At 66.8% G+C, this 57,671-nt stretch carries 45 protein-coding genes (1 of these 45 running past the window's edge); 34 read left to right on the top strand and 11 right to left on the bottom strand.

The features are described 5' to 3' along the window. Window positions 1-230 carry the 3' end of an ATP-dependent Clp protease proteolytic subunit gene (locus ACI48D_RS20725; protein WP_435573144.1) on the top strand. The gene continues 331 nt to the left of window position 1, outside the view, so the window shows 230 of its 561 coding nt (coding positions 332-561); its start codon lies beyond the left edge, outside the window; its stop codon occupies window positions 228-230. A gap of 148 nt (window positions 231-378) precedes the next feature. Here the strand turns inward: ACI48D_RS20725 and ACI48D_RS20720 are convergent, their stop codons facing one another. Then, complete coding sequence (locus tag ACI48D_RS20720; protein ID WP_435573143.1) at window positions 379-693, bottom strand: hypothetical protein; 315 nt, start codon at window positions 691-693, stop codon at window positions 379-381. A 420-nt stretch (window positions 694-1,113) separates the two neighbouring features. Here ACI48D_RS20720 and ACI48D_RS20715 point away from each other — a divergent pair, with 420 nt between their 5' ends. The 9 genes from ACI48D_RS20715 (at window position 1,114) to ACI48D_RS20675 (ending at window position 14,614) form a co-directional block, all read left to right on the top strand. Beyond that, entirely contained in the window at window positions 1,114-3,372 is a 2,259-nt protein-coding gene (locus ACI48D_RS20715) for a DUF1631 family protein (RefSeq protein ID WP_435573142.1), read from the top strand. A gap of 88 nt (window positions 3,373-3,460) precedes the next feature. Continuing rightward, window positions 3,461-4,189 (top strand): phosphatase PAP2 family protein, encoded by a 729-nt coding sequence (locus ACI48D_RS20710; protein WP_435573141.1) that lies wholly within the window; start codon window positions 3,461-3,463, stop codon window positions 4,187-4,189. 305 nt (window positions 4,190-4,494) lie between these two features. Continuing rightward, window positions 4,495-8,019, top strand: coding sequence for a chromosome segregation protein SMC (smc, locus tag ACI48D_RS20705; protein WP_435573140.1), 3,525 nt, complete (start codon window positions 4,495-4,497; stop codon window positions 8,017-8,019). Next, a complete protein-coding gene (locus tag ACI48D_RS20700) occupies window positions 8,016-9,245 on the top strand; it encodes a cell division protein ZipA C-terminal FtsZ-binding domain-containing protein (protein WP_435573139.1) in 1,230 nt (409 codons plus the stop codon). The genes smc and ACI48D_RS20700 overlap by 4 nt, the downstream gene beginning before the upstream one ends. Before the next feature lie 10 nt (window positions 9,246-9,255). After that, entirely contained in the window at window positions 9,256-11,610 is a 2,355-nt protein-coding gene (ligA, locus tag ACI48D_RS20695) for an NAD-dependent DNA ligase LigA (RefSeq protein ID WP_435573138.1), read from the top strand. Window positions 11,611-11,628: 18 nt separating this feature from the next. Beyond that, a complete protein-coding gene (galU, locus tag ACI48D_RS20690; protein WP_435573137.1) occupies window positions 11,629-12,513 on the top strand; it encodes a UTP--glucose-1-phosphate uridylyltransferase GalU in 885 nt (294 codons plus the stop codon). Next, window positions 12,510-13,046: a peptide deformylase gene (gene def, locus ACI48D_RS20685; protein WP_435573136.1), complete on the top strand. Its 537-nt coding sequence runs from the start codon at window positions 12,510-12,512 to the stop codon at window positions 13,044-13,046. The genes galU and def overlap by 4 nt, the downstream gene beginning before the upstream one ends. Window positions 13,047-13,057: 11 nt before the next feature. After that, entirely contained in the window at window positions 13,058-13,534 is a 477-nt protein-coding gene (locus ACI48D_RS20680; protein ID WP_435573148.1) for a hypothetical protein, read from the top strand. 102 nt (window positions 13,535-13,636) lie between these two features. Beyond that, window positions 13,637-14,614: a fatty acid desaturase family protein gene (locus tag ACI48D_RS20675; RefSeq protein ID WP_435573135.1), complete on the top strand. Its 978-nt coding sequence runs from the start codon at window positions 13,637-13,639 to the stop codon at window positions 14,612-14,614. 3 nt (window positions 14,615-14,617) lie between these two features. Here ACI48D_RS20675 and ACI48D_RS20670 read toward each other — a convergent pair whose 3' ends face one another. Both ACI48D_RS20670 and ACI48D_RS20665 read right to left on the bottom strand, forming a co-directional pair. Next, complete coding sequence (locus ACI48D_RS20670; RefSeq protein WP_435573134.1) at window positions 14,618-16,387, bottom strand: DUF885 domain-containing protein; 1,770 nt, start codon at window positions 16,385-16,387, stop codon at window positions 14,618-14,620. Continuing rightward, complete coding sequence (locus ACI48D_RS20665; RefSeq protein ID WP_435573133.1) at window positions 16,384-18,048, bottom strand: M28 family peptidase; 1,665 nt, start codon at window positions 18,046-18,048, stop codon at window positions 16,384-16,386. The genes ACI48D_RS20670 and ACI48D_RS20665 overlap by 4 nt, the downstream gene beginning before the upstream one ends. Window positions 18,049-18,292: 244 nt before the next feature. On the opposite strand from ACI48D_RS20665, the gene ACI48D_RS20660 reads away from it, so the two are divergent. The 3 genes from ACI48D_RS20660 to ACI48D_RS20650 are packed head-to-tail and all read left to right on the top strand — an operon-like array spanning window position 18,293 to window position 21,523. Further along, entirely contained in the window at window positions 18,293-18,640 is a 348-nt protein-coding gene (locus ACI48D_RS20660) for a hypothetical protein (protein ID WP_435573132.1), read from the top strand. After that, window positions 18,641-20,101, top strand: a complete 1,461-nt coding sequence (locus tag ACI48D_RS20655; protein WP_435573131.1) for an RAD55 family ATPase — start codon at window positions 18,641-18,643, stop codon at window positions 20,099-20,101. A gap of 27 nt (window positions 20,102-20,128) precedes the next feature. Further along, complete coding sequence (locus ACI48D_RS20650; protein ID WP_435573130.1) at window positions 20,129-21,523, top strand: hybrid sensor histidine kinase/response regulator; 1,395 nt, start codon at window positions 20,129-20,131, stop codon at window positions 21,521-21,523. Window positions 21,524-21,529: 6 nt separating this feature from the next. Here the strand turns inward: ACI48D_RS20650 and ACI48D_RS20645 are convergent, their stop codons facing one another. From ACI48D_RS20645 to ACI48D_RS20630, 4 genes are all read right to left on the bottom strand, one after another. Continuing rightward, window positions 21,530-22,747, bottom strand: coding sequence for a pyridoxal phosphate-dependent aminotransferase (locus ACI48D_RS20645; protein WP_435573129.1), 1,218 nt, complete (start codon window positions 22,745-22,747; stop codon window positions 21,530-21,532). Between the two features lie 14 nt (window positions 22,748-22,761). Further along, window positions 22,762-25,647 carry an EAL domain-containing protein gene (locus tag ACI48D_RS20640; RefSeq protein ID WP_435573128.1) on the bottom strand — a complete coding sequence of 962 codons (2,886 nt, stop codon included), beginning with the start codon at window positions 25,645-25,647 and terminating at the stop codon, window positions 22,762-22,764. A gap of 17 nt (window positions 25,648-25,664) precedes the next feature. Further along, the gene (locus ACI48D_RS20635) at window positions 25,665-26,507 is read right to left on the bottom strand and encodes a phosphate/phosphite/phosphonate ABC transporter substrate-binding protein (protein ID WP_435573127.1); all 843 of its coding nucleotides are present in this window, start codon (window positions 26,505-26,507) and stop codon (window positions 25,665-25,667) included. Between the two features lie 246 nt (window positions 26,508-26,753). Continuing rightward, window positions 26,754-28,259 carry a peptide MFS transporter gene (locus tag ACI48D_RS20630; protein ID WP_435573126.1) on the bottom strand — a complete coding sequence of 502 codons (1,506 nt, stop codon included), beginning with the start codon at window positions 28,257-28,259 and terminating at the stop codon, window positions 26,754-26,756. 127 nt (window positions 28,260-28,386) lie between these two features. Between ACI48D_RS20630 and ACI48D_RS20625 the strand changes: the two genes are divergently transcribed. From ACI48D_RS20625 to ACI48D_RS20615, 3 genes are all read left to right on the top strand, one after another. Further along, entirely contained in the window at window positions 28,387-28,617 is a 231-nt protein-coding gene (locus ACI48D_RS20625; RefSeq protein WP_435573125.1) for a hypothetical protein, read from the top strand. A 149-nt stretch (window positions 28,618-28,766) separates the two neighbouring features. Beyond that, entirely contained in the window at window positions 28,767-32,075 is a 3,309-nt protein-coding gene (locus ACI48D_RS20620) for a PAS domain S-box protein (protein ID WP_435573124.1), read from the top strand. A 141-nt stretch (window positions 32,076-32,216) separates the two neighbouring features. Beyond that, window positions 32,217-32,573, top strand: a complete 357-nt coding sequence (locus ACI48D_RS20615) for a hypothetical protein (protein WP_435573123.1) — start codon at window positions 32,217-32,219, stop codon at window positions 32,571-32,573. On the opposite strand, the gene ACI48D_RS20610 is transcribed toward ACI48D_RS20615, so the two are convergent. The 3 genes from ACI48D_RS20610 to map form a co-directional block, all read right to left on the bottom strand. Further along, the gene (locus ACI48D_RS20610; RefSeq protein ID WP_435573122.1) at window positions 32,546-33,292 is read right to left on the bottom strand and encodes a pseudouridine synthase; all 747 of its coding nucleotides are present in this window, start codon (window positions 33,290-33,292) and stop codon (window positions 32,546-32,548) included. The two genes, ACI48D_RS20615 and ACI48D_RS20610, sit on opposite strands and share 28 nt — an antisense overlap. A 110-nt stretch (window positions 33,293-33,402) precedes the next feature. Further along, window positions 33,403-36,006: a [protein-PII] uridylyltransferase gene (locus ACI48D_RS20605; RefSeq protein WP_435573121.1), complete on the bottom strand. Its 2,604-nt coding sequence runs from the start codon at window positions 36,004-36,006 to the stop codon at window positions 33,403-33,405. Between the two features lie 11 nt (window positions 36,007-36,017). Beyond that, on the bottom strand, window positions 36,018-36,842 hold the full coding sequence (map, locus tag ACI48D_RS20600; protein ID WP_435573120.1) for a type I methionyl aminopeptidase: 825 nt from the start codon (window positions 36,840-36,842) through the stop codon (window positions 36,018-36,020). 225 nt (window positions 36,843-37,067) lie between these two features. On the opposite strand from map, the gene rpsB reads away from it, so the two are divergent. From rpsB to ACI48D_RS20515, 17 genes are all read left to right on the top strand, one after another. After that, window positions 37,068-37,814 (top strand): 30S ribosomal protein S2, encoded by a 747-nt coding sequence (gene rpsB, locus ACI48D_RS20595; protein ID WP_435573119.1) that lies wholly within the window; start codon window positions 37,068-37,070, stop codon window positions 37,812-37,814. A 115-nt stretch (window positions 37,815-37,929) separates the two neighbouring features. Beyond that, a complete protein-coding gene (gene tsf / locus ACI48D_RS20590; protein WP_435573118.1) occupies window positions 37,930-38,838 on the top strand; it encodes a translation elongation factor Ts in 909 nt (302 codons plus the stop codon). 183 nt (window positions 38,839-39,021) lie between these two features. Next, window positions 39,022-39,738: a UMP kinase gene (gene pyrH, locus ACI48D_RS20585; protein ID WP_052233764.1), complete on the top strand. Its 717-nt coding sequence runs from the start codon at window positions 39,022-39,024 to the stop codon at window positions 39,736-39,738. Between the two features lie 33 nt (window positions 39,739-39,771). Continuing rightward, on the top strand, window positions 39,772-40,332 hold the full coding sequence (frr, locus tag ACI48D_RS20580; RefSeq protein ID WP_435573117.1) for a ribosome recycling factor: 561 nt from the start codon (window positions 39,772-39,774) through the stop codon (window positions 40,330-40,332). Window positions 40,333-40,435: 103 nt separating this feature from the next. Next, complete coding sequence (gene uppS / locus ACI48D_RS20575; RefSeq protein ID WP_435573116.1) at window positions 40,436-41,194, top strand: polyprenyl diphosphate synthase; 759 nt, start codon at window positions 40,436-40,438, stop codon at window positions 41,192-41,194. After that, window positions 41,194-42,021 (top strand): phosphatidate cytidylyltransferase, encoded by an 828-nt coding sequence (locus tag ACI48D_RS20570; protein ID WP_435573115.1) that lies wholly within the window; start codon window positions 41,194-41,196, stop codon window positions 42,019-42,021. The genes uppS and ACI48D_RS20570 overlap by 1 nt, the downstream gene beginning before the upstream one ends. 10 nt (window positions 42,022-42,031) lie before the next feature. After that, the gene (gene ispC, locus ACI48D_RS20565; RefSeq protein ID WP_435573114.1) at window positions 42,032-43,210 is read left to right on the top strand and encodes a 1-deoxy-D-xylulose-5-phosphate reductoisomerase; all 1,179 of its coding nucleotides are present in this window, start codon (window positions 42,032-42,034) and stop codon (window positions 43,208-43,210) included. Between the two features lie 3 nt (window positions 43,211-43,213). Next, window positions 43,214-44,557, top strand: a complete 1,344-nt coding sequence (gene rseP / locus ACI48D_RS20560; RefSeq protein ID WP_435573113.1) for an RIP metalloprotease RseP — start codon at window positions 43,214-43,216, stop codon at window positions 44,555-44,557. A gap of 54 nt (window positions 44,558-44,611) precedes the next feature. After that, complete coding sequence (bamA, locus tag ACI48D_RS20555; RefSeq protein ID WP_435573112.1) at window positions 44,612-46,972, top strand: outer membrane protein assembly factor BamA; 2,361 nt, start codon at window positions 44,612-44,614, stop codon at window positions 46,970-46,972. A gap of 42 nt (window positions 46,973-47,014) precedes the next feature. Then, on the top strand, window positions 47,015-47,524 hold the full coding sequence (locus ACI48D_RS20550; protein WP_435573111.1) for an OmpH family outer membrane protein: 510 nt from the start codon (window positions 47,015-47,017) through the stop codon (window positions 47,522-47,524). An 83-nt stretch (window positions 47,525-47,607) separates the two neighbouring features. Beyond that, window positions 47,608-48,666 carry a UDP-3-O-(3-hydroxymyristoyl)glucosamine N-acyltransferase gene (gene lpxD, locus ACI48D_RS20545; protein WP_435573110.1) on the top strand — a complete coding sequence of 353 codons (1,059 nt, stop codon included), beginning with the start codon at window positions 47,608-47,610 and terminating at the stop codon, window positions 48,664-48,666. Beyond that, window positions 48,663-49,172: a 3-hydroxyacyl-ACP dehydratase FabZ gene (gene fabZ / locus ACI48D_RS20540; protein ID WP_435573109.1), complete on the top strand. Its 510-nt coding sequence runs from the start codon at window positions 48,663-48,665 to the stop codon at window positions 49,170-49,172. The genes lpxD and fabZ overlap by 4 nt, the downstream gene beginning before the upstream one ends. Next, window positions 49,172-49,960 carry an acyl-ACP--UDP-N-acetylglucosamine O-acyltransferase gene (gene lpxA, locus ACI48D_RS20535; RefSeq protein ID WP_435573108.1) on the top strand — a complete coding sequence of 263 codons (789 nt, stop codon included), beginning with the start codon at window positions 49,172-49,174 and terminating at the stop codon, window positions 49,958-49,960. The genes fabZ and lpxA overlap by 1 nt, the downstream gene beginning before the upstream one ends. After that, window positions 49,944-51,116, top strand: coding sequence for a lipid-A-disaccharide synthase (gene lpxB / locus ACI48D_RS20530; protein WP_435573107.1), 1,173 nt, complete (start codon window positions 49,944-49,946; stop codon window positions 51,114-51,116). The genes lpxA and lpxB overlap by 17 nt, the downstream gene beginning before the upstream one ends. Beyond that, on the top strand, window positions 51,113-51,781 hold the full coding sequence (gene rnhB / locus ACI48D_RS20525; protein WP_435573106.1) for a ribonuclease HII: 669 nt from the start codon (window positions 51,113-51,115) through the stop codon (window positions 51,779-51,781). The genes lpxB and rnhB overlap by 4 nt, the downstream gene beginning before the upstream one ends. Then, window positions 51,778-52,581 carry a TrmH family RNA methyltransferase gene (locus ACI48D_RS20520; RefSeq protein WP_435573105.1) on the top strand — a complete coding sequence of 268 codons (804 nt, stop codon included), beginning with the start codon at window positions 51,778-51,780 and terminating at the stop codon, window positions 52,579-52,581. Before rnhB ends, ACI48D_RS20520 begins: the two co-directional genes overlap by 4 nt. Before the next feature lie 58 nt (window positions 52,582-52,639). Continuing rightward, the gene (locus tag ACI48D_RS20515) at window positions 52,640-53,842 is read left to right on the top strand and encodes an EAL domain-containing response regulator (protein WP_435573104.1); all 1,203 of its coding nucleotides are present in this window, start codon (window positions 52,640-52,642) and stop codon (window positions 53,840-53,842) included. Window positions 53,843-54,023: 181 nt separating this feature from the next. Here the strand turns inward: ACI48D_RS20515 and ppsR are convergent, their stop codons facing one another. Continuing rightward, on the bottom strand, window positions 54,024-54,872 hold the full coding sequence (gene ppsR / locus ACI48D_RS20510; RefSeq protein WP_435573103.1) for a posphoenolpyruvate synthetase regulatory kinase/phosphorylase PpsR: 849 nt from the start codon (window positions 54,870-54,872) through the stop codon (window positions 54,024-54,026). A gap of 182 nt (window positions 54,873-55,054) precedes the next feature. Here ppsR and ppsA point away from each other — a divergent pair, with 182 nt between their 5' ends. Next, window positions 55,055-57,499 carry a phosphoenolpyruvate synthase gene (ppsA, locus tag ACI48D_RS20505; RefSeq protein ID WP_435573102.1) on the top strand — a complete coding sequence of 815 codons (2,445 nt, stop codon included), beginning with the start codon at window positions 55,055-55,057 and terminating at the stop codon, window positions 57,497-57,499. Window positions 57,500-57,671: the final 172 nt, after the last annotated feature.

Here is a 57,671-nt window from a genome sequence, read left to right as displayed (position 1 = left end):
CGCCGGGCTCGCGTCCGGACGCCCTCAACATTATCGTCGAGGGTCTGCGCGCGGACGATGCCCGTACCGAATCGATCCTGCGCAAGCATATCGAGCTGACGCCGGAACAGTGGGGCATCCACCAGTACGGCGACCTGCACCTGAACGCGCGCGACGCCAAGAACGCCGGCTTGGTCAACGACGTCGTCGACTTCGCGCCGCCCAAGGGTGCCCGCCTGCGGAATATCTGATCCGGGCCGGGCGCGCGTCGCCCGGCTGAGCCGACTGCAAATGACAGGGCCTGGAACGGTCTCCCGTTCCAGGCCCTGTTGCCGTCCTTGAAGGCCGAAGGCGGCGCTGCGGCTGGCGCTGCCGCGTCGCCTTCGGCCTCAGGCGGATTTAGCGCTTGCCGTCGTTCTTGTGGCTTTGGCGGCCGGCAGCGGCATGCTGCTCCGGGGTGCCGCCGCGGGTGCTGCCCGAACGCGAACCCGAGCCGGAAGCCGACTGCTTGTTGCCGTCGTTCTTGTGGCTTTGACGACCTGCTTCCGCATGCTGCTCCGGGGTGCCGCCGCGGGTGCCGCCCGAACCGCCCGAACGCGAGCCGGAGCCCGAACCCGACTGCTTGTTGCCGTCGTTCTTGTGGCTCTGCTGGCCAGCCTTCACGTGCTGCTCGTGGGAACCGCCTTGGTTGCCCGATTTGCTGTTGTTAGCCATGATCATTCCTTTCGAAAAATTGGAAATGTCCTGCTTACCGAAGCGTTGCTGAAACATTGGAAATCAGTAGCGTTTCCGGTAAGGCAATAATGCAAGCCCGTCAGTAGATGTGGTATCAGAACACAGCGTGTGGTCTTGTAGGAGTTAGACCTACCGTTTAAAAATAATTCTCCTAATATTCGTTCTGCAGCGCGAAATGTTTTCCCCTTGGTTTGATGAAATATTGCCTAAGCTACTGTTATTATTGTTGAGCTAACTCGACTGTAGCATGGGCGTTTTCCGCGCAACAGGCTGTCTGGGCCGCCGCCATCGGACACCGGGGCCGCCGTCCCGGCAGCAGTTTGCAGAAAATGGTTGCTTGGCGGAAATTATGTGCCACAATAGCAGTGGGCAAGCCATAGCCATACACATTCCATCACCATGTCATCGAGCCGTATCCAGAGTCCGGCAGCGCGCCAGGCTGCGTCGACGCAGCAGGCGACGCTGGAGTCGCTCGTCGGTATCGGGGCAGCCCGGCTCAAGGAACAGCTGACGCCGATGATCGGCCGCTTCGGCGCCGCCCTGGCGGATGTCGGCCAGCCGGGGCTGGGCGCGCGCGAAGTCTACCGCCGCGTGCGCTCGGCCAAGCTGCTCAAGGAAAACAGCTACGCTTTCTTCCACCTGGCCGCCACCGGTGTCGAGCGGGCCCTGCGCCAGGAACTCGACTGCCTGCGAGCGCAAGGCAGTGCCGGCAAGGCCGCGCCGGCGGCACTCAGCCTGGTGCCGCTCGAGGTCATGGACAGCAAGGTCGCTTTCGGCGCCATCACCAGGCCCTTCGACATCGCCCATTCGGAACAGCTGGCGGCCCTGTCGGTCCGTGTCGGCCTCCTGCTGGGCAAGGGCGTGCTGCGCGCCGACGCCAACCCCTTCCGTCCGGAAGTCTTCCTGAAAGCCCTGGAAGAAGCCTGGCGCGAATTCGAGCCGGAGGAAGAGTCGCACGGACTGATCCTAGGCTTGCTGCGGCCCGAGCTGGTGTTCGACTTCGCCCCCTTGTACGAGGCCCTGGTCGATGCGCTGACCCGCAAGGATGGCCAGCCCGGCTCGGTCGAGGCCTTGCGCATCCAGAAGACCGACGACGCGGCGGCGGCGCGGGCGGCGCGCGCCAGCGGCAAGGCCGCGCTGGCCGAGCAACTGCGCAAGCTGTTCGGCGGCGATGCGGCGCCGATGGATGTGCCGCTGATTCCCGAACTGCCCGAGATGCCGCAAGGGGCTGGCGGCTGGCGGCCCAGCGCGGCGGCCGGCTTCGCACCGCCTGGCACCCCGTCTGTCGCCGGCCTGTCGCAAGCAGTCGCGTACCAGAGCCCTGGCCAGGCCGCGCCCCTGCTGGAACTGCTGGCCCGCATCGAGCCATCGCCGCCGGCGTCAGGCCAGAGCCAGGCCCGGGGCGTTCCCGCCGCCGGCGGCGCACTGCCGCACGAGGTGTTCTACCTGCCGCGCTTTGCCCGGAGCCTGCCCAAGGGCAGCCTGTCGCGCGGCGAGGAAAGCACGCTGGGCCTGCTGTCGCGCGTGTTCGAAACCGTGCTGCTGGACGATAGCATCCCGGCGCAGACCCGCGAGCTGCTGCACGTGCTGCAGGTGCCGGTGCTGAAGGCGGCCCTGCTCGACAAGAACTTCTTCTTCGAGGAGGCACACCCGGCGCGGCGCCTGGTCGACCTGCTGTCGCGCATGGGGTGGGAGCAGCGCAAGGATCTCGACGATCCGCTGTTCCAGGCCATGCAACGCAGCGTGGAAAAGATCGGCGGGGTCGGCGAAGCGCGCCTCGGCGCCTTTGCCGAAGCGGTGGCCGAACTCGAAGCAGGCATCGCGGCCGAGGAAGGCGCCCAGGAACAGGCGATCGCCGGTCCGGTGGCCAGCGCCCTGAAACAGGAAAAGCTGCAGGTCGCGACCCGCGCCGCGCGCGATGCCGTGCTGCTGCGCGTGCAGGCCGGCGACGTCGGACAGGTGCTCGGCGGCTTTCTCGAGCAGCGCTGGACCACGGTCATGACCTTCGCCTACAGCATCGAGGAAGACAAGCCGGGGGCGGTCGGCAACGCCACCCGCGCGATGGACGAGCTGATCTGGAGCGTCAAGCCGAAGCCCACCCGGGAGCAGCGCAAGGCCCTGATCGGCAAGCTGCCGCGCCTGCTGTCCACGCTGAACAAATGGCTCGACGCGATCAAGTGGCAGGACGCCGAGCGCCTGCAGTTCTTTGCCCGCCTGGCCGAATGCCACGCCTCGATCGTGCGCGCGCCGATCGAGCTGTCGCCGGAACGCCAGCTGGAACTGGCGGTCGAAGCGGCCCAGCAGGATGCGCTGCGCCGGGTCGAGCTGGAGCAGCTTGCTTCCGAACAGGAAGCGGAGCGCCGGCAGATGATGTCGCCGGTCGATGGCCTGGAGCGCGGCATGTGGTTCGAATTCCGCACGAGCGAAGGCGCGCGCAAGCTCAAGCTGGCCTGGGTCAGCCCGCTGCGCACCCTGTTCATCTTCGCTGGCGCGGGGCGGCGCGAAGCGTTCTCGCTGTCCGCCGAAAAGTTTGCCGAACTGCTGCATGCCGGCACCGCGCGCGTGCTGGCCATCGACGGCGTGGTGGGACAGGTGCTGTCGGAGGTGATGCGGGCGGGGGCGGTCAACGATGCGGCGTTGACGGTGGCGGCCTCATGACACGCCGTTCCCGCCTGCGCGGGGCGACGGTGTTCGCTCGTTCGCGCTTCCTGCTATAGTCGAGCCGACCCATCAACTAAATTCATCCATGATCTGGTGGTCCCATCTTTCCGCCCTGGGCGGCCTGAACGTCACCGCGCTGCTCGCCGTCGCCATCGCCGCCTGGCTGGTCGGCGCGCGCTGCTGGCGGCTGGCGCTGGCATGGTGCCTGCTGTTCGGCGTGGCGCTGGCCGTCGCCGCAGCCAGCCAGGCGGCCTTCCTGGGCTGGGGCATCGGCATCCGCTCGCTCGGGTTCACCGGCTTTTCCGGCCACGCCACGCGCGCTGCGGCGGTGTTCCCGGTCGCGTTGTTCCTGCTGCTCGACCGGCAGGGCCGGCGGCGTGTCGAACGGCGCAAGGAAAGCCGGGCGGAAGGGCAGCCGGAGCGCCGCAAGCAGGGCTGGCAGCGCGCCGCCGTGCTGGCGGGGGCGATCCTGGCGGCGGCGGTGGCGGTGGCCCGCGTCAAGGTCCACGCCCACACGCCCAGCGAGGCCATCGCCGGCTGCCTGCTGGGCTTGAGCGCGGCCGGCCTGTTCATCGTACGCTGCCGCGCGGCGCGCGACTGGTCGCCGCAGCCATTGCTGCTCGGGCTGCTGGCGGCGACCATGCTGCTGCCGCGTGCGGACCCCATGAATTCCCACCAGTGGCTGACCGCGGCCGCGCTCAAGCTGTCCGGGCACGACCGGGTCTGGCTGCGCGAAGGCTGGCAGCCGGCCCAGGGGCCGTATGTGCCGCCATGCGCGCCGGAGAAAGTCCGTTTCGGCGTCCTCTGTACCTGAGCCGAATCGGTCCGCCGCCGCAAGCGTCCCGGCGCCGCCCGCCACGTCGGGAATCAGGTCCACGCGCTGCGCACAAAAAGCAATATTGAGGGTGTGGAGTAGCATTGAAAATGATAGGGCATAGCAATCTACATTGCGGATAAGCTGCCGGATACCTTGCGTGTCCGTTCCGCTCCGGGCGGCTTGCCGGTTCTGCGGCCTGTCTGGACGCCATCACCCGGCAATAGCGCCAATTCTTGGCCTTAAAGCAAGGAACAGGTGGTATGATGCGGTTTTTTACAGATCCCCCTCCACCCTGAGCAAACGTGCGTCTATCCTCCATCAAATTGTCGGGATTTAAGTCTTTTGTCGATCCCACCAATTTCCAGGTGCCGGGGCAGCTGGTCGGCGTGGTCGGCCCGAACGGATGCGGCAAGTCGAACATCATCGATGCCGTACGCTGGGTGCTGGGCGAATCGAAAGCGTCCGAACTGCGCGGCGAGTCGATGCAGGACGTGATCTTCAACGGCTCCACCCACCGCAAGCCGGCCGGGCGCGCTTCGGTCGAGCTGGTGTTCGACAACAGCGCCGGCAAGGCGGCCGGGCAGTGGGGCCAGTACGCCGAGATCGCCGTCAAGCGGACCCTGACGCGCGACGGCACCTCGACCTACTACATCAACGGCCAGCCGGTGCGCCGGCGCGACATCCAGGACATCTTCCTCGGCACCGGCCTCGGCCCGCGCGCCTACGCCATCATCGGTCAGGGCATGATCTCGCGGATCATCGAATCGCGCCCCGAAGAGCTGCGCGTGTTCCTGGAAGAGGCGGCCGGAGTCTCCAAATACAAGGAACGGCGCCGCGAAACCGAGAACCGGCTGTCCGACACGCGCGAGAACCTGGTCCGCGTCGAGGACATCCTGCGCGAGCTGAACGCCAACCTGGAAAAGCTGGAAGCCCAGGCCGCGGTGGCGAACCGCTTCCACCAACTGCAGGCCGACCAGGAAGAAAAGCAGAAGCTGCTCTGGCTGCTGCGCAAGAACGAAGCCAGGGCCGAGCAGTCGCGCTGGTTCCTCGAGATGGAGCAGGCGCAAACAGGCCTCGAAGAACAGAACGCGAAGATGCGCCACCTGGAGCTGGAGCTGGAGCGCATGCGCCAGGCGCATTACGAAACCGGGGACCGGCTGCACGCGGCGCAGGGCGCGCTGTACCAGACCAACTCCGAGATCGGCAGCCTGGAGGCGAGAATCAAGTTCGTGGTCGAGTCGCGCACCCGGCTGCAGAACCAGATCGGCACGCTCACCGCGCAGCGCGAACAGTGGCTGAACCAGGCCAACGAGACCCAGGAACAGATCGAGGAAGCTTCATTTCGCCTCGAGGAACTGGCGGCCCGCGTCGAAGGGGCGCAGATCGCGGTGGAAGCGCAGAACGAGCGCCTGCCGGAACTGGATGCGGCCTGGCGCGCGGCGCAGGAAAAGGCGACGGAGTCGCGGGCCCGCATCATGCAGGTCCAGCAGCGCATCGAGCTGTCCTCGGCGCACCAGCGCAACGCCTCAAACATCCTGGCGACCCTGGCCACGCGCCGCGAGCGCCTGCAGCAGGAGCGGGGCAACCTGAACCTGCCGGACGCCGGCCACCTCGACAATCTCCGTATGCAACTGGAGGAGAAGCAGCTCCAGCTCGAAGAGCAAAACCTGATGCTGGAGGAAGCCGCCAGCCGCCAGGAATCCAGCGAGCAGGAGCGGCGCGAGGCGCACGCCCAGGTCCAGCAGGAGAGCGCGGCGAACGCCAAGCTGGAGGCCCGCCTGTCCGCGCTGCGCCAGCTGCAGGAACGGGTCCAGACCCAGGGCAAGGTCCAGCCCTGGCTGCAGAAGCATGAACTCGACAAGCTGCCGCGCCTGTGGCAGAAGCTCGACATCGAGACCGGCTGGGAGACCGCGCTGGAGTCCGTCCTGCGCGAGCGCACCGGCGCGCTCGAGATCTCGAACCTGGACTGGGCGCGCGGCTTCTTCGGCGACGCCCCACCGGCGCGCATGGCCGTGTACACGCCGTCGAGCGCCGCCCCTGCGCAGCCGGCGGCGCACGGCCTGAAGTCCTTCGCCAGCCTGCTCAAGCTGAACGACCCCGGCCTGCGCGGCCTGCTCGACGACTGGCTGCACGAGGTGTATGTGGCCGACGATCCCGGCACCGCCCTGGCCCAGCGCGAGCGCCTGCCGGCCGGCGCCTGCTTCGTCACGCCGCACGGCCACATCGTCAGCCGTTCCAGCGTGCGCTTCTACGCCGCCGACGCCGAGCAGGACGGCGTGCTGGCGCGCCAGCACGAGATCGACAACATCGGCAAACAGCTGCGTGCGCAAGCCCTGCTGCTGGACGAGGCACGCGCCCGCGCGACCCGCGCCGACGCCGGAGTCAGCGACCTGCAGCGCCGCCTGCAGGAAGGCCGCCAGAAGGTGGCCACCTTGCAGCGCGAAACCCACGCCCTGCAGATCGAGGTGGTCAAGCAGGCCGAGGTCGAGGCCCGCTTCAATCAGAGGAGCGGCCAGATTTCGGCCGACCTCGACGAGATCGCGGCGCAGGAATCCGAGCAGCGCCAGGCGAAAATGGAAGCCGAGGCCCAGTTCGAAGAGCTGGACATGGAACTGGCCGAACTGCAGGGTTCGCACGAGGACGGCCAGGTCGAGTTCCAGGAAAAGGAACGCGTCCTGGCCGAGGCACGCGAAAAGCTGCGCGAGCTGGAACGCGCGGCCCAGGAAGCGGTGTTCGCCGAGAAGACCCAGCGTACCCGCATCGAGGAACTGCGCCGCACCATCGCCACCGCGAACCAGCAGGCGGCCCAGGTGCTGGAAAGCATCGCCTCCGGCAAGCTGGAGCTGGAAGCGCTGGAATCGGGCAGCGCCGCCGAAGGGCTGCAGGAACTGCTGGCGCGCCGCACCGCGCAGGAGCAGGCCTTGAGCGATGCGCGCCACGAACTGGACCAGCTCACCCAGCAGCTGCGCGCGGCCGAAGAAGCGCGTATGGCGGCCGAACGCAGCCTGCAGCCGCAGCGCGAGCGCATCACCGAGATGCAGCTGAAGGAGCAGGCCGCGCGCCTGAACCAGGAGCAGTTTGCCGAAGCCCTGAGCGCGACTGGCGCCGATGAATCGGAACTCTCGCAGAAGCTGGTCCCCGACATGAAGCCGCAATATCTGCAGGGCGAGGTGACGCGCCTGACGAATGCGATCGCGGCGCTCGGCGCGGTGAACCTGGCGGCGGTCGAGGAACTGGCCCAGGCCACCGAACGCAAGCGCTTCCTGGATTCCCAGAACGCCGACCTGCAGGAAGCGATCGCCACGCTGGAAGGCGCCATTTCGCGCATCGACCGCGAATCGCGCGACCTGCTGCAGGATACCTTCGACCGCGTCAACGAGAACTTCTCGGAACTGTTCCCGATCCTGTTCGGCGGCGGCACCGCCAAGCTGGTGATGACCGGCGAGGAGATCTTGGACGCCGGCGTGCAGGTCATGGCCCAGCCGCCGGGCAAGAAGAACGCCACGATCCACCTTCTTTCGGGAGGTGAGAAGGCGCTGACCGCGACCGCGCTGGTGTTCTCGATGTTCCGCCTGAATCCCGCGCCGTTCTGCCTGCTCGACGAGGTGGACGCGCCCCTGGACGACGCGAATACCGAGCGCTTCTGCCGCATGGTGAAGCGGATGTCGGACCATACCCAATTCCTCTTCATCTCGCACAACAAGATCGCGATGGAGATGGCCAACCAACTGATCGGTGTGACGATGCAGGAGCAGGGCGTATCGCGCATCGTGGCGGTGGACATGGAGTCCGCCGCGAATTTCGCTACTGAGGCACAAGCAGCATGACTGATTTCCAAATGAGCCTGATCGCGGCCGGCGGCGTCTTCGTCGTCGGCGTCATTAGTTACAACAAGTGGCAGGAGTACAAGGCCAGGAAGAGCGTCGAGCGCGCCTTCGCCTCGGACCATGACGACGTGCTGATGAAGACCGGGGCCGCCCCCGCCGCGCCGGTCGATGCCGTCGCCGCCGAGCGCGGTCCGGTGGCCCGCCAGGAGCCGGTGCTGGACGCCAACGTCGATGCCCCGTTCGCGGAGCTGGCCGGCGCCGATGCCGTGGCCGAGCCGGTGATGCGCGAGCCCGCATCCGCGCCGCCTGCCGCGCCTGCGGCGGGCGTGCCCCCGGCGGCTGCCGGTGCCGGGGCCGCGCTGGATCCGCTGGCCGGCCAGCCGGGCGCAAGCCTGCCCGGCGTGTCGCCGGGTACCCCGCCGGCCCAGCTGGCCGAGAACCTGGTCGATCCGCTGATCGATTGCCTGATCCCGCTGAACATCGAAGGCGCCCTGCGCGGCGAGAAGATCCTGCCCGCGTTGCAGAAGCTGCGCCGTGTCGGCAACAAGCCGGTGCACTTCGTCGGCCTGGCCGTGAACGGCGACTGGGAGCCGATCGTGCACGGCGGCGTCTACACCAGGCTCCAGGCCGGCGTGCAGCTGGCCACCCGCGCCACGGCCCTGAACGAACTCGAATATTCCGAAATGGTCACGCGCCTGCGCGCAGTGGCCGACGAAATCGCCGCTGAGCCGGAAGTGCCGGACATGATCGAGGTGATGAGCGAGGCGAAGAACCTGCACCGCTTCGTCGCCGGCCATGACGCCCAACTGGGCGTGAACCTGGCCTCGAAGGGCGCGCCATGGGCGATGTCGACCCTGATCGGCGCGCTCGAGAATGCGGGCTTCGACGTGCGCCCGGACGGCCGCTTCGCGATGCCGGATGGCGAAGCTGGCGTGTTGTTCACGCTGTCGACCAACGTCAACCTCGGCGCCGACACCACCTCGCGCCTGACCCTGCTGCTCGACGTGCCTTGCGTGGCCCCGGCGAAGGATGGCTTCGGCAAGATGATCGACTGCGCCAAGTCGCTGGAGCTGCGCCTGGACGCCGCCATCGTCGACGACTTCGACCAGCCGCTGTCGGACCAGGCGCTCGGCGAGATCGCCGGCCAGGTGCGCGAGTTCTACCAGGAGATGGAAGCCGCCGACATCCCGGCCGGCTCGACCCGCGCGCTGCGCCTGTTCAGCTAAAGGAGTGGCCATGGCCGAACAGCAGGACGCATCCGATAACTTCGTCGAGCGCATGGCGTGGCTGGTCAAGGAGCTGAACCACCACATTTATAACTACCACGTGCTCGATGCGCCGACCATCCCGGACGCCGAGTACGACCGCCTGTTCCGCGAACTGCAGGAGCTGGAGGCGGCGCACCCGGAAGCGGTGTCGGTCGACACGCCGACCTCGCGCGTGGGCGCCGCGCCGATTCCCGAATTCAGCCAGGTGACGCACGCGATGCCGATGCTGTCGCTGAACAATGGGTTTAGCGATGACGATATCGACAACTTCGACCGCCGCGTGCGCGAAGGACTGGGCCGTGCGCAGGTGGAGTATGCCGCCGAGCTGAAATTCGACGGCCTCGCGATCAGCCTGCGCTACGAGAACGGCGTGTTCGTTCAGGCCGCCACCCGCGGCGACGGCTACACCGGCGAGGACGTCACCGCGAACATCCGCACCATCAGGGTGATCCCGCTGCGCCTGCAAGGCAAGGACATTCCCGAGGTGCTGGAAGTGCGCGGCGAAGTCCTGATGTTCAAGCAGGATTTCGAACGCCTGAACCAGCGCCAGCGCGACGCCGGCCAGAAGGAATTCGCCAACCCGCGCAACGCCGCCGCCGGCAGCCTGCGCCAGCTCGATGCCCGCATCACGGCCCAGCGCAAGCTGCGCTTCTTCGCCTACGGTATCGGCGTCCTGGTCGGTGCCGAACTGCCCGAATCGCACTCCGCGGTGCTGGACTGGTTCGAACGCCTCGGCCTGCCGGTGTCGAAGGAGCGCGCGGTGGTCACCGGCTGCGAAGGCATCCTCGCGTATTTCCGTTCGATCGGCGAGAAGCGCAAGTCGCTGCCCTACGAGATCGACGGCGTGGTCTATAAGGTCGACCGCATCGCCGACCAGGCGCGTCTCGGCTTCGTGTCGCGCGCGCCGCGTTTCGCGCTGGCGCACAAGTTCCCGGCCGAGGAAGCGCTGACGACCGTGCAGGCGATCGACGTGCAGGTCGGCCGTACCGGCGCCATCACGCCGGTCGCGCGATTGAATCCGGTGTCGGTCGGCGGCGTCACCGTCACCAACGCCACGCTGCACAACGAAGACGAAGTGCGGCGCAAGGACGTGCGCGTCGGCGACACCGTGATCGTGCGCCGCGCCGGCGACGTCATCCCCGAAGTGCTGGCCGTGCTGCTGGAGCGCCGCCCGCAGCCGGAACCGATGGCCTACACCCTGCCGCGGACCTGCCCGGTGTGCGGCTCGCACGTGGTGCGCGAAGAAGGCGAGGCCGTGGCGCGCTGCTCCGGCGGCCTGACCTGCGCGGCCCAGCGCAAGGAAGCGATCCGCCACTTCGCCGGCCGGCGCATGATGGACATCGAAGGCCTGGGCGACCGCTACATCGACAGCCTGGTCGAATGCAATTTGATCCACGGCGTGGCCGACCTGTACCGCCTGACGCTGGACGACCTGCTGAAGATGAAGCGCCTGGCCGACGAGCGCGACGGCACGACCCCGGAGACGGTCAAGCAGGGCAAGGTGGCCACCAAGTGGGCCGACAACCTGCTGGCCGCGATCGCCGCCAGCCGGCATCCGCCGCTCGAGCGCCTGCTGTTCGCGCTCGGCATCCGCCACGTGGGGGAGTCGACCGCCAAGACCCTGGCCGACTGGCTGGGCAGCCTGGCGCTGGTGCGCCGCGCCCCGGCCGCGCTGCTGCGCGTGCTGCCGGACATCGGCGGCACCGTGGCCGAGGCGATCGCCGATTTCTTCGACGAGGAAAAGAACCAGCAGGCGCTGGACGCACTGCTGGCCGCCGGCATCGAGCCGCAGGGCGAGCATGCGCCGAAGGCCCAGCTGCGCGAACGCCTCGACGAGGTCAAGCTGCTGGCCGCGCTCGACATCCCGAAACTGACCGAAGCGCGCGCGCGCCAGCTGCTGGCGGATGGCCGGTCGCTTGACGACCTGGAGCACCTGCGGATCTTCAGCGTATTCGGCCTGCCGGACTCGGTGGCCGCCGCGCTGGAAGAATGGATGGCGGCGCCGGGCAAGCGCGACACCGTGCAGGCGATGGCAAGCCTGCGCCGCGAACTGCTGGCGCTGCTGCCGGAACATGCCGCGGCCGGCGACGAAGGCCCGCTGGCCGGCAAGACCTTCGTGCTGACGGGGACGCTGCCGACCCTGTCGCGCGACCAGGCCGGCGCTTTGATCGAAGCGGCCGGCGGCAAGGTGTCGGGCTCGGTGTCGAAGAAGACCTCGTATGTGGTGGCCGGTGCCGAGGCCGGAAGCAAGCTGGAAAAGGCCGAAAGCCTGGGCGTGACCGTGCTCGACGAAGCGGGCCTGCTGGCGCTGCTGCCGAAATAACAAGATAGGAGTGACACGATGAGTGCAATCAAGAAGGCCGTATTCCCGGTCGCGGGCCTGGGCAGCCGCTTCCTGCCGGCCACCAAGGCGCAACCGAAGGAGATGCTGCCGATCGTCGACAAACCGCTGATCCAGTATGCGGTCGAGGAGGCGGTCGCCGCCGGCATCACCGAGATGATCTTCATCACGGGCCGCAACAAGCGCGCGATCGAGGACCATTTCGACAAGGCCTACGAGCTCGAGGCCGAGCTGGAGGCGCACGGCAAGGAAGAACTCCTGAAGCTGGTGCGCGGCGTGATCCCGAAGAGCGTCAACTGCATCTACATCCGCCAGTCCGAGCCGCTGGGCCTGGGCCATGCCGTGCTGTGCGCGCGCCCGGTGGTCGGCAACGAGCCGTTCGCGGTGCTGCTCGCCGACGACTTCATGGACAGCGCGCCCGGCCACAAGCCGGTGCTGGCCCAGATGACCGACCTGTATGCCTACGAGAAGTGCAGCGTGCTGGCGGTGCAGGATGTGCCGCGCGCGCATACCCGCCAGTACGGCATCGTCAGCGCCAGCGCCTACCGTCCCGATCTCGAGCTGGTGTCCGGCATCGTCGAGAAGCCGCAGCCGGACGATGCGCCCTCGACCCTGGCCGTGGTCGGCCGCTACGTGCTGTCCGGCGCCATCTTCGATCACCTGGCAAGCATCGGCGCCGGCGCCGGCGGCGAGATCCAGCTCACCGACGGCATCGCCGCGCTGATGAACCGCGAACGCGTGCTGGCCTACCGTTACGCCGGCCAGCGTTATGATTGCGGTTCCAAGCTCGGTTACCTGAAGGCGACCACGGCGATGGGCCTGAAACACCCGGAAACCGCCGCCGGCTTCGCCGAATTTCTGGCAGAAATGCGGGAGGGAAGATGACGATCCGCGAGATCCTGAAGATGGGCGACCCGCGTTTGCTGCGGGTGGCCGAACCGGTGAAGGAATTCGACACGCCGGAACTGCACGCGCTGGTCAAGGACATGTTCGAGACCATGCACGCGGTCGAGGGCGCCGGCCTGGCCGCGCCGCAGATCGGCGTCAACCTGCAACTGGTGATCTTCGGCTTTGGCCGCAACCAGCGCTATCCGGACGCCCCGGCGGTGCCGGAGACGGTGCTGATCAATCCGGTCTTGACCCCGTTATCAAGCAAGATGGAAGAGGGCTTCGAAGGCTGCCTGTCGGTGCCCGGCCTGCGGGGCAGTGTCCCCCGTTATACGCGTTTGCATTACCAAGGCGTCGATCAATATGGAAAACATATCAGTCGCGACGTCGACGGTTTCCATGCGCGCGTGGTGCAGCACGAGGTCGACCACCTGCTGGGCATCCTCTACCCGATGCGCATCAAGGATTTTTCCCGCTTCGGCTTCACCGAAGTGATGTTCCCCCATCTCGATCCGAAGGCAGACGATTGAACAAGCAATGCATGACCGTGCTGGCCGCCTGCCTGGCGCTGGCACCCCTGGCCAGGGCCGACGAGCTGTTCACGAAAATCGACGCGGCGCCGAAGAGCGAGCTGTGGGTCGACAGCGGCTTCGCCACCTGGCACTTCGACCGCGACAAGAACCTGAACGGCGGCAACCGCGGCCTGGCTGCGGAGTACCGCTTCTCGGGCACCATGTCGGCCGCGGCCGGCCGCTTCGTCAACAGCGACCGCGAGTACTCGAACTACGCCGGCGTGATCTGGCAGCCGTACGCGCTGGGGCCGGTGCGCCTGGGCGCGGCGATCGCCGCCTTCAACGGCTATCCGCACATGCGCGACGGCGGCTGGTTCCCGGCCGTGATCCCGACCGTGACCTACGAATACCGGCGCGTCGGGGTCAACGTCGGCATCATCCCGACCTACAAGGACCGGCTGTACGGGGGCATCTCGGTGCAGCTGAAACTCAAGCTGTTCGAGTGATCGAGCCGGGCCTCTAATCGGCTCTTCGGCCGGTTTCCTGCCGGGCTTTACTGCTAGACTGGCAACTCCGCTTACTGCACCGGAACCTGAGCCGGAATCGCCATGCCCTTTGACTGGAGCCAGCCCCTGCCGCGCGAGCAGATCCGTCCCTTCCTGGCGAAATCCGACCTCGCCGGCCTGCGCATGCTGGCCTTCAACTGGAGCCTGATCGCGGCCTGCTTCGCGCTCGTGATGTGGCGAACCAATCCGCTCACGGTCGCCGTCGCCTTGCTGGTACTGGGCGGGCGCCAGCTCGGTCTCGGCATCCTGATGCACGAGACCGCGCACCGCTCGCTGTTCAAGACGGCGGCCCTGAACGAATCGATTGGCCAGTGGCTGTGCGCGGCGCCGATGTTCGTCGAGCTCGGGATCTACCGCCGCTACCACTTCACCCACCACCAGCAGGCCGGCACCACCGACGACCCGGACCTGCCCAACTACGAGAACTACCCGGTCAGCCGCGCTTCGCTGCGCCGCAAACTGCTGCGCGACCTCACCGGCCGTTCCGGCCTGCGCGCCTTTGCCGCGCTGATGGTGCTGTACGCCAGCGCCGACCAGCGCAGCGGCTACAGCTACCGCGACGGCGAAACCGCCGGCAAGCGCGTGCTGAGCGCGCGCACGCTGCTGCGCAACAGCTGGCGCTGCGCCGTGGCCAACGGCCTGATGCTCGCGGCCTGCGCCGCGGCCGGACATGCGTGGGATTACCTGCTGTGGCCCGCCGCCTGGCTCACCACCTACATGCTGTACAGCCGCATCCGCAACGCCGCTGAACATGGCGCGCTGCCGGGCACGCGCGAACCCGACATCCGGCGCAACACGCGCACCGTGCTGGCATCCTGGTGGGAGCGGCTGACGGTGGCGCCGAACTACGTCAACTACCACTTCGAGCACCACCTGGTGCCAACGGTGCCGGCCTGGCAACTGCCGCGCTTTCACCGCTGGCTGCGCGCGCAGGGCGCCTACGATGGCGCGGATCGTCACGCCGCGCTGGAACGCGGCTACGCCCAAGTGCTCAGGCGGATGGTGGGCGAAGCCAGGTAGGACTCAAGGCCTCGGGTAGGGGCTTTTCCCGCCCTCGGCGATGAACGCATCGATCCGCGCCTCCAGCACCGGCAGCGGCACCGACCCGAGCTGCAGCACGGTGTCGTGGAAGGCGCGGATATCGAACTTCGGCCCCAGCGCCGCCTCCGCCTTTTTACGCGCGTTCATGATCGCCATCTGGCCTAGGTAGTACGACAGGGCCTGGCCCGGCCAGGAGATGTAGCGGTCGACTTCGGTCTCGATCTCGTGATCGGACAGGGCCGTGTTGTCGTGCATGTAGGCCTGCGCCTGTTCGCGCGTCCAGCCCTTGGCGTGGATGCCGGTGTCGACCACCAGGCGTGCGGCGCGCCAGGCCTGGTAGCTCAGCATCCCGAACACCTCATACGGCGTCTCGTAGATGCCCATCTCGGTGCCCAGCCGTTCCGAATACAGGGCCCAGCCTTCGCCGTAGGCCGAGATGTAGGCGCGGCGGAACGGCGGCACGCCTTGCTGTTCCTGCGCGACCGGCATCTGGAAGGCGTGGCCCGGTGCCGATTCGTGCAGCGTCAGCGCGGGAAGGCTGTACAGGGCGCGGGCCGGCAGGTTGTACGTATTGACCAGGTAGACCCCGGGGCCGCCGCGCGCCGAGGTGTAGTAGGGCGCCTGGTCGGCCGGCACCGGCACGATGGCAAAGCGGCGCCGCGGCAGGTAGCCGAAGAAAGCCGCGGCCTTGCCGTCGAACTTCTTGGCGATCCAGGCGGCGCGCATCAGCAGCTCGTCCGGGGTCCTGGCATAGAACTGCGGATCGCTGCGGAGAAAAGCCAGGAAGGCCGGCAGTTCGCCCTTGAAGCCGGCGTCGAGCATCGCCTGCTGCATCTCGGCGCGGATCTTCGCCATCTCGGCCAGGCCGATGGCATGGATCTCGTCCGCGCTCAGCGAGGTGGTGGTGTACTCGACGATTTTCGATTGATAGTATGCCTTGCCGTCCGGGAGGCTCTCGGCGGCCAGGGCCGTGCGCGCCTTCGGGAAGTAGTCGCTGCGCACCCAGGCCAGCACTTCGGCGTGGGCCGGCTGGACGGCCTCGCGGATCGCGGCCGCTCCCTCGTCGCGCAGGCGCGCCTGCTCGTCGGCCGGGATAGTCGCCGGCATGCTGCGGAAGGGCGCGTAGAAGATGGTGTCCTGCGGCGACCTGGCTTCGGCAACCGAGACCAGCGGCGCGTCGCGGCCGGCCAGGGTCACGCGCGGCGGCGTGAAGCCACGCGCCAGGCCGGCGCGCATATTGGCGAGCTGCTCGCGGAAGTAGCGCGGCATCTCGCGCAGTTCGGCGATGTAGTCGCGGTATTCCTGCGCCGAGTTGAGGGGGCGCCGTGCGGCATAGGTGATGTCGGTCCAGAAGGCGCTGTCGGCGTTGACCGGCTGCTCGTATTCGTGGAAGCGCTGGGCCTCGTACAAGGCCTTGATCTGGGCGCGGTACACGGCATAGTTGATGCGTTCCGGCTTCGACAGCGCGCCCGGATCGATGGCGTCGAGGCGCTTCAGCACGGCCTCCCAATAACGGCGCCGGATGTCCTGGGTGGCGGCGTCGACGTGCGGCAATTCCGGGCGCACGCCCTGCGGCAGGTCGTCGTCGTCGGCCAGGCGCTGGGCGATGCGCCACTTCCATTCCTGCTGGTAGACGGCCTGGAAGCGGGCGTCGGCGGTGGTGGCCGCGGCGCGCGGCGGCGCGCCGAACGTGGCCGGCGCCAGGGTGGAGAGGGCAAGCAGGAGGGGCAGGACCGGGCGGCGACATGTCATGGGCGCTTCACCTTCCCCCATGCCTCGCCCGCGCGCCACGCCGGCATCGACGGCGCATTCGCCACCGCGTACCCCAAGTTCAGGGTGAACTGGGCCTGCTGCACCATGCCCGACAGGTCCCAGTCCGGGTCGTACTGGTCGCTGACCTGGTGGTAGTCCTTGGTGAAGGCGCGCATGCGGCCGGCGGAGGCGGCGGCATCGTGGACGAAGGCGAAGCTGCCGTCGCCGGAGAACACGGCCGAGCCGACGTTGAAGGCCGGGACGCCGGCCTTGGCGAAGCTGAAGTGGTCGGCGCGGAAATAGGCGCCGCCCAGGTCCGGTACGCCAGGGGCCAGCGTCAGGCCCATCGCCTGCGCCACCTGGCGGCTGGTCGCGTACAGCGAGCTGCGCTCGGCGCCCGGTACGCCGATGTCGCGCGTGGGGCCGACGAAGTTCATGCTGTCGAGGTTGAGGTCGGCGGCGGTCTTCGCCAGCGGCCACAGCGGAGCACGCGTGTAGGCCAGGCTGCCCAGCAGGCCCTGTTCCTCGGCGCAGGGCCACAGGAAGATCTGGGTGCGGCGCGCCGGATGCGCCACCGCGGCCTGGGCCATCGCCAGCAGGGCGGCGGTGCCGGAGCCGTTGTCGATCGCACCGTTCCAGATGTGGTCGGGCTGGCCGTTGTGTTCGTCGATGCCGAGGTGGTCCCAGTGTGCCGAATAGATCACCGCTTCGTCGCGCAGCTTCGGGTCGGTGCCGGGGACGATGCCGGCCACGTTGTACTCGGCCACTTGGCGCACCGTGCTCTTCACCTGCGCGTGGACGCTGGCGGAAAGCGGCACCGGCTGGAAACCCTTCACCTCGGCGCGGGCGCGCAGGGCGTCGAGGTCCTGGCCTGCGGCCATGAACAGGGTGCGCGCCATGTCCTCGCTGATCCAGCCCTGCAGCGGGTTGCCGGGTCCGGCCAGGTGGAACTGCTCGTGCGAGAAGCTGTTCACCGGCACGCTCCACGGATACGACGCCGATGCCGTCGTGTGGATCAGCAGGATGCCGGCCGCGCCCTGGCGCAGCGCTTCCTCGAACTTGTAGGTCCAGCGGCCGTACCAGGTCAGCGATTTGCCGCCGAAGCGCTCCGGTTCGGTGCTTGTGGGCTGGGGGTCGTTCACCATCGCCACCAGCAGCTTGCCTTTCACGTCCACGCCCCGGAAATCGTTCCAGCCTTCTTCCGGCGCATCGATGCCGTAGCCGACGAACACGATCGGCGCGTCCAGCCTGGTGTCGAGCTGGCCGCCGGCGTTGGCGTACACGGCGTCACGCCCGAAGGCCGTCTCGATCACCTTGCCGCCGGCCTCGAAGCGCAGCAGGCTGCCGGGCTGGGTCTTCTGGCCGACCAGCTCGACTTTTTGCCGGTAGCCCTTGCCTGCGGCCGGCTTCAGGCCGATGGCGGCGGCCTGGGTCTCCAGGTAGCGCACGGTGAGTTCGCCGCCGCGCTGGCCGGTGCCGCGGCCTTCGAGCAGGTCGTCGGCGAGGAAGGACAGGTGGGCGCGCAGCGGCGCTTCCAGCACGGCCGGCGCGGCGGCAGCGGCGGCAGCGGCGGCAGCGGGCGGCGCGCCGTGGGCAGCGGGCAGGGTGGCGAACAAAGCGGCCGTCAGCAGGGCGGCGGCGCGGAATCGGCGGTCTGGCATGGGAGCGGTTGATCGTTGTTTCAGGAAACTCGATGGTAGCAGTCCATGGCGCCGAAGGTGACACAAAAATATTGTCACGACATTACAAAGCATTATGCAACAATCTCGTTATAATGGTCCCCACATGCCTTGGCCGCCTCGGCGGTGCCGCACCAAGATAAATTTAGTGACCTGCATGGAAAGAGACGATAAACAGCGGCGACAATCCAGCAATGACGCTACGGCACACCCCGTGGGTTCGTCCGTGGACCGGCTGCGCCCGTGGCGCCGCATCAGTGGGCAGTTGACGACCCTGATCGGCGAGAGCGGGTTTTGTGCGCTCCTCGGACGCGCGCTGCGCACGCTGGCTGTCCGCTACGAATGGCTGAGCGTGGATAGTACGCGCAAGTCGATCGACGGACTGCTGGGTGCGCTCGAGCGCGACCTGGCGGGCACCGACAATGCCGTGGCCGATATCGCGAACGCGGAATTGCTGAACACATTCACCAGACAGCTATCGACGCTGATCGGCGAGGCGCTCACGGCCCGGCTCCTCGCCCACGCAACGGCCTTGGAGCAGGACGGACCGGAAGATGTACAGGAGCACAAGTAAATGACCGACAAAGTACGCCTGGGAATGCTGGCCACCGGGGTTCCGGGCCTCGATGTCCTCCTCGGCGGCGGCCTGACCGAATATTCGTTCACGCTGATCGCCGGCGCGCCCGGCAGTGGCAAGACCACGCTGGCGCACCAGATCATGTTCGCGTTGGCCGGCCCCGAGCGGCGGGCCCTGTTCTTCACCGTCCTCGGCGAGCCGCCGCTGAAGATGCTGCGCTACCAGCAGCAGTTCAGGTTCTTCGAGATGGACAAGGTCGGACCCTCTATCCGCTACGTGAACCTGGCCGACGACCTGCGCGCCGGCCACTTCCACGGCGTGCTGGAACGTATCATGCGCGAGGTCGAGGATTTCGGCCCCGGACTGGTGTTCGTCGACTCGTTCCGCTCGGTGATGCAGTCGGCGCGCAGCGGCAACGAAGGCCTGTCCGACCTGCAGCAATTCATCCAGGAACTCGGTTCGCGCATGGCCACCTGGCAGGCGACCACCTTCCTGATCGGCGAATATTCGCAGGCCGACGTCGAGGCCAATCCGATCATCACCGTGGCCGACGGCATGCTGACGCTGTACCAGGCGGCCGACGACAATTCGGCGCTGCGCAAGATGCGCGTGAACAAGATGCGCGGCCAGGCCCACATGACGGGTGCGCACACGATGCGCATCGCCGACGATGGCATCCGCGTCTATCCGCGCTTGCTGCCGCCGCTGGCGGACGATCGCGTGCCCGGGGGGCCGATCGAACGCAACCCGCAGCGCATCACGACCGGGACCGCGGGCCTGGACGAGTTGATGCACGGCGGGCTGCCGCAGGGCCACACTTTGTTGATATCGGGACCGACCGGGGCCGGCAAGACCATCCTGGGTACCCGCTTCCTGCAGGCCGGCGCGGCGAAGGGAGAGAAGGGCGTGGCCCTGTATTTCGAGAAGGGCACGGCGCGCCTGCGCAATGCCGAGCTGGCGGAGATGGTGCAGGCCGGCCAGGTGACGCTGGTCGAAAGCCGCTCGCTGTCGCTCAGCGTCGAAGAACTGATGGACGAGTTGTGCACGGCGATCGACCGCACCGGCGCTACCCGCGTGGTGATCGACTCCCTGTCCGAGATCGGGCTGTATCTGGCGCCGGAAGTGCGCGCCGACCTGCGTGTCGCCGTGTTCCGCACGCTCACCGAGCTGGCCAAGCGCGGCGTCAGCGCCGTGGTCACGGTCGGCATGGAGGATGACTACAGCCGCTTGAGCTTCAGCCCCGACGACCTGTGTTTCCTGACCGACGCCGTGGTGTCGCTGCGCTTTGTCGAGTACGAGGGCGCGCTGCACAAGTACATGACCGTGGTGAAGGTGCGCGGTTGCGACCATAGCAGCGATGTGCGCCAATACATGATCACCGCGCAAGGGATCGAGGTCGACGGAAAATCGCCTTACCTGAGCGGCGTGCTGGTCGGACGGCCGACGATGGTGGGCTGAGGAATCATGGGCCTGGACGAGGACGCAATGGAACCGCACCACGACGACACCACGGCCTCGCAACAGCGCGCCGGCGCGCATGATTCGCAGGGCTCGGTCATCCCCGAGGAGTTCCTGCTGCGCCGCATCCATGCCCTGGAGCGGGAAGTCGACGCCCTGCGTGCCGTGGCCGCCGAGAAGGGGCGCCTCGAGGACTCGATCGCCGAATTGCGCGAGGCCAACGAGCACCTGGTATTGGCGGCGGTCCAGGCCCAGCACCTGCAGGAAGACGCCGAAGCGGCCAACCGCCGCCAGAACGAATTCCTGGCGATGCTGGCGCACGAGCTGCGCAACCCCCTCTCGCCGATCGGCATGGCGGCCTCGCTGCTGGCCCGCACGCCGGACGCCACGCCCCAGCTGCACAAGCTGGCGCGGGTGATCGGGCGCCAGGTCGAGCACATGGCCAAGCTGCTCGACGACCTGCTCGACGCCGCCCGCATCAGCAGCGGCAAGATCACGCTCAAAACCCAGCCGCTGCTGCTGGCCGATGTGCTGCAGCAGGCGGTCGAGACCATGCAACCCTGCATCCAGGAGCGCCGCCAGAGCCTGCAGGTCGAGCTGCCGCCGGAGTCGGTGGTGGTGGAAGGCGACCAGGTGCGCCTGACCCAGGTGTTCACCAACCTGCTGGCGAACGCTTCCAAGTACACCGGCGACGGCGGCAGGCTGCGCCTGACGGCCCGTGCCGATGCCGACCAGGTCGCAGTGGCGATCGAGGACAACGGCAACGGTATCGCGCCCGAAATCATTCCCTACCTCTTCGACCTGTTCACCCAGGGACCGCGCTCGCTGGCGCGTTCCGAGGGCGGGCTGGGCGTGGGCCTGAACGTGGTGCGCAACCTGGTCGGCATGCATGCCGGAACGGTGACGGCGGAGAGCCGCGGCGCCGGGCTGGGCAGCTGTTTCACGGTACGCCTGCCGCGCTCCGGGCAGCGCAGCGTCGATCGCGGTCCCGACCGGGTGGCCGTCACCGGCGGACGCAGGCGGATACTGCTGGTGGAAGACAATCCCGACACCAGCGCCACGCTGGCGGCCTGCCTGCGCGAGGAAGGGCATGAGGTGATCACCGCCCTGGACGGCCGCAGCGGCCTGGCGGCGGCGCTGGAACGGCCCTACGACGTGATCGTGTGCGACATCGGCTTGCCGGGGCTGGACGGGCTGGGACTGATCCGCGCGGTGCGGGCGGCGGTCGGCACCGAGACCGGGGGAGCGCGGCCGCTGGCGATCGCCATGACCGGCTACGGCCAGCCGGAAGACCAGGCGCGCGGTCTGGAAGCCGGCTTCGACCACTACCTGGTGAAGCCGGTCGGGCTGGCCGCGCTGCTGCCGCTGATCGGCACCGGCGCCAGCGTGGGCGCCAACAGCGCCGCCGCCGAGCGGGCCTGAGCTTTCCTAGCGCGGCAGCAGGCGCGCCAGGCGCTGCACCGCTTCTTCGATCCGTTCGTACTTGGTGGCGTAGGAAAAGCGCACGTGCCGGCGTGGTGCCGCAAAGCCGAAGTCGTCGCCCGGCACGATCGCCACATGCGCTTGTTCCAGCACCGCCTTGCCGAACGCCGTGCTGTCGCCCGCGTGGCGGTGCGGCAGGCCGGCGATGTCGGCGTACACGTAGAAGGCGCCGTCCGGCATCACCGGCACGGCGAAGCCCAGTTCGCGCAGGGCCGGCACCAGGAAGTCGCGGCGGCGCTGGAATTCCAGACGGCGTCCTTCGAAGATCTCCAGCGCGTCGTCGCGGAAGCAGGCCAGGGCCGCGTGCTGGGCGATGGTGGGCGCGCAGATGAACAGGTTCTGGGCCAGCTTCTCGAACACCGGCACCAGGTTCTCCGGCACCACCAGCCAGCCCAGGCGCCAGCCGGTCATGCTGAAGTACTTCGAGAAGCTGTTCACCGTGATCACGCTGTCGTCCAGCGCCAGGGCGCTGACCGGTTTGTCGTCGTACGACAGGCCCTGGTAGATCTCGTCGACGATGGCGAAGCCGCCGCGCCGGCGCACCGCGGCCAGCAGTTCGCGCGCCTGCGGTACCGTCATCGACGTGCCGGTCGGGTTCGAGGGCGAGGCCACCAGCACGCCGCGGGTCCTGTCGTTCCAATGCTCGGCCAGGTGGGCTGCCGTGAGCTGGTAGCGTTCCGCGGCGCTCGAATAGAGGAGGACCGGCTTGCCGCCGAAGGCGCTCACGAAGTGGCGGTTGCACGGGTAGCAGGGATCGGGCATCAGGACTTCGTCGCCCTCGGCCACCAGGGCCGCGCAGGCCAGCAGCAGGCCGGCCGAGGCGCCGGCGGTGACCACGATGCGGCGCGGATCGACGTCCAGGCCGTAAAAGCGGGTGTAGTGCCCGGAAATCGCTTCACGCAAGGCCGGCAGGCCGAGCGACTCGGTGTACTGGGTGGCGCCGCCGCGGATCGCTTCGATGGCGGCGCTGGCGACCATCTCGGGCGCGGTGAAGTCGGGCTCGCCGACGCTCATGCTGATGACATCGATGCCGGCACGGCTCATGGCGGCCGCCTGCTTGACCATTTCCATGACGCGGAAGGGTTCGATGGCGTCGACGCGGGATGCGACCTGGAGGGCGCGGGCAAGGGATGGGGATGCGGGGGTATTCTGGGTATCTGGCATGGCGTCATCTTACATCAGGCGGCCACAGGCTGCTCGGTGCGCAGGAAGGCCAGGCAGTCCGCGGGCGGCAGCGGCCGGCTCACATAATAGCCCTGGATCTCGTCGCAGTCGTACCTTTCCAGTTCGCGCAGCTGTTCGGCATTCTCGACGCCCTCGGCCACCACTTTCAGGCTCAGGCTGTGCGCCAGCCGGATCACGGCCTTGGTGATGGCGGCGTCATCGAGGTCGTCCGGCAGGTCGCGCACGAAGGTGCGGTCGATCTTCAGGGCGTCCAGCGGGAAGCGCTTCAGGTAGGCCAGGCTCGAGTAGCCGGTGCCGAAGTCGTCCACCGACAGGCGCATGCCGAGCGCCTTGATGCGCGACAGGATCGCCACCGCGGCTTCCGGATTGCCCATCAGCATCGACTCGGTCAGCTCGAATTCGAGCAGGCTCGGGTCGATTCCGGCGTCGCCCACGATGCGCTCGATGGCGGCGGCCAGGTCGGCATGCTGGAGCTGGCGGGCCGACAGGTTGATCGCCACCGGCGGCGGCGGCAGGCCGGCCGCCTCCCAGCTGCGCAGCTGGCGGCAGACTTCGGCGATCACCCATTCGCCGGCCGGGAGGATCAGGCCGGTGTCCTCGAGGATCGAAATGAATTCCAGCGGCGGCACCAGGCCGCGCTCCGGATGGTTCCAGCGCAGCAGGGCTTCGAAGCCGCTGATGCTGCCGCTCGCCAGGTCGAGCTTCGGCTGGTAGTGCAGCAGGAATTCGCCGCGGTCCAGCGCCCGGCGCAGCTGGGATTCGAGCTGCAGGCGGCGGGCGGCGTTCTCGTGCAGCGCCGCGGAATAGAACTGGTAGGTGTTGCGGCCGTTGTTCTTGGCGCCGTACATGGCCGTGTCGGCGCTCTTCAGCAACTGCTCGGCGCTGGCGCCGTCTTCCGGAAATCTGGCGATGCCGATGCTGGCCGAGACGAACAGCTGCTGGCCCTGCAGGTGGAAGGGCTGGGCCAGCGATTCGATGATGCGGGCCGCGACCAGCGCCGCATCGCTCGAATTGCCTTCCTGCCCGCCCACGTAGGGCAGCACCACCGAGAATTCGTCGCCGCCCAGGCGCGCCACCAGGTTGTCGCTGCGCGCGCAGGTTTCCAGGCGGGCCGCGGCCTGCACCAGCAACTGATCGCCGACGGCGTGGCCGAGCATGTCGTTGACCTTCTTGAAGCGGTCCAGGTCGATGAACATCACAGCCGCGCGGTGCCCATGGCGGCCGGCCTGGGCGATCGCGTCTTCCAGGCAGGCGCCCAGGCGGCGCCGGTTCGGCAGGTTGGTCAGCGAATCGTACTGGGCCAGGTAGGTCAGGCGGTTCCTGGCTTCCTGGCGCTCCACCGCGGTGGCCAGGATGTTGGCGATCCCGCGCAGGAACACGGCGTCGTCCTCGTCGAAGCGGCGCGGGTGGTCGGTGTACACGCCCAGCACGCCGAAGCGGCTGACGCCGGCGTCCAGGCCGGTGCGCAGCCCGTGCATCGCCGCCAGCGGCGCGAACCAGGGGCGGATGCTGGGGGCCGGCACGCCCGCCAGCGGATCGCCGGGGCAGCCGAGCTGCAGGCCGGTGGCCTGGGTCAGGCGGCCGGCAGCGGCGCGCACCGTCAGCTGGCGGCTGGGGTCGACCTCGAACTGGGCGGCCTCGAACAGGGCTGCGCAGGGCGTCCCCAGACCCTGCGCGGCGGCCTGCACGGCGTCCGCGAACAGTTCGTCGAGGCCGTTGGCGGCCAGGGCCTTGCGCCCGAGGTCGGCGATCAGGGTCTGGCGCTTGGCGCTCTCGACGATTGCGCGTTCGAATTCCTTGCGCTCGGTGATGTCGATGTCGATGCACAGGTAGCGTTCGATGTTCCCCGCCGCGTCGAAGATCGGGACGATGGTCCGGTACCATTGCAGGAGACCGCTGCGCCCGGTGAACACGACCTCGCCGTTCCAGACCTCGGGCGACGGGCTCCAGGGGGCGCCGGCGGCGGCCGGGCGGCCGAACTCGGCCAGCTCGCGGCCGACCGCCTCTGCACGCGCGTAGCCGCAGCTGCGCTGGAACAGTTCGTTGACGCCGATGATGCGGCCCTGGATGTCGACCTCGCTCACGATGGCGGCCTGGTCGACCGCGTTCTTGTGCTGCATGAGGGAGTTCATCAGCGAATCGATGCGCTGGCCGAACTGCACGCGCAGGCTGGCGGCACTGCGGTTGACGGCGCGGATCGCTTCCTGGATCTCGGTCGGGGCGTCGGCGTGCAGGTCGGCTTCGGCGGTGACGCGGCCGGCGGCGACGTCGTCCTCGAACGAGCGCAGGCGGCCCAGGTTGGCCAGCCAGCGTTTCAGGAGCGTGCGCATCAGGCCCAGACCGAGCGCGAACGCGACCAGGGCGAAGGTCGCGGTCTCGACCACCAGCGCCCACAGCTGGGAGGCGATCTTGTCGGCGTCGAATTCGAGCCGGATCACGCCGTAGTCGCGGCCGCCGACGCTGGCGACGCGGTTGACTTCGTACAGCTTGGAGGCGATCAGCTCGCTCAGCCAGCGCGGCGCCGGCACCCGCTCGCTCTTCGGCGCCTGCACGCGCAGGGTGCCGCCGGCCACGTCGATGAAGGCGGCGCTCTTGAACGGCGACTGGAACAGCATCTTGCCGAGGGTGCGCTGGACCGTGTCGTAGTCGCCGATCACCACGCTGTCCTCGATATTCTGGGCCGCCACCTCGATCAGGGTGAGGGCGGCGTCCTGGGTCTCGTCGACGTGCTGCAGGAACTGGTAGCGGTAGAACAGGCCCATGCCGGTGCCGAGGAACACCAGCATGGTGAGGCTGAACACCGCGAACACGCGCCCGACCAGGGAGCGCGGCAGCAGCGAGGACGGGGACAAACGCTGGAGGGGCAAACGCAAGGGCATGGGCGGTCCCGGGTGGTTCAACGCAGGCTGATCGGGGCGCCGGTGTAGAAGGCGCGGTAGCTGGCATAGTCGGCGTCGCCGGCCGGCACGAAGCCGACCGGCTGCGGAGCACGCACCAGTTCGGAGGCGGCGTCGAGGACGCGGCGGCCTTCCGGATCCTGGCGCATGCCCAGGAAGGCCTTGGCGACGGCGCGCAGGTCGGCGGGCGGCACCCGGGGCGAGGCCATCAGCGCCAGGTCGTTGAAGGGCGCGGAACTCCACAGCACCCGGAACGCCTTGCCTTCGCGTCCGCTGTAGTTCTGCACCAGCTGGGAGTTCGCGCCGGCCGCCCTGGCCTTGCCGGCGACCAGCTGGGTGAAGGCGGCATCCATGTTTCCGGCAAACACGACGTTCACGGGAATGTGGCGGCGCAGCAGCTCGGCGTAGGGGGCCTTGTAGCCGACCAGCGCTTCCGGCCCGGGGAACACCACGGTGGCCCCGGCCAGCTCCTTCAGCTCCTTCACCGGCGAATCGGCCGGGACCACGATCTGGGCCCGCACCGGCGCGGCGTCGCGGCGGCCGAACACGGTCCAGCCCATCTTTTCGCGTTCCGGGCTGAACAGGTGGTTGGTGAACGCGAAATCGACTTCGCGCGTCAGGATGTAGCTGGTGGTGTCGGCCGAGGTGCGGCCCAGCTTGAGGTTCAGGCGCACGCCGCTCCTGGCCGAGACGTAGTGGATGATCGGGTTCCAGAACCGGGCCGAGACCTGCAGGTTGTACTGGTTGACGGGCGAAAAGTTATAGCTGTGCGTCTCGGCACGGGCGTTGAGGGCGAGTGCGCACGCAAACAGAACGAAACCGTGTTTGGCGAAGGATGGCATGGGTCGGGACAGTAGCGGCCGGGAGCAGGGGCCGAAGGTTGATGCCGGGCGAGTTCGGGGCCCGTGCTGCGCTTCGAACTATATCACTTTCCCATTTGCAACAGAAATGCTGGAGAGATTCTTGTTTCGTCTGTGCAACGAATACGCGCCATGCAAGAACGCGGCATGAAAACGTCGTCCCAGCGCAGGCGGGATAGTGCCGGGGGCATTATCCCGCCTGCGCGGGGACGACGATGATCAGATGGCTTACTGGTGCGACTGGTGGCTGGCGGTCAGCTTGCGCATCAGCGGCAGGGCCAGCAGCGCAATGACGGTACAGGCGATCGCGCCCATGCCCAGCTTATTGAAGAGGCTGGTGTAGATCGGCAGGGTCTGGACCGGGTCGGTCAGATCCTTCGGTACGCTGGCCAGGTTGGCGACCACGCCGCCCAGGTATTGCGAGATGCCGGTGGCGACGAAGTAGGCGCCCATCATGAAGCCGCTCATGCGCGCCGGCACGTAGCGCGCCACCATCGCCAGGCCCAGGCCCGACACCAGCAGTTCGCCCAGCGAGTACAGGCCGTAGCCGGCGATCATCACCCAGGACGAGGTCATGCCGTTCACCGCGAAGGCGCCGGCCACGCCGTAGGCGAAGAAGCCGGCCGCCACCGCGGCGAAGCCGAGCGCGAACTTGCCGGCGATCGACAGGTCCTTGCCGGTGCGGCCGGCGAAGGAATAGGCCCAGGCCAGCACCGGGCTCAGCACCATGATCCAGATCGCGTTCAGGGCCTGGAACTGCGCCGGCGACCAGGTCCACAGGTGGGCGCCGAACATGCTGAAGTCGAGGTCCACGTTGCGCAGGGCGAACAGCGACAGCGAGGTCGACATCTGCTGGTAGAAGATGAAGAAGAACACGGTCTGCAGGGTCAGCACCAGGGCCGCGATCAGGCCGGCGCGCTCGCTCGGTTCGCTCTTGCGGATCAGGTGCACGAAGATGCCCAGCACCACCAGGCCGGCCAGGTAGACGAAGGCGCGCGCCAGCGCCTGGTTTTCCAGGATCATGGCCGAACCGAACACCACCAGCACGCCGCCGCCCAGCACGCCCAGCAACTTACCGACCTGCAGCGGGCGTTCGTCCGGGAGGCTGCCGACGTGGGCGATGGTGGCGCGCATCATCATCACGTTCAGCAGGCCCAGCACGAGGCCGACGCTGCAGACCGCGAAGGCCGCGTGCCAGCCGAGGTTGCTGCCGTAGGTGGCGTTCACGTAATCCTTGATCCAGGGCGTGGCCAGCATCGAGACGGTCGAGCCGACGTTGACCGCCATGTAGTACAGGGTGAAGGCGCTGTCGATCTTGGAATCGTCGCCTTCATAGATCTTGCGCACCAGGTTGGCGGTGTTGGGCTTGAACAAGCCGTTGCCGACCACCACCACGCCGAGGGCGCAGAACAGGAAACGGGTGCTTTCGGTCGGCACCGCCATCAGCGCGTAGCCGACGGTCAGGATCATCGCGCCGAGGAACATCGAGCGCTTGGTGCCCAGCACCTTGTCGCCGATCCAGCCGCCGATCGCCGGGGCCACGTAGATCAGGGCCGCGGCCGCGCTCCAGACCAGGTTGGCGCGGCTGTCTTCGAAGCCGAGGCGCTCGACCATGTAATAGACGATCAGCGCCTGCATGCCGTAGTAGCCGAAGCGCTCCCACAGCTCGATCAGAGCGACGGTCAGGAAGGAACGGGTTTGTGTGTAGGGTAGGGGTAGGGTTTCGGTTTTCATGGGTCTCCCGGATTCTAGGATGCTTGCCTTGTGGGCACAGCAATTCCCGGATGCTACGCGAGCCCGGCCCTTCGCGCAATCTCGAAAAACAGGCCGCCGAGATTGTCAAGACGGGCTCTGCCGGCGTGTGCACGGCCAGCCCGACGACGCGCGGTGCGCGCCGGCGGCCGGCTTCGACCGCCACCTGAAGAAAGCGGTGCGCCTGGAAGATTCTGAACACGGGATCGGCGAGATGGACCTGGTGCGCTCAGTGCTACTTTTGCAACAAAAGAATGCCCCGTCTGCGGCGCGGGAAATTCGCGCTGTTTCATTCTCTTTGATAACGCTCCCGTTTGTCGTGGACAAACTCGGGCAGTGATCGCGGGGTTGGCTTGTTTTCAAGCATGTACTCATCCATACGCAAGCGGGCTCGGGTTCGATTGAAATCCATTGGAGATTATCGAGATGTAAAGTAGTCTTGGGTATCGCACGCGGACTACCAATTCTTACAGACTTCCAAAAGGTCTTATGGCCGATTCCAGCATCGATACTGCTGTCGGATACCGTGACGACGCCGTCATCGCGGCACTGCTGCATGGCCGCGGGGCGCACCTGCAGGGGCGCGACCCCGGCGCCGAGCGCGCGGCGCTGGCCGGGCTGGCCCAGTACCTGGCCGACGATCCGGAAGTGCTGCTGCAGCGGGTGGCCGAGGCGGTGCGCGCGCTGTGCGGCGCGAGTTCGGTGGTGATCGCGGTGCGCGAGCCCGGCCCGGACGGCGACGAGATCTACTGGTGCGCGACCGCCGGAGGGCTGGCGGCTCACGCGGGCAAGCGGTTTCCGGTGGAGGCCTGTCCCTGCGGCGCCAGCGTGGTCGGCGACTGCGCGGTGCTGTTCCTGCGCCCTGAGCTCGAATTCGCATCGATCCGCTCGGCCGGCATCCGTGTCGGCGAAGCCCTCGGCGTGCCATGGCGCGTGCGCGGCCACCCGGCCGGGGCGCTGATGGCCATGCTGGACGGCGACGGCGAGAACTTCGACGCCGATGACCTGCAGCTGCTGCGCGAACTGGCCGGTTTCGCGGCCGCCGCGTACCAGACCCGCGGCGCCCTGCGCGGCAATCCCGACCCGGAACGGCTCGAGCGCGAGCTGGAACAGCGTCTGCGGCCGGTCCTCGAAAGCAAGGAGTCGCTGGAGCGCGAGGTCGAGGAAAGCCGCGCGGCCGAGCGCGCGCTGCGCGAGCACAAGGCCCTGATCGACGCCACCCTCAGCATCAGCACGGTCGGGGTGGTTTATTTCGACCTCGACGGTACCGTCCGCGAGGTCAACCAGGCCTACCAGCGCATGACCGGCTACAGCGAGGACGAGTTGCGCCGGCTCGACAGCTGGAAGGCCGTGACCAGCCCGGAATTCTGGGACCGGACCCTGCGTTCGGGTAACGAGCTCCTCGAAACCGGGGTCACGCGTCCCTATACCAAGCAAATGCTGCGCAAGGACGGCAGCCGCTGGTGGGGCCTGTACGCGCCGGCGCGCATCTCGGGCGAGGGCGAGCATGCACGCTGCGTCTGCTTCATCCTCGACGTTACCGAACTGAAGGAGACCGAATCCCGGCTGGCCGAGAGCGAGGAGCGCTTCCGCTCCCTGGTCGAGGGCTTCGGCCAGGCAGTCTGGGAGACCGACCAGGATGCCAAGCTGGTGGTGCCATCGCCGAGCTGGTGCGCCTACACCGGGCAGCGCGAGGCGGCCTCGCTCGGCAAGGGCTGGCTCGACGCGGTGCACCCGGACGACCGCGAGTACGTGCAGCGCGAATGGCGCGCCGCGCTGGCGATGCGTCGCGCGATCAACATGGAATACCGGGTGCACGTGGCGATGGGTGGCTGGCGCTGGACCAATGCGCGTGCGGCGCCGCTGTTCAATCCGGATGGCAGCCTGTGCAAGTGGTTCGGCATGAACATCGACATCGACGAGCGGCGCCGCACCCAGGCCGCGCTGGCCGAGAGCGAGCGCCGCTACCGCATGCTGTTCGAGGCGATGGACGAGGGCTTCCTGATGGCCACCGTGCAGTTCGACGCGAACGGGCGCGCGGTCGGGCTGGCGTATCTGGAGGCGAACCCGGCGGCGGTACGCATGATCAGCATCCACTACGTCGGGCCGGGCCAGCTGAAGGTCCGCCCCGAGCACGAACCGTGCTGGCTGGAAGCCTGCGCCCAGGTCGCGCGCACCGGTGCCAACACCCGCTCGCAGTGCTTTGCCGATGCGCTGAGCAGCTGGTTCGATTTCTTCGTCTATCCGGTCGGCGGCGACGCCGGTGCGCCGCGGGTGGCGATCCTGTTCCGCGACATCACGGTGCGCAAGCGCGCCGAGGACGCGCTGCGCGAAAGCGAGGCGCGGTTCCGCGCGCTGGCCGACGCCTCGCCGGCCCTGATCTACCAGTTCGATCCCGACGGCAGCCTGATGTACCTGAACCAGCGCGGCCCGCACGACGACGGCCCGGCGGCCGAGACGGGCGGCTGGCGCGCCATCGTCCAGCCGGACGACATGCACGCCTACCTGCGCGAGGTATGCGACGGCATCCGCGAGCGCGCCGCCTATAACCAGCGGATCCGGGTCGCGGCGCGCGACGGCAGCTGGCGCTGGTTCGAATCGCACGCCGCGCCCTGGTATTCTGGCGAGGGCGAGCACCGCGGCTATGTCGGCATCTCGCTCGACATCACCGGCGCCGTGCAGGCCGAGGAGGCCTTGCGCGAGGCCGACCGCCGCAAGGACGAATTCCTGGCGACCCTGGCGCACGAACTGCGCAATCCGCTGGCGCCGATCAGCAACGCGGTGCAGCTGATGCGGCGGCCGGACGGGCGCCGCCAGGCCGACCGCGTGGTCGAGATGGTGGGGCGCCAGGTGCGCCAGATCGTCACCCTGGTCGACGACCTGATGGAAGTCTCGCGCATCACGCGCGGCAAGATCGACCTGCGGCTGGAGCGCGTGCCGATCGCCGAGATCGTCCACAGCGCGGTCGAGACCAGCCAGCTGGCGATCGAGCGCGCCGGACACCAGCTGGCGCTGGCCCTGCCCGAGGAGCCGCTGGTGCTGCTGGCCGACCGCGTGCGCCTGACCCAGGTGTTCGCCAACCTGCTGAACAACGCCGCCAAGTACACCGACGCGGGCGGCCGCATCTGGGTCGACGTCTGGCGCGAGGGCGGCCAGGTGCTGGCGTCGGTGCGCGACACCGGGATCGGCATCCCGCCGGAAGCGCTGGGGCGGGTGTTCGACATGTTCGCCCAGGCCCACCGCGCGGTCGGGCGCGGCCAGGGCGGGCTGGGGATCGGCCTGACGATGGTCCGCAGCCTGGTCGAGATGCATCATGGGACCGTCGAGGCCCGCAGCGGCGGTAGCGGGCAGGGCAGCGAATTTCTGGTGCGCCTGCCGCTGGCGCCCCAGGATGAGGCGATGGAGCGCCCCGGCATGACCCAGGCGCGGCCGAATGCGCCGTTCGCCGGGCAGCGCGTGCTGGTGGTCGACGACAACCGCGATGCCGCCGACACCCTCGGCCTGCTGCTGGAAGCCGACGGCGCCGAGGTGCGCGTGGTCTACGACGGCCGCGCCGCGCTGGCGATGGCGGAAGCCTTCCTGCCGTCCAGCGTCCTGCTCGACATCGGCATGCCCGGCATGGACGGCTACGAGGTCGCGCGCCGCCTGCGCCAGGATGAACGCTTCGCCAGCATGCGCATCATCGCGCTGACCGGCTGGGGCCAGGATTCGGACCGGCGCCAGACCCGCAACCGCGGTTTTACCTACCACTTGACCAAGCCGGTCAGCCTGGAGGAGCTCCATAAAATACTGACTTAAGTAAAAATAAGTCCAGATTGAAAGAATTTCCCGATGTTTTCACGCTCAATACATATTTTATGCATGGTGCGTTGATTAACATCAAAGGGGGAAGGCTGCTGATAGACTGAAACTACGTCAAACCCCTGTTGGGAGGCAGCCATGACGTTGATTTCAAAATTTGTCAGATATTTATCGGTGCTGGGCGACCCCAGGCTGGAGCCCGGCACGATCGCGGGGCTTCCCCCGTTCGCATTGCGCCAGACGGTGGATGGCCTGAAGGCCGCCGGCTGGATCACGACCTACGAATACAACGGCGACGACAGCTGGGTCGACTACGCCCGGGTCGACCTGCGCAAGGGCCGCTCCAAGCTCAAGCTGGAGTGGGACCAGGAAAGCGGCGGCAGCGTCGAAGGGCCGCGCGCCGTGCTCGACGAGTTACGCATGCTCGACCCCTGGACCCGCGTGCAGGCCGCGAGCGATCCTTCGCTTCAGAAGCGCTCGTCGCTGCCCAGGTAGCGCCACTGGCCCGGCGGCAGTTCGCCCAGCTTGACGCGGCCGATCCGCACCCGCTTCAGGCCGAGCACTTTCAGCCCGACCATGTCGCACATGCGGCGGATCTGCCGCTTGCGCCCTTCCTTCAGGGTAAAGCTGAGCTGGTCCTCGTTCTGCCAGCGCACCTTGGCCGGCAGCAGCGGCTTGCCGTCCATCCACAGGCCGTGGTTGAGCTTCTTCAGCTCGGCGTCCGGCAGCGTGCCCGGCTTGGTGTACTGGACCCGCACCAGGTATTCCTTCTCGATCGAGGTGTCCTCGCCGATCAGCTGGCGCGCGATGCGGCCGTCCTGGGTCAGTACCAGCAGGCCGACCGAATCGATGTCCAGGCGGCCGGCCGGCACCAGCGAACGCAACTGGGTCGGGTGGAACTGCTCGGGCGAAGGATCGTCTTTCCAGCGGTTTTCCGGCTTGACCAGCACCACGGCCGGCTTGTAGCCATCTTCGGCCTGGCCGCTGACGTAGCCGACCGGCTTGTTGATCAGGACCGTGACGCGCTTGCTCTGCTCGGCCGCGGCCTGGCGCTCGACGCTGATCTTCTGGTGCGGCAGCACCTTGCTGCCCAGTTCGTCGACGACCTTGCCGTCTACCCGCACCCAGCCTTTCGCAATCCAGTCATCGGCTTCGCGGCGGGAGCACAATCCCAGTTCGGACATGCGTTTGGAGAGGCGTAGGGGTTCGGTCATGGTTCAGTTCTGCAAAAGTTGAACATCGCTCCCGCGCAGGCGGGGCCCCAAGTTCGACGCGTTTCGACAGCGCTGCAAACTTGGGTTCCCGCCTTCGCGGGAACGACGGGTTAGATTTTCAGTGCATCCAGCAGCTCGGTTTCCCGCTGCACCTGCACCCGCTGGTTGTTGAGCGCCTGGCCGTCGATTAGGAACACGTCCTCGACGCGCTCGCCCAGGGTCATGATCTTGGCGGTGTGCAGGTTGATGCGGTAGCGCGCCAGCACGCTGGCGATCGCGTACAGCAGGCCGGTGCGGTCGTTGGCGGCGATCGACAGCAGCCAGAACTGGCCGCGCTCGTCCGGACGCAGCTCGACGGTCGGGGCGATCGGGAAGCTGCGCGACATGCGCGACAGGCGCGCGCGCAGGGGAGGGCTGAGCGCTTCCTGGCGGGTCAGCACCTCGCACAGTTCGTGCTCGATCAGGCTGATGATGTCACGGTAGTTGTTGGCGAAATGCTCGTCCGTGACAAGGAAGGTGTCGAGCGCATAGCCGTCCCGGGTGGTGTGGATCTTGGCGTCCAGGATCGAGAAATTCTTGCGGTCGAAATAGCTGCAGATGCGCGCGAACAGGTCGGGCTGGTCCTTCACGTAGACGGTCACCTGCAGGCCTTCGCCGATCGGTGCCAGGCGCGACTTCACCACCGGCGTGGCGCGCCCCAGCTTGTCGTGCAGGCTGCGGGTCTGCCAGGCGATGTCGGAGGCGTCGTGGCGCAGGAAGTAAGCGACGTCGAGCTGCTTCCACAGCGCTTCGTGGGCGTGCGGGCCGAGGCCGAACAGGCGTAGCGTGGCCAGGGCTTCCTGCTGGCGCGCGCGCAGCGCGCGGTCGGCCGAGGGCGGCTCGCCGCCCAGCACCCGCAAGCTGAGCTTGTACAGGTCTTCCAGCAGCTTGGCCTTCCAGGCGTTCCACACCTTCGGACTGGTGCCGCGGATGTCGGCCACGGTCAGCAGGTACAGCGCAGTCAGGTGGCGCTCGTCGCGCACCAGGCTCGCAAACGCCGCGATCACGTCCGGGTCCGACAGGTCCTGCTTCTGCGCGACCTGGGACATGGTCAGGTGCTGCTCGACCAGGAACACCACCAGTTCGGTGTCCTCGGCCGATACGCCATGGTCGCGGCAGAATTCCAGCACGTCCTGCTTGCCGAGCTCGGAATGGTCGCCGCCGCGGCCCTTGGCGATGTCGTGGAACAGGGCGGCCACGTACAGCAGCCAGCGGTCGCGGAAGTTGGCGATCAGCTGGCTGCAGAACGGGTATTCGTGGGCGTGTTCCGTCATCGTGAAGCGGCGCATGTTCCGCACCACCATCATGATGTGCTGGTCGACGGTGTACACGTGGAACAGGTCGTGCTGCATCTGGCCGATGATGCGGCGGAAGTTCGGCAGGTAGCGGCCGAGGACGCCCATGTCGTTCATGCGGCGCAGCGCGTGCACTAGGCCGGCCGGCGCCTGCAGGATGCGCAGGAACAGCGCGCGATGCAGCGGATTGGCGCGGAAGGCGTCGTCGATCAGCGTGCGCGCATGCCACAGGGCGCGGATGGTGCGCGCCGTCATGCCCTTGATGTCGGGACGCTCGGTCATCACGACGAAGATCTCGAGCACCGTCGAGGGCTCGGCTTCGAAGGTATCGTCGGCCGCGATGTCGATGAAGCCGCCTACCTCGTTGAAGCGCGGATTGATCGGCATCGGCCGGGAATCCTGGGGGAACAGCTGGGCCTCGATATTCTGCAGCAGGATCGTGTTCATCTGGGTCACGACCTTCGCGGCCCAGTAGTAGCGCTGCATCAGGTATTCGCTGGCGCGGCGCGCTTCCAGCCCCTGGCCGGTCGAGGTCAGGCCGAAGGTCTCGGCGATCGCGGTCTGGACATCGAACACCAGGCGGTCCTCGCGGCGCCTGGTTTGCAGGTGCAGGCGGATGCGGATGTCCTTGAAGGCGTATTCCTTCTCCATCAGCTGGCGTGCCTCGGCGCGCGTGATCAGGCCGCGGATCGCCAGCTGGGTCCAGGAATTGCCGAGCCCCGCCGCCTTCGCCACCCACAGGATCACCTGCAGGTCGCGCAGCGCGCCCGGGCTTTCCTTGACGTTCGGCTCCAGGCTGTAGGGCGTGAATTCGTACTTGGCGTGGCGCAGCCGCATCTCGGCGGTCTTGGCGTGGAAGAAGGCCTGGGCGTCCATCGCCTCACCGTAGCGCCGCTGCAGCTCGGCAAACAGGGGCGCGCTGCCGGCCACCAGGCGCGCTTCCAGCAGGCTGGTCTGCACCGTAATGTCGGCCGCCGACTCGCTCATGCACTCGTCGACGGTGCGGATGCTGTGGCCGATCTCGAGGCCGAGGTCCCACAGCAGCTGGACGAATTGTTCCAGCCTGGCCTGGGTCAGCGCATCCGGCGGGTCGCCCAGCAGGATCAGGAGGTCGACGTCGGAATAGGGGAAAAGTTCGCCACGGCCGTAGCCGCCGACCCCGACCAGCGCCGTCTCGGGCGGCAGGCCGGCCGCCTCCCAGGCGTCCGACAATACGCCGTCGACGCTGTGGCGCAGGCCGCGCAGCAGCTTCTCGGGTTTGCCGTTGTCGCGGAAGTCGGCAATGACGCGCTGGCGCTCGTCCTTCAGGCGCTGGCGCAGCTGGACCTGCAGGAGAGCTTGCGGCTGGGTTTGCGCTTGACCGGTGGCGGGGCTGGACATGGTGGCGCGGATCAGGCCGGGACGGCGTCCTGGTTCAGCACGATCGCCGGCGGCGGCGGCGTGCCGGCCGAGGTGGTCAGCACCTCGTAACCGGTCTCGGTCACGAGGATCATGTGCTCCCACTGGGCCGACAGGCTGCGGTCCTTGGTCTTGATGGTCCAGCCGTCCGGCATTTCGCGGATCTCGCGGCGGCCGGCGTTGATCATCGGCTCGATCGTGAAGATCATGCCGGCCTTCAGTTCTTCGCCGGTGCCCGGGCGGCCGTAGTGCAGCACCTGGGGCTCCTCGTGGAACACCTTGCCGATGCCGTGGCCGCAGAATTCGCGCACCACGCTGAAACCGTTCTTCTCGGCGTGCTGCTGGATCACGTGGCCGATGTCGCCCAGGTGTGCACCCGCCTTGACCTTGCTGATGCCCAGCCACATGCATTCGTAAGTGACTTCGGACAGGCGGCGCGCCTGGATCGACGGCTCGCCGAGCAGGAACATGCGGCTGTTGTCGCCGTGGAAGCCGTCCTTGGTGATGACGGTGACGTCGATATTCACGGAATCGCCGGCTTTCAGCACCTTGTCGCCCGGAATGCCGTGGCAGATCACGTCGTTGACCGAGGTGCACACCGCCTTCGGGAATGGCGGGTAGCCCGGCGGCGCGTAGTTCAGCGGGGCCGGCACGGTACCCTGTACCTTGATCATGTATTCATGGCAGAGGCGATCGAGTTCGCCGGTGGTGACGCCCGGCTTGACGAAAGGGGTGATGTAGTCGAGCACTTCGGCGCCGAGGCGGCCGGCAATGCGCATGCCTTCGATCTCTTCCGGGGTCTTGATGGAGATGGACATAGTATTTCTAACTTCTGCGATTGGGATATCCGCCCATTATATGTGATCGTGCGGCACGTATGAACTTGAAATCGGGGCCGAATCCCGCTAGAATCTCGGGTTGCTCGTGTTCGTATCGAGCAATGTTGAAAAAACGTCTTTTTTATTGAATCGCGAATGCGGCCGACAAGGGTGCCTGTCACAGGTGTACCGGCCGTTATTCAAGACTTAACCCTGGAGAATCAAATGTCCGTTACTATGCGCGAAATGCTGGAAGCCGGTGTCCACTTCGGCCACCAGACCCGTTTCTGGAACCCGAAAATGGCCCCGTTCATCTTCGGTCATCGCAACAAGATCCACATCATCAACCTGGAAAAGACCATGGCGATGTATCAGGATGCGATGAAGACCATCAAGCAGATCGCCGCCAACCGCGGCACCATCCTGCTGGTCGGCACCAAGCGCCAGGCCCGCGACATCATCGCCGCTGAAGCACAGCGCGCCGGTGTGCCGTACGTCGACCAGCGCTGGCTGGGCGGCATGCTGACCAACTTCAAGACCATCAAGACCTCGATCAAGCGCCTGAAGGACATGGAAGCCATGATCGAATCGGGTGAAGTCGAGAAGATGTCGAAGAAAGAAGCGCTGATGTTCTCGCGCGAAATGGAAAAGCTGCAGAAGTCGATCGGCGGCATCAAGGACCTGGGCGGCGTGCCGGACGCGATCTTCGTGGTCGACGTCGGCTACCACAAGGGCGCCATCACCGAAGCCGCCAAGCTGGGCATCCCGGTCATCGGCGTGGTCGATACCAACCACTCGCCGGAAGGCGTTACCCACGTGATCCCGGGTAACGACGACTCCTCGAAGGCCATCACCCTGTACGCACGCGGCGTCGCCGATGCGATCCTGGAAGGCCGTGCCAACGCCACCAACGAAGTCGTTGAGATGGCTAAGGCTGGCGACGACTTCGTCGAAGTTTCCGAGCAAGCATAAATGCCTGGCGGGTGACACCACCCGCTGACGTCAGAGAAAGGGGCGCCGAGCCTGTAATCGAGCGCCCCTTTTTGCAAGCAGATTCAGCAAGAACAATCTTATTAGGAGAAACAACATGGCAGCGATTACTGCAGCGATGGTCGGCGAACTGCGCGCCAAGACCGATGCCCCGATGATGGAGTGCAAAAAAGCCCTGAACGAAGCCGAAGGCGACATGGCGCGTGCCGAAGAGATCCTGCGCGTCAAGCTGGGCGGCAAGGCTTCGAAGGCAGCGTCGCGCATCACCGCCGAAGGCGTGGTGACGGCATATGTTGCCGGCAACATCGGCGCGCTGGTCGAAATCAACAGCGAAACCGACTTCGTCGCCAAGAACGAAGAGTTCATGGCCATGGCCAACCTGGCTGCCAAGCTGGTTGCCGAGAACAACCCGGCCGACGTCGCTGCCCTGGCCGCCCTGCCGGTCGACGGCAAGACCTTCGACGACGTGCGTACGGCACTGATCGGTAAAATCGGCGAGAATATGACCGTTCGCCGCTTCCAGCGCTTCGAGACCACCGGCAAGCTGGCTTCGTACCTGCACGGCTCGCGCATCGGCGTGATCGTCGACTACGACGCCGCCGACGAGCAAGTGGGCAAGGACGTCGCGATGCACATCGCTGCAATGAAGCCGGTCGCCCTGTCGTCCGAGCAAGTGCCGGCCGAGCTGATCGAGAAAGAGCGTTCGGTTGCCCAGCTGAAAGCCAAGGAAGACGCCGAGAAGGCCGTCGCCGAAGGCAAGCAGCCGCAATCGGAAGAAATCGTCGCCAAGCGTGTCGACGGTTCCGTGCAGAAGTACCTGAAGGAAGTGTCGCTGTTCAACCAGGCGTTCGTGAAGAACGACAAGCAGAGCATCGAGCAAATGCTGAAGGCCAACAACGCCACCGTGAAAGCGTTCACGATGTACGTCGTCGGTGAAGGCATCGAGAAGAAGGTCGACGACTTCGCAGCCGAAGTGGCAGCCCAGATGGCTGCCGTCAAGCAGTAATCAGCAGCAAATGAAGACGGGCCGAAAGGCCCGTTTTTGCAGGGGTGTCCGGGCCACAAGCCCGGAGGCCCGTGGGGTGGGCGCCGTGTGCCCCCGTGTGACGCCCGCGTCACGTCGGCCAAGGCGACCACCCGGCATCAGCAGTACCCGAATTCGAATCATCTACATCTAGGAGCCCCATTCATGACCAAACCAGCCTACCAACGAGTCCTCCTCAAACTGTCTGGCGAAGCGCTGATGGGTGACGACCAGTTCGGCATCAACCGCGCTACCATCGAGCGCATGGTCGCCGACGTGGCGGAGGTGTCGAAACTGGGCGTGGAACTGGCGGTGGTGATTGGTGGCGGCAACATCTTCCGCGGCGTGGCGCCGGGCGCGCAGGGTATGGACCGCGCGACCGCCGACTACATGGGCATGTTGGCCACCGTCATGAACGCGCTGGCCCTGGCCGACGCCATGCGCCAGCAGGGCATCACCGCGCGCGTGATGTCGGCGATCGGCATCGAGCAGGTGGTCGAGCCTTACGTGCGTCCGAAGGCCCTGCAGTACCTCGAGGAAGGCAAGGTGGTCGTGTTTGCCGCCGGCACCGGCAATCCCTTCTTCACCACCGATACCGCGGCCGCGCTGCGCGGCTCCGAAATCTCGGCCGAAATCGTTTTGAAGGCCACCAAGGTCGATGGCGTATATACTGCCGATCCGAAGAAGGATCCGCACGCTACCCGTTACGAGTCGATCACCTTCGACGAAGCGATCGCCAAGCACCTGCAGGTGATGGACGCCACCGCGTTCGCCCTGTGCCGCGACCAGAAACTGCCGATCAAGGTGTTCTCGATCGTCAAGCCGGGCGCGCTCAAGCGCGTGATCATGGGCGAAGACGAGGGTACACTGGTACACGTTTAACATTCGTTATTTAGCAAAACACAGGAGAGCAGCATGTCCGTCGCTGACGTGAAGAAAAACGCCCAGGACAAGATGGCCAAGTCCATCGAGACCCTGAAGGCTGACCTGGCCAAGGTCCGCACCGGCCGCGCCCACACCGGCATCCTCGACCACGTGATGGTGGACTACTATGGTTCCCCCACCGCGCTGACGATGGTCGCCAACCTGACCCTGATCGACGCCCGCACCATCGGTGTCCAGCCTTACGAAAAGAAGATGCTGAGCACGATCGAAAAGGCGATCCGCGATTCCGATCTCGGCCTGAACCCGTCGACCTTCGGTGAAATGGTCCGCGTGCCGACCCCGGCCCTGACCGAAGAGCGCCGCAGGGAAATGGTCAAGCTGGCCAAGTCCGAGGCCGAAGACGCGAAGATCGCCGTGCGCAACGTCCGCCGCGATGCCAATGAACAGCTCAAGAAGCTGATCAAGGACAAAGCCATCTCGGAAGACGACGAGCGCCGCGCCCAGGACGAGATCCAGAAGCTGACCGACAAATCCGTCGTCGACATCGACAAGCTCGTTGCCGACAAAGAAAAGGAAATCATGACGGTGTGATTCGCGGGGCAGGGCGCTTGGGCGCCCGCCTTTGCTACCGTGTACGCCGGCCGGGATGTCTCGAGCCGGCGCCTTGTTTTTACCGCCGACTCCGGCCAGATTTATGATTTTCAAAAGTTCGACCACCGCAGTTCCCGAAGCGCCGGCGGTACCGCGCCACATCGCGATCATCATGGACGGCAATGGCCGCTGGGCCACCAAACGCCTGCTGCCGCGCGTGGCCGGCCACGTCAAGGGCGTGGATGCCGTGCGCAAGATCGTCGAGGCCTGCGTGGAGCGTGGCGTCGAGTACCTGACGCTGTTCGCTTTTTCCTCGGAAAACTGGCGCCGTCCGGCCGAAGAGGTGTCCTACCTGATGGGCCTGTTCGTCACCGCGCTCGAACGCGAAGTGTCGAAGATGCACGCCAATAACATCCGCCTGAAGGTGGTGGGCGACCTGTCGCGCTTCGCTCCGAAGCTGCAGGACATGATCGCCAACGCCGAGCGCAAGACCGCCAACAATACCCGCCTGACCGTGACCGTGTGCGCCAACTACGGTGGCCGCTGGGACATCATGCAGGCGACCGGCAAGATGGTGGCGGCGAATCCGGGCACGACCGAATTCACGGAGGAGATGCTGGCGCCGCACTTGGCGATGGCCTACGCCCCGGAGCCGGACCTGTTCATCCGCACCGGCGGCGAGGAACGCATCTCGAACTTCCTGCTGTGGCAGCTGGCGTATTCGGAGCTGTACTTCACCGACGCCTTCTGGCCCGATTTCTCGCCCGAATCCCTCGACACCGCGATCGCGTCCTACCAGAGCCGGGAACGCCGTTTCGGCCGCACCGGCGAGCAGGTCGCCAACAAGGCAAAGACAAGCTGATGCTGAAAACCCGCGTCATCACCGCAGTCGTGCTGCTGGCAGTCCTGCTGCCGGTCCTGTATTTCAATAACTTCGCGGCCTTCGCGGTGGTGGCTACGGCGTTCTTCGGCGCCGCGGTCTGGGAATGCGTGCGGCTGTTCAATCCCGGCACCGGCAACGCCCACATCATCGCCCTGGTCTGGGCCGCGGTGTTCGCCGTCGCGATCGCGACCGGCCACCTGAACGCCGCCTTCTGGGCCGCGCTCAGCCTGGCGCTGTGGATCGCGCGCTTCGCGCCCTCGCTCAAGCTGGGCCTGCCGCCGCTGGGCAGCCCCGCGAATACGCTGCTGAGCCTGGTGTACGGCTTCGCGATCTTCGGTTGCTTCATCGCGATCGTGGTGCTGTTCTCGCATTCGCCGCTGTTCCTGCTGTCGGTGATGGCGATCGTCTGGGTCGCCGACATCGGCGCCTACTTCTCCGGCAAGGCCTTCGGCAAGCGCAAGCTGGCGCCCTCGATCTCACCGGGCAAATCATGGGAAGGCGCGGTCGGCGGCGGCATCGCCGTGCTGGTCCTGGCCATTCTGTCCGTGCAGTTCGGCGGCGACGCCTTCGCCGACACCTTCGCCGCGCGCGTCCAGCGCGGCCTGGGCTGGCCGGCCCTGCTGGCCATCCTGGTCCTGATGGTCGCCGCCAGCATCGTCGGCGACCTGTTCGAATCCCAGCTCAAGCGCCGCGCCGGCATGAAGGACAGCAGCGGCCTGCTGCCCGGCCACGGCGGCGTCCTCGACCGGATCGATGCACTGATCCCCGTATTGCCGCTCGCAGCCCTGATCGGCTCCAGGCTATAAGAGGTCCTCCATGCAACGCGTAACCATCCTGGGCGCCACCGGATCGATCGGCGCCTCGACGCTCGACGTCCTCGCGCGTCACCCCGAACACTATCAAGTCTACGCACTGAGCGCGCACAGCCGTGTCGACGAGCTGGCGGCGCAGTGCCGCCGTTTTCGCCCGGTCCGCGCCGTGGTCGGCTCGCCCGAGGCCGCCGCGCGCCTGGCCGGACTGATCGCCGACCTGCCGACCGACGTCTCGTACGGCGAACAGGCGCTGTGCGAGATTTCGGAAAGCAGCGCCACCGACACCGTGATGGCGGCCATCGTCGGCGCCGCCGGCCTGGCCCCGACCCTGGCCGCCGCGCGCGCCGGCAAGAAGGTCCTGCTGGCCAACAAGGAAGCGCTGGTGATGTCCGGCCAGCTGTTCATGGACGCCGTGCGCGAGCACAAGGCGACCCTGCTGCCGATCGACAGCGAACACAACGCGATCTTCCAGTCGCTGCCCGCGCATTATTCGCGCGAGCCGGACGCCGCCGGCGTCGCCAGGATCCTGCTGACCGCTTCCGGCGGCCCGTTCCTGAAGCGCGACGTCGCCACGCTGGAGCAGGTGACGCCCGAAGAAGCGTGCAAGCACCCGAACTGGTCGATGGGCCGCAAGATCTCGGTCGACTCCGCCACCATGATGAACAAGGGCCTGGAAGTGATCGAGGCCCACTGGCTGTTCGGCGCGCCGGCCGAGCTGATCGAGGTGGTGATCCATCCGCAGAGCGTGATCCACTCGATGGTGTCGTATGTCGACGGCTCGGTCCTGGCCCAGCTCGGCAACCCGGACATGCGCACCCCGATCGCCCACGCGCTGGCCTTCCCGCAGCGGATCGCATCCGGCGTGGCCCAGCTCGACCTGACCAGCATGGCGGCGCTGGAATTCCACGCCCCCAGCCTGGCCCGCTTCCCCTGCCTGGGCCTGGCCTTCGACGCCCTGCGCGCGGGCGGCACCGCGCCGGCGCTGCTGAACGCCGCCAACGAGGTCGCGGTGCAGGCCTTCCTCGACCGCCGCATCGGCTTCCGCGACATCGACCGCGTGCTTCGCCGCGTGATGGACGAGGAGCCGCACGGCGCGGCGTCCAGCATCGACGCGGTGCTGGCCCAGGATGCGCAGGCGCGCCTGGCGGCCGGCCGCATCGTCGGCGCACTGGCGCGGGCTTGAGCCATGCTCGGCCATATCCTGATCGGCTTCCTGCTGGGCCTCGGGCCGCTGATCATCGTCCACGAACTGGGCCATTACTGGGTCGCGCGCCTGTGCGGCGTGAAGGTGCGCCGCTTCTCGATCGGCATGGGCAGGGTGGTGTGGTCGCGCCATGTCGGCCGCGACCAGACCGAGTGGGCCTTGTCGATCCTGCCGCTCGGCGGCTACGTCAAGCTGGTCGACAGCCGCGACCCGGGTACCGCGCCGCGCGACGCCGCCGAGGAAGCGCGCGAGTTCACGCGCCAGAACGTCTGGAAGCGTATCGCCATCATCGCCGCTGGTCCGGCGGTGAACTTCATCGTCGCCATCGTGCTGATGGCCGGCCTGTTCATGGCCGGGAAGCAGGAGCCGGGCACGCGCCTGCGCGCCATGCATGCCGACACCCCGGTCTACCTGGCCGGCGTGCGCGGCGGCGACGCCGTCACCGCGGTCAACGGCAAGCCGGTGGCGGCCTGGGGCGACCTGCGCTGGGAAATCGTGCGCGCCATCCTCGACAAGCACGAGGCCGAGCTGACCCTGCATGGCCAGGGCGGCGGCAGCTACCGCGCCGTGATCCCGGCCGCCACCATGGCGCGCCTGAATCCGGAAGGCGAGGTCGACGTGATGAAGCAGCTGGGCATGCAGATGTGGCGCCCGCGGCCGGCGGTCGACAAGGTGATTCCGGGCGGCCCCGCCGCGCGCGCGGGACTGCAGCCGGGCGACCTGGCGGTGGCGATCGACGGCAAGCCGCTCACCGACGGCATCGACTTCATCGAGGCCGTGCGCGGCGCCGCCGGCCGCACGCTGCTGCTGGACGTGCTGCGCGCCGGCCAGCCGCTGCGCGTGGCCGTCACGCCCGAGCGCGACCCCGAGACAGGCGCCGGCATCGTCAAGCTGATGGTGGCGCAGGCGCCCGAGATGGTGACGGTGCAGGCCGGTCCGCTGGAGGCCGTCGCCAAGGGGGCGGAGCGCGCCTGGGACGGCAGCGTGGCGACCCTGAAGATGATCGGCAGGATGCTGACCGGCGAAGTCTCGCTGAAGAACGTGTCCGGCCCGATCACCATCGCGGGCGTCGCCGGGCAGGCCGCCGATGCGGGCTTCGCGACCTATATCGAGATGCTCGCCTTCATCAGCCTCAGCCTGGGTGTAATGAATCTGTTACCAATTCCGGTTCTGGATGGCGGCCAATTGCTGTATTATTCGCTGGAAGTTTTGACCGGGCGCCCCCTGTCCGCGCGCGTCGGAGAGATCGCGCAGATCGCAGGGTTCGGCCTGATGCTCATGCTGATGGCGCTCGCCGTCTTCAACGACCTGGTGCGGCTGTTCTGATACCCGGCGCAGAATACGTAGTTTGTCCAAATGACTGACCCATTGACCTAAGCAATGAAATTACACTCTGATCGTTCTGCCTTGCCCCGCTTCGCCATGCCTTCCCGCCGCAGTCTGATCGGTGCCGCCGTGCTGGCCCTGTGCGCCGGCCACGCTTCCGCCGTCGCGCCCTTCGTCGTGAAGGACATCCGGGTCGAAGGCATCCAGCGAACCGAGGCAGGCACGGTGTTCAGCTACCTGCCGGTACGCGTCGGCGAAACCTTCGACGACGACAAGGGCACCGCTGCGATCAAGGCCTTGTATGCGACCGGCTTCTTCAAGGACGTGCGCCTGGAAGAAGAGAACGGCGTGCTGGTCGTGCTGGTCGAGGAACGTCCTGCGATTTCGAGTGTGGACTTCACCGGCACCAAGGAATTCGAGAAGGACATGCTGGTCAAGGCGCTGAAGGAAATCGGCGTCGGCGAAACCAAGATCTTCGACAAGGCATCGGTCGACCGCGCCGAACAGGAACTCAAGCGCCAGTACCTGTCGCACGGCCTGTACGGCGTGAAGATCACCACCACCGTGACCCCGATCGAGCGTAACCGCGTGACGATCATGTTCAACGTCGACGAAGGCGACGCCGCCAAGATCAAGGGCATCAACATCGTCGGCAACAAGGCCTTCTCCGACAAGCAGCTGCGCGAACTGCTGCAGCTGAATACCTCGGGCTGGTTTACCTGGTACTCGAAGGCCGACCAGTACTCCAAGCAGAAGCTGACCGGCGACCTGGAAGCGATCAAGTCCTGGTACGCGAACCACGGCTATCTCGAAGCGACGGTCGAATCGACCCAGGTCGCGATCACCCCGGACAAGAAGGACATCTACCTGACCATCAACATCTCCGAGGGCGAGAAGTACACCGTCACCGGCGTCAAGATGGAAGGCGAGACCTTCGGCCGCACCGAAGAACTGAAGCAGCTGATCCTGCTGCGCCCGGGCCAGACCTATTCGGGCGAGCTGCTGGAAGCCTCGAACAAGCGCATCTCCGACCGCCTGGCGAGCTTCGGCTACGCCTTCGCCAACGTCAACGCGAACCCGGAAATCAACCAGGCCAAGCACGAAGTCGCGTTCACCTTCATCGTCGATCCGGGCAAGCGCGCCTACGTGCGCCACATGACGATCTCGGGCAACACGATCACGCGCGACGAAGTGATCCGCCGCGAGTTCCGCCAGTTCGAAAGCTCGTGGTACGACCCGAACCGCGTGAAGCTCTCGCGCGACCGCGTCGACCGCCTCGGCTACTTCAAGGACGTGACCGTGGAAACCCCGGAATCCCAGGGTACGACCGACCAGGTCGACGTCAACATCGCGGTCACCGAAAAACCGACCGGTAACTTCATGATCGGCGGCGCGTTCTCGCAGGCCGAGAAGTTCACCTTCACGGCCTCGGTCACCCAGGCCAACTTCGCCGGCAGCGGCAACACGGTCGGCGTCGAGCTGAACACCAGCAAGTACAACCGCACGGTCTCGTTCGCCCAGACCAATCCGTACTTCACCGACGAAGGCGTGTCGCGCGCCTTCCAGCTCTACCTGCGCACCTCGCGTCCGCCGGCGCTGAACATCGGTTCGTACACCGTGCGCCAGATGGGCGGCAACCTGACCTTCGGCGTGCCGTTCTCCGAGACCGACACCGTCTACTTCGGTGCCGGCCTGGAGCGCACCAAGCTGGAAACCGACAGCAGCTCGCCGACCCTGTACAAGGAATTCGTCAAGCAGAACGCGAGCGACCCGACCACCAAGGCCACCGGCGTCGGCAGCGCGACCACCAATGCGATCCCGCTGACCGTGGCCTGGGGCCGCGATTCGCGCGACAGCGCCGTCACGCCGACCCGCGGCCGCTACCAGCGCGCCAACCTGGAAATCGACCTGCTGGGCGACGCCAAGTACTACCGCGCGATCTACGAACACCAGTGGTACCGCCCGCTCACGCGCTGGATGACGCTGGCCCTGAAGGGCGAGCTGGACATCGGCGGCGGCCTGCAAGGCCATGCCTACCCGGTCTTCAAGAACTTCTACGGCGGCGGCATCGGTTCGGTGCGCGGTTACGAGAGCTCGTCGCTGGGCCTGGTCGACCCGTACACCCTGGACGCCCTCGGCGGCGCGCGCCGCGTGATCGGCAACGCCGAACTGCAGTTCCCGTTCCCGGGCAGCGGCACCGACCGCTCGCTGCGCTGGTTCACCTTCGCCGACACCGGCCAGGTCTACCAGGAAGGCCAGCGCATGCGCCTCGACCAGCTGCGCTACTCGGCGGGTATCGGCCTGTCGTGGATTTCCCCGGTGGGTCCGCTAAAGTTGAGTTATGCTAAGCCATTGAACGCCAAGCCGGGCGACCGCCTGGAACGCTTCCAGTTCCAGATGGGTACCGGCTTCTGACAAGCATTGCGGAGAATCATGTTGAATAAATCGATAGCCTCGTTGCCCAGAACCTTGGCGCTGGCCGCCGTGTGTGCGGGCGCGCTGCTGCATGTGAATGCCCAGGCCCAGGCGCAGGCGCCGACCGGCCGGATCGGCTTCATCTACACCGAAAGGCTGATGACGGAATCGAAGCTGGCGCGCACGGCCGACGAGAAGATCCAGGCCGAGTTTTCCAAGCGCCAGAAGCAGGTCGACGACATGCTCAAGCGCTTCAAGGGCGCACGCGAAAAATTCGACGAGGATGCTCCGAAGCTCAATGACATCGACCGCACCCGCCGCACGCGCGAGCTGCTCGACATGGAGAAGGACGTGCAGCGCATGCAGCGCGAGTTCAACGAGGACCTGCTGCAGCGGAAGAACGAGGAGCGCGCGGCGATCGCCCAGCGCGCCTTCAAGCTGATCGAACAGGTGGCCGAGCAGGAGCACCTCGACGTCGTGCTGCAGGAAGCCATCTGGTCCAGCCCGCGCATCGACATCACCGACAAGATCCTCAAGCTGCTCGACAAATAAGCCGCACAATACGATACGCCGGCCGGACGGATGCGCCCGGCCGGCGTATCATTATTCATTTTTACTTTTCACGGAACGACCAGATGGGCACTCGACTGGGTGAATTGGTCGAACGCTTCGGCGGACAGCTGGTGGGAGACCCGAACCTCGAGGTTCAGGGCATCGCACCGCTCGACAGCGCCGACGCTTCGCACATCAGCTTTCTCAGCAATAGCAAATTGCGCGCGCTGGCGGCCCAAAGCCGGGCCGCGGCGCTGATCGTCGCGCCGCTGGACGACGCCACCGTCGCCGGCACTTACGAGGGCGCGCGCATCGTCACCACCAACCCCTACGCCTACTTCGCCCGCGCCGCCCAGTATTTCGCCGCGCTGGAGGAGACCCCGCCCGCACCCGGCGTGCACGCCACCGCGAGCGTGCACGAGAGCGCGCGCGTCGACCCGAGCGCCCATATCGGGCCGCACGTGACGGTCGAGGCGGGCGCCACGATCAAAGCGGGCGCGGTGATCGACGCCGGCTGCTTCGTCGGCCGCGACGCCGAAATCGGCGAAGGCACGCACCTGTTCGCCAACGTGAGCTTCCACGCGCGCTGCAGCATCGGCAAGCGCGGCATCCTGCACTCGGGCGTCGTGATTGGTACCGACGGCTTCGGCTTCGCGCGCGAGAACGGCGTGTACATCAAGATTCCGCAGACCGGACGCGTGATTCTGGGCGACGACGTCGACGTCGGCGCCAACACCACGATCGACCGCGGCGCGCTGGCCGACACCATCATCGAAGACGGGGTCAAGCTCGACAACCAGATCCAGATCGGCCACAACTGCCACATCGGCGCCAACACGGCCATGGCCGGCTGCGTCGGCGTGGCGGGCAGTGCGAAGATCGGCAGGAATTGCACCTTCGGCGGCGCCGCCATGGTGCTCGGCCATCTGGAAATCGCGGACAATGTCCATATCTCCTCGGGCAGCATGGTCTCGCGCTCGGTGCTCGAACCGGGCCAGTACACCGGCTTCTACCCGCTGGCCAAGAACTCGGAGTGGGAGAAAAGCGCCGCCATCGTGCGCAACCTGTCCTCGATGCGCGAGAAGATCCGCACCCTCGAAAAACAGATCAAAACTTTGACCGACAAAACAGAAGAAAAATGAGCACCGAAAACAAGACCGAAGCCAAGACCCTCAACATCAGCCAGATCAAGGAATACCTGCCGCACCGTTATCCGCTCCTGCTGGTCGACCGCGTGCTCGATTATGAGCTGGGCAAGACCATCACCGCGATCAAGAACGTGACGGTGAACGAGGAATTCTTCAACGGTCACTTCCCGCACCAGCCGGTGATGCCGGGCGTGCTGATGATCGAAGCGCTGGCCCAGACCGCCGCGATCCTGTCCTTCATGACCATGAACGTGAAGCCGGACGAGAATTCGGTGGTGTACTTCGTCGGCATCGACAACGCGCGCTTCAAGCGCCCGGTCGGCCCCGGCGACCAGTTGAAGATGGACGTCGAGATCCTGCGCACCTCGCGCGGCATCTGGAAGTACAAGGCCACCGCCAGCGTCGACGGCAAGGTGGCGGTGGAAGCGGAGCTGATGTGCACGATCCGCGCGAACGAAGCCGCAACCCCCGCAGTTGCACCGGAAGCAGCGGGGCAGTGATGAGCAGGATTCACCCGACCGCGATCGTCGATCCGCAGGCCCGGCTGGACAGCTCGGTCGAGGTCGGCCCGTATTCGATCATCGGCCCGCACGTGCAGATCGGCGCCGGCACGGTGGTCGGCCCGCACGTGGTCATCGAAGGCCACACGACCATCGGCAAGGACAACCGGATCTTCCAGTTCGCCTCGCTGGGCGCCGCACCGCAGGACAAGAAGTGGGCCGGCGAGCCGACCCGCCTCGAAGTTGGCGACCGCAACACGATCCGCGAGTTCGTCACCTTCAACCTGGGCACCGCCCAGGACCTGGGGGTGACCCGCCTGGGCGACGACAACTGGATCTCGGCCTACGTCCACCTGGCGCATGACTGCCAGGTCGGCAGCAACACGATCTTCTCGAACAATGCCCAGCTGGCCGGCCACGTCCACGTGGGCGACTGGGCCATCCTGTCGGGCTACTGCGGCGTGCACCAGTTCTGCAAGATCGGCGCGCATGCCTTCATCGGCATGTACACCAGCCTGACCCAGGACGTGCCGCCGTTCGTGCTGGTGTCCGGCAATCCGGCCGAGGCCCATGGCGTGAACATCGAAGGCCTGAAGCGCCGCGGCTTCACGCGCGAGCAGATCAACGCGGTCCGCGCCGCCTACAAGACCATCTACCGCTCCGGCAAGACGCTCGAAGAGGCCAAGGCCCAGCTGGCGGAAGAGGCGGTGGATTCGGGTGAGGGTGCGCCGCAGATCCAGGCCATGCTCGACTTCCTCGGCACCACGAGCCGTGGCATCGTCCGCTGAGTCGACCTCCGCCGTCCACTTGTCGCTGGTGGCCGGCGAGGTCTCCGGCGACATGCTGGCGGCGCAGTTGATGGCCGGCCTCAAGCCGCACCTGCCGCAAGTACGCTTTTCCGGCATCGGCGGCCCGCGCATGCTGGAGCAGGGCCTGGTGTCCGATGTGCCGATGGACACGCTCACCGTGCGCGGACTGTTCGAAGTCATTCCGCGCTACCGCGAACTGAAGGGCATCCAGAACCGCCTGCGCGATCGCCTGCTGGCGGAGCGTCCGGCCGCCTTCATCGGCGCCGACTACCCCGGCTTCAACCTCGGCCTGGAAGAGCAGCTGAAGGCCGCCGGGATCCCGACCCTGCACTTCGTCGGACCGCAGATCTGGGCCTGGCGCGGCGGGCGCATCAAGAAGATCCAGCGCGCGGTCTCGCACATGCTGCTGATCTTCCCGTTCGAAGAAGAGATCTACCGCCGGGCCGGGGTGCCGGCGACCTATATCGGCCATCCGCTGGCCGGGCAGATCCCCTTGCAACCCGACGTCGCCGGGGCGCGCCGCCGGCTCGGCATCCCGGAACACGCGAAGCTCGTGACCGTGATGCCGGGCAGCCGCATGGCCGAGATCAAGTACCTGGCCGAGCCGTTTGCCGGCGCGGTCAAGCTGCTGGCCCGGCGCGACCCGAGCGTGCGTTTCATCGCGCCGATGGCGGGCGAGCGCCAGAAGGCGTATTTTATGGACTTGCTGGCGAAGGCCGGATTGCTTGACGTGCCGCTGGAACTGATCGACGGCCAGTCACACGCGGCCATCGCCGCCGCCGACGCGGTGCTGGCGGCCTCCGGCACGGCGACGCTGGAAGTGGCGCTGTTCAAGAAACCGATGGTGATCGCCTACAAGGTCATGCGCGCGTCGTGGGAGATCATGCGCCACATGGGCTACCTGCCGTGGATCGGGTTGCCGAACATCCTGGCGCGCGAGTCCGTGGTGCCGGAATTCCTGCAGCACGCGGCCACGCCGGAACAGCTGGCGGACGCGGTCTGGTTCCAGTTGACCGACGAAGCCAACCGGAACAAGCTGCGGCAGCGCTTCCTGGACATGCACCATAGCCTGCTGCGCAACAGCGCCGAGCTAAGCAGCCAGGCGGTCCTCGATGTCATTGGGTTGAAGAGATGAGCAAGAAGAAATTCGATTTTTATCCCGGCCTGCCACCCCGTGGCCGTCCGTTCACCGCCGCCGACATCGTCTGCGGCGTGGACGAGGCCGGGCGCGGTCCGCTGGCCGGGCCGGTGTACGCCGCCGCCGTGATCCTCGACCCGAAGCGGCCGATCGAGGGCCTGCGCGATTCGAAAAAGCTGACCGAGGCGCGGCGCGACGAGCTGGCGCCCATCATCAAGGAGCAGGCCCTGGCCTGGGCCGTGGCCGAGTGCTCGCACATGGAAATCGATACCCTGAACATCCTGCAGGCGACCATGCTGGCGATGCGCCGCGCGGTCGAGCAGTTGGGGATGTTCCCGACCATCGCCCTGATCGACGGCAACCGCTGCCCGCAGCTGCCAGAAGCGATCCGCGCCCATGCCGTGGTCGAAGGCGACGACAAGGTGCACGCCATCTCGGCCGCCTCGATCCTGGCCAAGACCGCGCGCGACGCCGCCCTGGTGGCCCTGCACGAAGCCTATCCGCAGTACGCCTTCGACCAGCACAAGGGCTACTCGACGGCGCTGCACCTGGAGCGCCTGCGCTTGCACGGTCCGTGCCCGGTGCATCGGCGTTCGTTCGCGCCGGTGCGGGCGCTGCTGCAGGCCGATCTGCTGTTCGATCTGGAAGGCGCTGCGGCATGAAGACCGTCAGTTCGCGCGACAACGCCTTCTACAAGGAGCTGAAACAGCTCGCCACCAGCTCGCAGGCGCGCCGCAAGGCCGGGCGCTCGCTGCTGGACGGCGTGCACCTGTGCCAGTCCTGGCTCGCGCTGAAGGGCATGCCGGCGCATTGCGTGGTGTCCGAGGATGCGCTCGCCAATCCCGAAGTGGCAGGCATCGTCGAGCGCGTCGAAGCCGCACGCGGGCACGTGACGGCGCTGCCGGAAGCGCTGTTCGGCGCGATCAGCCAGGTCGAGCACGGCGTCAACCTGGTGTTCGTGGTGGATACCCCTGCGCCGCAAGTGCCTGAGGTGCTGGCCGAGTCCGCGGTGCTGCTGGACGGCGTGCAGGACCCGGGCAACGTCGGCTCGATCCTGCGCAGCGCCGGCGCGGCCGGCATCCGGCAGGTCTGGTGCAGTCCCGGCACCGCCTTCTGCTGGTCGCCCAAGGTGCTGCGCGCCGCGATGGGCGCCCACTTCGTGCTGGAGATCTACGAGAACGCCGACCTGGCCGCGCTGGTGCGCGACGCTCGCGTGCCGGTGCTGGCGACCAGCGGCTATGCCGCCGAATGCCTGTACGACGTCGAGCTGGCCGGCCCGGTGGCCTGGGTGCTGGGGCATGAAGGGCAGGGCGTTTCCGACAGCTTGCTGAACCTGGCCAGCCGCCGCGTCGCGGTGCCGCACGCGGGACAGGTCGAATCGCTGAACGTGGCCGCCTGCGCCGCAGTGTGCTTTTTCGAGCAATTACGGCAGTCCAGGCAACAGCGGCAGCGCCAGGCATAGACGGCACCGCCCACTCAGGGTACTCTTGCGTTTGGGCAAGGGAGTCATGATGGACACAATGCAGTCAGCTTTACAGAACCTACATTTCCTGGTGGCGGAAGCCGAGCCGGTACAGCGCCGCGCGCTGATCGAGGCGCTCGGCCAGCTCGGCGCCAGCCGCGTCACCGACGTGCCCGACGGCCCGACCGCGCTGCGTACGCTGCAGGCCGGCTTCACGCCGAAGGTCGATGTCGCCATCATCGACCTGGCCCTGGGCGGCATGGACGGCCTGGAGCTGCTGCGCGCGATCGCCGCGCTCAAGTCCACCGTGCGCCTGATCGTGATCGGGGCCCAGCCGGCCGGGGTGCTGTTCTCGGTCGAGACCCTGGCCCAGGCCTATGGCGTCGAGCTGCTGGGCACCGTCGCCAAGCCGGTCACCAGCGCCAAGCTCAAGACCGTGCTGGACAACTTCCAGCCTGCGGCGCATCCGCGCGCGCCGTCGGCGTCGCCGAGCTTCAGCTTCGCCGAAGTGGGCGTCGGCCTGCAGCAGCGCCAGTTCGAACCCTTCTTCCAGCCCAAGATCGAACTGGCCACCGGCCAGGTGAAGGGCCTGGAGACCTTCGCGCGCTGGCGCCACCCCGAGCACGGCGTGCTGGGCCCAAGCGCCTTCATCGACGCGCTGGAACAGAACAACCGCGTCGACTTCCTCGACTGGACCATGATCGAATTGTCGGTCGAACGCTGCCGCCAGTACCACGACCGCGGCATCCCGATCTCGATCTCGCTGAACCTGGCGTCCGAGACGCTGGCGAATCCGAACTTCATCCGCCAGGTGTCGTCCTGCATGAAGCGCCACGGCGTGCTGCCCGACTACCTCACCTTCGAAATCACCGAGTCGTCGATCCTGAAGTTCGACGTCGATTTCATCGAACGCCTGGTACGCCTGCGCATGATGGGCTTCGGCCTGGCGATCGACGATTACGGCACCGGACGCTCCAACCTGCAACTGCTGGCGCGGATCCCGTTCTCGGAGCTGAAGATCGACCGTTCCTTCGTCGACGGCGCATCGAAGAAGCGCCCGCTCGGCACGGTGCTGAAATCCTGCCTCGGCCTGGCGCACAGCCTGGACCGCATGTCGGTCGCGGTGGGCGTCGAGACGCGCCAGGACTGGGACTTCTTGCAGGGGCTGGGCTGCACGTATGCGCAGGGCTACCATATTGCCAATCCGATGGAGGCCGGCGCGTTTCCGGGCTGGCTCGAGGATTGGCAGCACTTCTTCTAACGAGGGGTCAGAGTCCGGTGTTGGTTTTAAAGGGACTCTGACCCCGGTGGTCCTGACCCCGGTGGTCAGTGGCGGAGTGCGTTCGACACGCGGCCGCCGCGTATCGAAGTTGGGCTGCCACTACCCACCGGGGTCAGAGCCCTAAAAAAGCAACACCGGGCTCTGACCCCTCTTATGACCCCTAGTACTCCCGCCGATCCGGCTTGATCTCCTGCAGGATCGTGGTCGAGATCTCCTCGATCGACTTGGTCGTCGACGACAGCCAGCGGATCCCCTCGCGGCGCATCAGCGTCTCGGCCTCGTTCACCTCGTAGCGGCAGTTCTCCAGCGACGCGTATTTGCTGCCGGCGCGGCGCTCGTTGCGGATCTCCGCCAGGCGCTCCGGCGTGATCGTCAGTCCGAACAGCTTGTGCTTGAACGGCGGCAGGGCCGAGGGCAGGCGGCCGCGTTCGAAGTCGTCCGGAATCAGCGGATAGTTGGCGGCCTTGATCCCGTACTGCATCGCCAGGTACAGGCTGGTCGGGGTCTTGCCCGAGCGCGACACGCCGACCAGGATCACGTCCGCATCGGCCAGGTTCTTGTGCGACTGGCCGTCGTCGTGCGCCAGCGAGAAGTTGATCGCCTCGATCCGGCTCTTGTATTCCTCGCTGTCGACCACGTTGTGGATGCGGCCGATGGTGTGGGTCGACTTCACGCCCAGTTCCTGCTCCAGCGGCGCGACGAAGGTCTGGAACAGGTCCATGTGCATGCCCTGCGCGGCGCGGATCACGGCCGACAGGTCGTGCTTGACCAGGGTCGAAAAGACGATCGGGCGCTGGTTGTCGGACAGCGCGACGTCGTTGATGCGGCGCGCGGCATCGTAGGCTTTCTCGATGGTATCGATGAAGGGCAGGCGGATCTGGCGGAAGCGCATCTCGAACTGGCTCAGGACCGCGTGGCCGAAGGTTTCGGCGGTGATGCCGGTGCCGTCGGACACGAAGAATACGGTGCGCGCGGCATTCGGATTGACGGGGGAGCTCAAGGAAGTCATGGTGCCTTTTTGCTAAGATAATGACAAAGTTGCAGCCGGCGCACAGTGCATCGCACAAACGCAGGTTAAAATGCTCGGCAACGGTTGTACGGATTGTGCTGCACGGCGCCCAGAATAACAAGAAAACACCGCCGCCCAGCCAAGCCACGAAAGGTTCCCTATCATCAAAAAGGTGTTTCATCATGACTAACCTGTCTACTGCAGAACTGAAGGTGCCCGCTCCCGCGGCGGCCGGCGAAAGCGTGTACGTTGCTCCGTTCGAGCAACTGCGCATGACCGACGTCGAGTCGGTCGGCGGCAAGAACGCATCGCTGGGCGAGATGATCAGCCAGCTGGCCGAAGCCGGCGTGCGCGTGCCGGGCGGCTTCGCCACCACGGCCGACGCCTTCCGCGATTTCCTGCGCCACAGCGCCGACGGCGGCCCGTCGCTGGGCCAGCGCATCGCGCTGCGCCTGGAGAACCTGAACATCGACGACACCCGCGCGCTCGCCGCGGCCGGCGCCGAGATCCGCCAGTGGATCGTCGAGACCCCGTTCCAGCCGCGCCTGGAGCAGGAAATCCGCGCCTTCTACGACCGCCTGGTTACCGATTCCGAGAGCGAGATGTCGTTCGCGGTGCGTTCCTCGGCCACCGCCGAAGACCTGCCGGACGCCTCCTTCGCCGGCCAGCAGGAGACCTTCCTGAACGTGGTCGGCATCGACAACGTGCTGGAAGCCATGAAGCACGTGTTCGCATCGCTGTACAACGACCGCGCGATCTCCTACCGCGTCCACAAGGGCTTCACCCATGCCGAGGTCGCGCTGTCGGCCGGCGTGCAGCGCATGGTCCGCTCGGACACCGGCGCCGCCGGCGTGATGTTCACCATCGACACCGAGTCGGGCTTCAAGGACGTGGTCTTCATCACCTCCAGCTACGGCCTGGGCGAGACCGTGGTGCAGGGCGCCGTCAACCCGGACGAGTTCTACGTGCACAAGCCGATGCTGGAGCAGGGCAAGAAGCCGGTCATCCGCCGCAACATCGGCTCCAAGCTGATCAAGATGGAGTTCACCAAGGAAGCCAAGGCTGGCCGTTCGGTGCAGACCGTCGACGTGCCGGTCGAGCTGCGCAACCGCTACTCGCTGAACGACGAGGAAGTCGTCGAACTGGCCAAGTATGCCGTGATCATCGAGAAGCACTACGGCCGCCCGATGGACATCGAGTGGGGCAAGGACGGCCGCGACGGCAAGCTGTACATCCTGCAGGCGCGCCCGGAAACCGTGAAGTCGCAACAGAAGGCCGGCGACGCCCAGCAGCGCTTCAAGCTGAAGGGCACGGGCACGGTATTGACCAGCGGCCGCGCGATCGGCCAGAAGATCGGCGCCGGTCCGGTCCGCGTGATCAACGACCCGTCCGAGATGGAACGCGTGCAGCCGGGCGACGTGCTGGTGGCCGACATGACCGACCCGAACTGGGAACCGGTGATGAAGCGCGCCTCGGCGATCGTCACCAACCGCGGCGGACGCACCTGCCACGCGGCGATCATCGCGCGTGAACTGGGCGTGCCGGCGGTGGTCGGCTGCGGCGACGCCACCGATATCCTGAAGGACGGTACCTTCGTGACCGTGTCCTGCGCCGAAGGCGACGAGGGCAGGATCTACGACGGCCTGCTGGAAACCGAGGTGTCGGAAGAAGTGCGCGGCGAGCTGCCGCCGCTGAAGACCAAGATCATGCTCAACGTCGGCAACCCCCAGCTGGCCTTCGACTTCCAGTCGGTGCCGAACGGCGGCGTCGGCCTGGCGCGTCTGGAATTCATCATCAACAACAACATCGGCGTGCACCCGAAGGCGATCCTCGAGTACCCGAACATCGACAACGACCTCAAGAAGGCGGTCGAATCGGTGGCCCGCGGCCACGCCTCGCCGCGCGCCTTCTACGTCGACAAGCTGGCCGAAGGCGTGGCGACCATCGCCGCCGCGTTCTGGCCCAAGCCGGTCATCGTGCGCCTGTCCGACTTCAAGTCGAACGAGTACAAGAAGCTGATCGGCGGTTCGCGCTACGAGCCGGACGAAGAGAACCCGATGCTGGGCTTCCGCGGCGCCGCCCGCTACCTGGCCGAGGACTTCGCCGAGTCCTTCGAGATGGAATGCATGGCCATGAAGCGCGTGCGCGAAGAGATGGGCCTGACCAACGTCGAGATCATGATTCCGTTCGTGCGCACCCTGGGCCAGGCCGAAAAGGTCATCGCGCTGCTGGCGAAGTACGGCCTGAAGCGCGGCGAGAACGGCCTGCGCGTGATCATGATGTGCGAAGTGCCTTCGAACGCCATCCTGGCCGAGCAGTTCCTGGAGTACTTCGACGGCTTCTCGATCGGCTCGAACGACCTGACCCAGCTGACCCTGGGCCTGGACCGCGACTCCGGCATGGAGCTGCTGGCCAAGGACTTCGACGAGCGCGACCCGGCCGTGAAGGCGATGCTGAGCCTCGCCATCAAGGCCTGCCGCGCCCAGGGCAAGTACATCGGCATCTGCGGCCAGGGTCCTTCGGACAACCCGGACTTCGCGCAGTGGCTGGTGGAGCAGGGCATCGAGTCGATGTCGCTGAATCCTGACTCGGTCATCGATACCTGGCAGAAGCTGGCGGCGATGTAAGCCGTCGCGCTGTCGCGATCGAACCCCCGCCGGCCTCTGGGCCCGCGGGGGTTTTTCTTGGGTGCGCCCAGCATGGGCGCACTCCTGTGGGTGCAAGTCCCGCCGCGAGCTGACCACAGTGAGCGAAGTGAAGCGCAACTGCATGAGGGTAACCGAGTGTGGGAAGGAAGCG

The organism is Massilia sp. LXY-6, from assembly GCF_051233485.1.
Taxonomy (GTDB): Bacteria; Pseudomonadota; Gammaproteobacteria; order Burkholderiales; family Burkholderiaceae_D; genus Telluria.
Note: the sequence above shows the minus strand (reverse complement) of the source record. Positions and strands in the feature narration are given on the sequence as shown.

Coding starts and splice junctions, on each gene's coding strand:
- ACI48D_RS20720 (WP_435573143.1), bottom strand. CDS start 693: ATGGCTAACAACAGCAAATCGGGCAACCAAGGCGGTTCCCACGAGCAG.
- ACI48D_RS20715 (WP_435573142.1), top strand. CDS start 1,114: ATGTCATCGAGCCGTATCCAGAGTCCGGCAGCGCGCCAGGCTGCGTCG.
- ACI48D_RS20710 (WP_435573141.1), top strand. CDS start 3,461: ATGATCTGGTGGTCCCATCTTTCCGCCCTGGGCGGCCTGAACGTCACC.
- ACI48D_RS20700 (WP_435573139.1), top strand. CDS start 8,016: ATGACTGATTTCCAAATGAGCCTGATCGCGGCCGGCGGCGTCTTCGTC.
- ligA (WP_435573138.1), top strand. CDS start 9,256: ATGGCCGAACAGCAGGACGCATCCGATAACTTCGTCGAGCGCATGGCG.
- galU (WP_435573137.1), top strand. CDS start 11,629: ATGAGTGCAATCAAGAAGGCCGTATTCCCGGTCGCGGGCCTGGGCAGC.
- def (WP_435573136.1), top strand. CDS start 12,510: ATGACGATCCGCGAGATCCTGAAGATGGGCGACCCGCGTTTGCTGCGG.
- ACI48D_RS20680 (WP_435573148.1), top strand. CDS start 13,058: ATGACCGTGCTGGCCGCCTGCCTGGCGCTGGCACCCCTGGCCAGGGCC.
- ACI48D_RS20675 (WP_435573135.1), top strand. CDS start 13,637: ATGCCCTTTGACTGGAGCCAGCCCCTGCCGCGCGAGCAGATCCGTCCC.
- ACI48D_RS20670 (WP_435573134.1), bottom strand. CDS start 16,387: ATGACATGTCGCCGCCCGGTCCTGCCCCTCCTGCTTGCCCTCTCCACC.
- ACI48D_RS20665 (WP_435573133.1), bottom strand. CDS start 18,048: ATGCCAGACCGCCGATTCCGCGCCGCCGCCCTGCTGACGGCCGCTTTG.
- ACI48D_RS20655 (WP_435573131.1), top strand. CDS start 18,641: ATGACCGACAAAGTACGCCTGGGAATGCTGGCCACCGGGGTTCCGGGC.
- ACI48D_RS20650 (WP_435573130.1), top strand. CDS start 20,129: ATGGAACCGCACCACGACGACACCACGGCCTCGCAACAGCGCGCCGGC.
- ACI48D_RS20645 (WP_435573129.1), bottom strand. CDS start 22,747: ATGCCAGATACCCAGAATACCCCCGCATCCCCATCCCTTGCCCGCGCC.
- ACI48D_RS20640 (WP_435573128.1), bottom strand. CDS start 25,647: ATGCCCTTGCGTTTGCCCCTCCAGCGTTTGTCCCCGTCCTCGCTGCTG.
- ACI48D_RS20635 (WP_435573127.1), bottom strand. CDS start 26,507: ATGCCATCCTTCGCCAAACACGGTTTCGTTCTGTTTGCGTGCGCACTC.
- ACI48D_RS20630 (WP_435573126.1), bottom strand. CDS start 28,259: ATGAAAACCGAAACCCTACCCCTACCCTACACACAAACCCGTTCCTTC.
- ACI48D_RS20620 (WP_435573124.1), top strand. CDS start 28,767: ATGGCCGATTCCAGCATCGATACTGCTGTCGGATACCGTGACGACGCC.
- ACI48D_RS20615 (WP_435573123.1), top strand. CDS start 32,217: ATGACGTTGATTTCAAAATTTGTCAGATATTTATCGGTGCTGGGCGAC.
- ACI48D_RS20610 (WP_435573122.1), bottom strand. CDS start 33,292: ATGACCGAACCCCTACGCCTCTCCAAACGCATGTCCGAACTGGGATTG.
- ACI48D_RS20605 (WP_435573121.1), bottom strand. CDS start 36,006: ATGTCCAGCCCCGCCACCGGTCAAGCGCAAACCCAGCCGCAAGCTCTC.
- map (WP_435573120.1), bottom strand. CDS start 36,842: ATGTCCATCTCCATCAAGACCCCGGAAGAGATCGAAGGCATGCGCATT.
- rpsB (WP_435573119.1), top strand. CDS start 37,068: ATGTCCGTTACTATGCGCGAAATGCTGGAAGCCGGTGTCCACTTCGGC.
- tsf (WP_435573118.1), top strand. CDS start 37,930: ATGGCAGCGATTACTGCAGCGATGGTCGGCGAACTGCGCGCCAAGACC.
- pyrH (WP_052233764.1), top strand. CDS start 39,022: ATGACCAAACCAGCCTACCAACGAGTCCTCCTCAAACTGTCTGGCGAA.
- frr (WP_435573117.1), top strand. CDS start 39,772: ATGTCCGTCGCTGACGTGAAGAAAAACGCCCAGGACAAGATGGCCAAG.
- uppS (WP_435573116.1), top strand. CDS start 40,436: ATGATTTTCAAAAGTTCGACCACCGCAGTTCCCGAAGCGCCGGCGGTA.
- ACI48D_RS20570 (WP_435573115.1), top strand. CDS start 41,194: ATGCTGAAAACCCGCGTCATCACCGCAGTCGTGCTGCTGGCAGTCCTG.
- ispC (WP_435573114.1), top strand. CDS start 42,032: ATGCAACGCGTAACCATCCTGGGCGCCACCGGATCGATCGGCGCCTCG.
- rseP (WP_435573113.1), top strand. CDS start 43,214: ATGCTCGGCCATATCCTGATCGGCTTCCTGCTGGGCCTCGGGCCGCTG.
- bamA (WP_435573112.1), top strand. CDS start 44,612: ATGAAATTACACTCTGATCGTTCTGCCTTGCCCCGCTTCGCCATGCCT.
- lpxD (WP_435573110.1), top strand. CDS start 47,608: ATGGGCACTCGACTGGGTGAATTGGTCGAACGCTTCGGCGGACAGCTG.
- fabZ (WP_435573109.1), top strand. CDS start 48,663: ATGAGCACCGAAAACAAGACCGAAGCCAAGACCCTCAACATCAGCCAG.
- lpxA (WP_435573108.1), top strand. CDS start 49,172: ATGAGCAGGATTCACCCGACCGCGATCGTCGATCCGCAGGCCCGGCTG.
- rnhB (WP_435573106.1), top strand. CDS start 51,113: ATGAGCAAGAAGAAATTCGATTTTTATCCCGGCCTGCCACCCCGTGGC.
- ACI48D_RS20520 (WP_435573105.1), top strand. CDS start 51,778: ATGAAGACCGTCAGTTCGCGCGACAACGCCTTCTACAAGGAGCTGAAA.
- ACI48D_RS20515 (WP_435573104.1), top strand. CDS start 52,640: ATGCAGTCAGCTTTACAGAACCTACATTTCCTGGTGGCGGAAGCCGAG.
- ppsR (WP_435573103.1), bottom strand. CDS start 54,872: ATGACTTCCTTGAGCTCCCCCGTCAATCCGAATGCCGCGCGCACCGTA.
- ppsA (WP_435573102.1), top strand. CDS start 55,055: ATGACTAACCTGTCTACTGCAGAACTGAAGGTGCCCGCTCCCGCGGCG.